General features: G+C 64.7%; 55 protein-coding genes, 1 tRNA gene and 1 pseudogene (2 of these 57 cut by a window edge). 13 read left to right on the plus strand and 44 right to left on the minus strand.

Translation table 11 applies throughout. The features are described 5' to 3' along the window. The 7 genes and pseudogenes from ABWP22_RS04435 to dusB all read right to left on the minus strand — a co-directional run. Positions 1–447, minus strand: the 5' portion of a protein-coding gene (locus tag ABWP22_RS04435) for a septal ring lytic transglycosylase RlpA family protein (protein ID WP_353198739.1). It extends 405 nt beyond the left edge of the window; only the first 447 of its 852 coding nucleotides appear in the window; the start codon lies at positions 445–447; its stop codon lies beyond the left edge, outside the window. Then, on the minus strand, positions 444–1,544 hold the full coding sequence (locus ABWP22_RS04440; protein ID WP_353198740.1) for a lytic murein transglycosylase: 1,101 nt from the start codon (positions 1,542–1,544) through the stop codon (positions 444–446). The genes ABWP22_RS04435 and ABWP22_RS04440 overlap by 4 nt, the downstream gene beginning before the upstream one ends. Before the next feature lie 106 nt (positions 1,545–1,650). Then, on the minus strand, positions 1,651–2,961 hold the full coding sequence (gene hflX, locus ABWP22_RS04445) for a GTPase HflX (protein ID WP_502951088.1): 1,311 nt from the start codon (positions 2,959–2,961) through the stop codon (positions 1,651–1,653). Between the two features lie 265 nt (positions 2,962–3,226). Continuing rightward, positions 3,227–3,454 (minus strand): annotated as a pseudogene (gene hfq, locus ABWP22_RS04450) (RNA chaperone Hfq); the annotation flags it as partial. A gap of 116 nt (positions 3,455–3,570) precedes the next feature. Then, positions 3,571–4,974, minus strand: a complete 1,404-nt coding sequence (gene ntrX, locus ABWP22_RS04455; RefSeq protein ID WP_353198741.1) for a nitrogen assimilation response regulator NtrX — start codon at positions 4,972–4,974, stop codon at positions 3,571–3,573. Between the two features lie 12 nt (positions 4,975–4,986). Further along, positions 4,987–7,293 carry a sensor histidine kinase NtrY-like gene (locus ABWP22_RS04460; RefSeq protein WP_353198742.1) on the minus strand — a complete coding sequence of 769 codons (2,307 nt, stop codon included), beginning with the start codon at positions 7,291–7,293 and terminating at the stop codon, positions 4,987–4,989. Between the two features lie 183 nt (positions 7,294–7,476). Beyond that, the gene (dusB, locus tag ABWP22_RS04465) at positions 7,477–8,487 is read right to left on the minus strand and encodes a tRNA dihydrouridine synthase DusB (RefSeq protein ID WP_353198743.1); all 1,011 of its coding nucleotides are present in this window, start codon (positions 8,485–8,487) and stop codon (positions 7,477–7,479) included. Between the two features lie 65 nt (positions 8,488–8,552). On the opposite strand from dusB, the gene ABWP22_RS04470 reads away from it, so the two are divergent. Together ABWP22_RS04470 and ABWP22_RS04475 are read left to right on the plus strand one after the other, a co-directional pair. Further along, positions 8,553–9,692 (plus strand): bifunctional 2-C-methyl-D-erythritol 4-phosphate cytidylyltransferase/2-C-methyl-D-erythritol 2,4-cyclodiphosphate synthase, encoded by a 1,140-nt coding sequence (locus ABWP22_RS04470; RefSeq protein ID WP_353198744.1) that lies wholly within the window; start codon positions 8,553–8,555, stop codon positions 9,690–9,692. Further along, positions 9,689–10,177, plus strand: coding sequence for a CinA family protein (locus ABWP22_RS04475; protein ID WP_353198745.1), 489 nt, complete (start codon positions 9,689–9,691; stop codon positions 10,175–10,177). Before ABWP22_RS04470 ends, ABWP22_RS04475 begins: the two co-directional genes overlap by 4 nt. Positions 10,178–10,255: 78 nt before the next feature. Here the strand turns inward: ABWP22_RS04475 and ABWP22_RS04480 are convergent, their stop codons facing one another. Both ABWP22_RS04480 and lipA read right to left on the minus strand, forming a co-directional pair. Further along, positions 10,256–10,696 (minus strand): type II toxin-antitoxin system RatA family toxin, encoded by a 441-nt coding sequence (locus ABWP22_RS04480; protein ID WP_353198746.1) that lies wholly within the window; start codon positions 10,694–10,696, stop codon positions 10,256–10,258. Then, on the minus strand, positions 10,696–11,628 hold the full coding sequence (gene lipA / locus ABWP22_RS04485; protein WP_353198747.1) for a lipoyl synthase: 933 nt from the start codon (positions 11,626–11,628) through the stop codon (positions 10,696–10,698). The genes ABWP22_RS04480 and lipA overlap by 1 nt, the downstream gene beginning before the upstream one ends. A 100-nt stretch (positions 11,629–11,728) precedes the next feature. Between lipA and ABWP22_RS04490 the strand changes: the two genes are divergently transcribed. Continuing rightward, a complete protein-coding gene (locus ABWP22_RS04490) occupies positions 11,729–12,421 on the plus strand; it encodes a carbonic anhydrase (protein WP_502951083.1) in 693 nt (230 codons plus the stop codon). A gap of 236 nt (positions 12,422–12,657) precedes the next feature. On the opposite strand, the gene ABWP22_RS04495 is transcribed toward ABWP22_RS04490, so the two are convergent. The 7 genes from ABWP22_RS04495 to ABWP22_RS04525 form a co-directional block, all read right to left on the minus strand. Then, positions 12,658–13,038, minus strand: coding sequence for a hypothetical protein (locus tag ABWP22_RS04495; protein WP_353198748.1), 381 nt, complete (start codon positions 13,036–13,038; stop codon positions 12,658–12,660). Next, positions 13,038–14,426: a dihydrolipoyl dehydrogenase gene (gene lpdA / locus ABWP22_RS04500; RefSeq protein WP_353198749.1), complete on the minus strand. Its 1,389-nt coding sequence runs from the start codon at positions 14,424–14,426 to the stop codon at positions 13,038–13,040. Before lpdA ends, ABWP22_RS04495 begins: the two co-directional genes overlap by 1 nt. Positions 14,427–14,496: 70 nt before the next feature. Beyond that, positions 14,497–15,849 (minus strand): pyruvate dehydrogenase complex dihydrolipoamide acetyltransferase, encoded by a 1,353-nt coding sequence (locus ABWP22_RS04505; RefSeq protein ID WP_353198750.1) that lies wholly within the window; start codon positions 15,847–15,849, stop codon positions 14,497–14,499. A 2-nt stretch (positions 15,850–15,851) separates the two neighbouring features. Further along, positions 15,852–16,511, minus strand: coding sequence for an NYN domain-containing protein (locus tag ABWP22_RS04510; RefSeq protein WP_353198751.1), 660 nt, complete (start codon positions 16,509–16,511; stop codon positions 15,852–15,854). Positions 16,512–16,514: 3 nt separating this feature from the next. Next, positions 16,515–17,888, minus strand: a complete 1,374-nt coding sequence (locus ABWP22_RS04515) for a pyruvate dehydrogenase complex E1 component subunit beta (RefSeq protein ID WP_502951084.1) — start codon at positions 17,886–17,888, stop codon at positions 16,515–16,517. After that, positions 17,888–18,937 (minus strand): pyruvate dehydrogenase (acetyl-transferring) E1 component subunit alpha, encoded by a 1,050-nt coding sequence (gene pdhA / locus ABWP22_RS04520; protein WP_353198879.1) that lies wholly within the window; start codon positions 18,935–18,937, stop codon positions 17,888–17,890. The genes ABWP22_RS04515 and pdhA overlap by 1 nt, the downstream gene beginning before the upstream one ends. A gap of 111 nt (positions 18,938–19,048) precedes the next feature. After that, positions 19,049–19,372 (minus strand): FtsB family cell division protein, encoded by a 324-nt coding sequence (locus ABWP22_RS04525; RefSeq protein WP_353198752.1) that lies wholly within the window; start codon positions 19,370–19,372, stop codon positions 19,049–19,051. 148 nt (positions 19,373–19,520) lie between these two features. Here ABWP22_RS04525 and ABWP22_RS04530 point away from each other — a divergent pair, with 148 nt between their 5' ends. The 4 genes from ABWP22_RS04530 (at position 19,521) to msrA (ending at position 24,077) form a co-directional block, all read left to right on the plus strand. Next, positions 19,521–21,560: a 3-hydroxyacyl-CoA dehydrogenase NAD-binding domain-containing protein gene (locus tag ABWP22_RS04530; protein ID WP_353198753.1), complete on the plus strand. Its 2,040-nt coding sequence runs from the start codon at positions 19,521–19,523 to the stop codon at positions 21,558–21,560. 180 nt (positions 21,561–21,740) lie between these two features. Next, positions 21,741–22,904: a DUF3089 domain-containing protein gene (locus ABWP22_RS04535; protein WP_353198754.1), complete on the plus strand. Its 1,164-nt coding sequence runs from the start codon at positions 21,741–21,743 to the stop codon at positions 22,902–22,904. A gap of 31 nt (positions 22,905–22,935) precedes the next feature. Then, entirely contained in the window at positions 22,936–23,421 is a 486-nt protein-coding gene (gene msrB, locus ABWP22_RS04540) for a peptide-methionine (R)-S-oxide reductase MsrB (RefSeq protein ID WP_353198755.1), read from the plus strand. Further along, a complete protein-coding gene (gene msrA / locus ABWP22_RS04545; RefSeq protein ID WP_353198756.1) occupies positions 23,418–24,077 on the plus strand; it encodes a peptide-methionine (S)-S-oxide reductase MsrA in 660 nt (219 codons plus the stop codon). Before msrB ends, msrA begins: the two co-directional genes overlap by 4 nt. 318 nt (positions 24,078–24,395) lie before the next feature. Here the strand turns inward: msrA and ABWP22_RS04550 are convergent, their stop codons facing one another. The 11 genes from ABWP22_RS04550 to glmM all read right to left on the minus strand — a co-directional run bounded on the left by ABWP22_RS04550 (position 24,396) and on the right by glmM (position 35,358). Then, positions 24,396–25,829, minus strand: coding sequence for an NAD(P)(+) transhydrogenase (Re/Si-specific) subunit beta (locus ABWP22_RS04550; RefSeq protein ID WP_353198757.1), 1,434 nt, complete (start codon positions 25,827–25,829; stop codon positions 24,396–24,398). A 16-nt stretch (positions 25,830–25,845) separates the two neighbouring features. Continuing rightward, positions 25,846–26,157, minus strand: a complete 312-nt coding sequence (locus ABWP22_RS04555; RefSeq protein ID WP_353198758.1) for an NAD(P) transhydrogenase subunit alpha part 2 — start codon at positions 26,155–26,157, stop codon at positions 25,846–25,848. A 15-nt stretch (positions 26,158–26,172) separates the two neighbouring features. Further along, the gene (locus ABWP22_RS04560; RefSeq protein ID WP_353198759.1) at positions 26,173–27,300 is read right to left on the minus strand and encodes an NAD(P) transhydrogenase subunit alpha; all 1,128 of its coding nucleotides are present in this window, start codon (positions 27,298–27,300) and stop codon (positions 26,173–26,175) included. A gap of 31 nt (positions 27,301–27,331) precedes the next feature. After that, on the minus strand, positions 27,332–27,457 hold the full coding sequence (locus tag ABWP22_RS04565) for an aa3-type cytochrome c oxidase subunit IV (RefSeq protein WP_353198760.1): 126 nt from the start codon (positions 27,455–27,457) through the stop codon (positions 27,332–27,334). A gap of 124 nt (positions 27,458–27,581) precedes the next feature. Then, positions 27,582–28,574, minus strand: a complete 993-nt coding sequence (gene folP, locus ABWP22_RS04570) for a dihydropteroate synthase (protein ID WP_353198761.1) — start codon at positions 28,572–28,574, stop codon at positions 27,582–27,584. Then, positions 28,571–30,595 (minus strand): M13 family metallopeptidase, encoded by a 2,025-nt coding sequence (locus ABWP22_RS04575; RefSeq protein ID WP_353198762.1) that lies wholly within the window; start codon positions 30,593–30,595, stop codon positions 28,571–28,573. The genes folP and ABWP22_RS04575 overlap by 4 nt, the downstream gene beginning before the upstream one ends. 95 nt (positions 30,596–30,690) lie before the next feature. Continuing rightward, a complete protein-coding gene (locus tag ABWP22_RS04580) occupies positions 30,691–31,854 on the minus strand; it encodes a site-specific DNA-methyltransferase (protein ID WP_353198763.1) in 1,164 nt (387 codons plus the stop codon). 197 nt (positions 31,855–32,051) lie between these two features. Next, entirely contained in the window at positions 32,052–32,603 is a 552-nt protein-coding gene (gene rnhB, locus ABWP22_RS04585; protein ID WP_353198764.1) for a ribonuclease HII, read from the minus strand. A gap of 19 nt (positions 32,604–32,622) precedes the next feature. Beyond that, positions 32,623–33,792: a bifunctional hydroxymethylpyrimidine kinase/phosphomethylpyrimidine kinase gene (gene thiD, locus ABWP22_RS04590; protein ID WP_353198765.1), complete on the minus strand. Its 1,170-nt coding sequence runs from the start codon at positions 33,790–33,792 to the stop codon at positions 32,623–32,625. Then, positions 33,782–34,009, minus strand: a complete 228-nt coding sequence (locus ABWP22_RS04595) for a DUF1272 domain-containing protein (RefSeq protein ID WP_353198766.1) — start codon at positions 34,007–34,009, stop codon at positions 33,782–33,784. The genes thiD and ABWP22_RS04595 overlap by 11 nt, the downstream gene beginning before the upstream one ends. After that, positions 34,009–35,358 carry a phosphoglucosamine mutase gene (gene glmM, locus ABWP22_RS04600; RefSeq protein ID WP_353198767.1) on the minus strand — a complete coding sequence of 450 codons (1,350 nt, stop codon included), beginning with the start codon at positions 35,356–35,358 and terminating at the stop codon, positions 34,009–34,011. The genes ABWP22_RS04595 and glmM overlap by 1 nt, the downstream gene beginning before the upstream one ends. Before the next feature lie 167 nt (positions 35,359–35,525). Here glmM and ABWP22_RS04605 point away from each other — a divergent pair, with 167 nt between their 5' ends. Both ABWP22_RS04605 and ABWP22_RS04610 read left to right on the plus strand, forming a co-directional pair. Beyond that, on the plus strand, positions 35,526–36,125 hold the full coding sequence (locus ABWP22_RS04605) for a bifunctional transcriptional activator/DNA repair enzyme AdaA (protein WP_353198768.1): 600 nt from the start codon (positions 35,526–35,528) through the stop codon (positions 36,123–36,125). Between the two features lie 49 nt (positions 36,126–36,174). After that, positions 36,175–36,264: transfer RNA gene (locus tag ABWP22_RS04610), tRNA-Ser, on the plus strand. Between the two features lie 15 nt (positions 36,265–36,279). Here the strand turns inward: ABWP22_RS04610 and ABWP22_RS04615 are convergent. Together ABWP22_RS04615 and ABWP22_RS04620 are read right to left on the minus strand one after the other, a co-directional pair. Next, positions 36,280–36,756 (minus strand): YybH family protein, encoded by a 477-nt coding sequence (locus ABWP22_RS04615; RefSeq protein ID WP_353198769.1) that lies wholly within the window; start codon positions 36,754–36,756, stop codon positions 36,280–36,282. 11 nt (positions 36,757–36,767) lie between these two features. Beyond that, positions 36,768–37,745, minus strand: coding sequence for a quinone oxidoreductase family protein (locus tag ABWP22_RS04620; protein ID WP_353198880.1), 978 nt, complete (start codon positions 37,743–37,745; stop codon positions 36,768–36,770). Between the two features lie 127 nt (positions 37,746–37,872). Between ABWP22_RS04620 and ABWP22_RS04625 the strand changes: the two genes are divergently transcribed. Both ABWP22_RS04625 and ABWP22_RS04630 read left to right on the plus strand, forming a co-directional pair. Further along, a complete protein-coding gene (locus tag ABWP22_RS04625) occupies positions 37,873–38,250 on the plus strand; it encodes a hypothetical protein (protein ID WP_353198770.1) in 378 nt (125 codons plus the stop codon). Further along, positions 38,247–38,537 (plus strand): DUF1330 domain-containing protein, encoded by a 291-nt coding sequence (locus ABWP22_RS04630; RefSeq protein ID WP_353198771.1) that lies wholly within the window; start codon positions 38,247–38,249, stop codon positions 38,535–38,537. The genes ABWP22_RS04625 and ABWP22_RS04630 overlap by 4 nt, the downstream gene beginning before the upstream one ends. A gap of 7 nt (positions 38,538–38,544) precedes the next feature. On the opposite strand, the gene ABWP22_RS04635 is transcribed toward ABWP22_RS04630, so the two are convergent. The 9 genes from ABWP22_RS04635 to ABWP22_RS04675 are packed head-to-tail and all read right to left on the minus strand — an operon-like array spanning position 38,545 to position 47,159. Next, complete coding sequence (locus ABWP22_RS04635) at positions 38,545–39,402, minus strand: VOC family protein (protein ID WP_353198772.1); 858 nt, start codon at positions 39,400–39,402, stop codon at positions 38,545–38,547. 32 nt (positions 39,403–39,434) lie between these two features. Further along, on the minus strand, positions 39,435–40,193 hold the full coding sequence (locus ABWP22_RS04640; protein WP_353198773.1) for an enoyl-CoA hydratase/isomerase family protein: 759 nt from the start codon (positions 40,191–40,193) through the stop codon (positions 39,435–39,437). Next, a complete protein-coding gene (locus tag ABWP22_RS04645; protein WP_353198774.1) occupies positions 40,190–41,056 on the minus strand; it encodes a polysaccharide deacetylase family protein in 867 nt (288 codons plus the stop codon). Before ABWP22_RS04645 ends, ABWP22_RS04640 begins: the two co-directional genes overlap by 4 nt. Then, the gene (locus ABWP22_RS04650; protein WP_353198775.1) at positions 41,056–41,853 is read right to left on the minus strand and encodes an SDR family NAD(P)-dependent oxidoreductase; all 798 of its coding nucleotides are present in this window, start codon (positions 41,851–41,853) and stop codon (positions 41,056–41,058) included. Before ABWP22_RS04650 ends, ABWP22_RS04645 begins: the two co-directional genes overlap by 1 nt. After that, entirely contained in the window at positions 41,853–42,158 is a 306-nt protein-coding gene (locus tag ABWP22_RS04655) for a RedY/HapK family protein (protein ID WP_353198776.1), read from the minus strand. The genes ABWP22_RS04650 and ABWP22_RS04655 overlap by 1 nt, the downstream gene beginning before the upstream one ends. A 3-nt stretch (positions 42,159–42,161) precedes the next feature. After that, positions 42,162–43,301 carry an amidase gene (locus tag ABWP22_RS04660; RefSeq protein WP_353198777.1) on the minus strand — a complete coding sequence of 380 codons (1,140 nt, stop codon included), beginning with the start codon at positions 43,299–43,301 and terminating at the stop codon, positions 42,162–42,164. Continuing rightward, positions 43,298–44,653, minus strand: coding sequence for a phenylacetate--CoA ligase family protein (locus tag ABWP22_RS04665; RefSeq protein ID WP_353198778.1), 1,356 nt, complete (start codon positions 44,651–44,653; stop codon positions 43,298–43,300). Before ABWP22_RS04665 ends, ABWP22_RS04660 begins: the two co-directional genes overlap by 4 nt. Continuing rightward, complete coding sequence (locus ABWP22_RS04670) at positions 44,650–45,930, minus strand: MmgE/PrpD family protein (protein ID WP_353198779.1); 1,281 nt, start codon at positions 45,928–45,930, stop codon at positions 44,650–44,652. Before ABWP22_RS04670 ends, ABWP22_RS04665 begins: the two co-directional genes overlap by 4 nt. Continuing rightward, positions 45,927–47,159: an MmgE/PrpD family protein gene (locus tag ABWP22_RS04675; protein WP_353198780.1), complete on the minus strand. Its 1,233-nt coding sequence runs from the start codon at positions 47,157–47,159 to the stop codon at positions 45,927–45,929. The genes ABWP22_RS04670 and ABWP22_RS04675 overlap by 4 nt, the downstream gene beginning before the upstream one ends. Positions 47,160–47,185: 26 nt before the next feature. On the opposite strand from ABWP22_RS04675, the gene ABWP22_RS04680 reads away from it, so the two are divergent. Then, a complete protein-coding gene (locus ABWP22_RS04680) occupies positions 47,186–47,935 on the plus strand; it encodes a GntR family transcriptional regulator (protein WP_353198781.1) in 750 nt (249 codons plus the stop codon). A gap of 5 nt (positions 47,936–47,940) precedes the next feature. On the opposite strand, the gene ABWP22_RS04685 is transcribed toward ABWP22_RS04680, so the two are convergent. The 5 genes from ABWP22_RS04685 to ABWP22_RS04705 are packed head-to-tail and all read right to left on the minus strand — an operon-like array spanning position 47,941 to position 52,786. After that, positions 47,941–49,026: a CaiB/BaiF CoA transferase family protein gene (locus ABWP22_RS04685; RefSeq protein ID WP_353198782.1), complete on the minus strand. Its 1,086-nt coding sequence runs from the start codon at positions 49,024–49,026 to the stop codon at positions 47,941–47,943. 4 nt (positions 49,027–49,030) lie between these two features. Next, positions 49,031–50,233: a CaiB/BaiF CoA transferase family protein gene (locus ABWP22_RS04690; RefSeq protein WP_353198783.1), complete on the minus strand. Its 1,203-nt coding sequence runs from the start codon at positions 50,231–50,233 to the stop codon at positions 49,031–49,033. Then, positions 50,233–51,426 carry an acyl-CoA dehydrogenase family protein gene (locus ABWP22_RS04695; protein WP_353198784.1) on the minus strand — a complete coding sequence of 398 codons (1,194 nt, stop codon included), beginning with the start codon at positions 51,424–51,426 and terminating at the stop codon, positions 50,233–50,235. Before ABWP22_RS04695 ends, ABWP22_RS04690 begins: the two co-directional genes overlap by 1 nt. Before the next feature lie 24 nt (positions 51,427–51,450). Then, the gene (locus tag ABWP22_RS04700) at positions 51,451–51,948 is read right to left on the minus strand and encodes a MaoC family dehydratase (protein WP_353198785.1); all 498 of its coding nucleotides are present in this window, start codon (positions 51,946–51,948) and stop codon (positions 51,451–51,453) included. A gap of 4 nt (positions 51,949–51,952) precedes the next feature. Beyond that, positions 51,953–52,786 (minus strand): HpcH/HpaI aldolase/citrate lyase family protein, encoded by an 834-nt coding sequence (locus ABWP22_RS04705; RefSeq protein WP_353198786.1) that lies wholly within the window; start codon positions 52,784–52,786, stop codon positions 51,953–51,955. Between the two features lie 151 nt (positions 52,787–52,937). Between ABWP22_RS04705 and ABWP22_RS04710 the strand changes: the two genes are divergently transcribed. Next, complete coding sequence (locus ABWP22_RS04710) at positions 52,938–53,870, plus strand: DUF1838 family protein (RefSeq protein WP_353198787.1); 933 nt, start codon at positions 52,938–52,940, stop codon at positions 53,868–53,870. A gap of 117 nt (positions 53,871–53,987) precedes the next feature. On the opposite strand, the gene ABWP22_RS04715 is transcribed toward ABWP22_RS04710, so the two are convergent. Beyond that, a protein-coding gene (locus ABWP22_RS04715; RefSeq protein WP_353198788.1) for a TonB-dependent receptor crosses the window boundary here: on the minus strand, positions 53,988–55,926 show its 3' portion. 584 nt of this gene lie beyond the right edge of the window; the window shows 1,939 of its 2,523 coding nt (coding positions 585–2,523); its start codon lies beyond the right edge, outside the window; its stop codon occupies positions 53,988–53,990.

Below are 55,926 nucleotides of genomic sequence, written 5' to 3' on the forward strand. Positions count from 1 at the left end.
GCGCGACAGATCGATGATGCGTTGCCGGGCGAACGGGCCGCGATCGTTGATGCGCACGGTCAGCCGGCGGCCGTTGTCGAGATTCTCCACCTCCACCCAGCTCGGCATCGGCAGGGTGCGGTGCGCCGCGGTGATATCGTCCTGATCATAGGTTTCGCCATTGGCGGTGTTGCCGGCGTGGAAGCCGGGACCATACCAACTGGCGATGCCTTCTTCCGCATAGTCGCGATCATCGGCCGGATAATAGGTGACGCCGGCGACCTGATAGGGCTTGCCGATCTTCACGGGCCAATTGCCCAGCCGGGCCGCATCGCGGGCGACGGCGCTGGCGTCCTGCGAAGGCTCTGCAGAGCGCGGCGGCGCGGCGCGGCGCGGGGCCGGCCTGTTGCCGCCGGCACAGGCCGTGACCAGCAGCCCGGCCAGCAGCGCCGCCCAGATCCTGATCATGGGGCGCTGTTCCCCGCCACCACGGCCCCCTCGGGCGCAGCATTGGGGGGCGCCAGGCTGATGGCGTCGGCGAGCAGCCCGACCGACAGCGCATAGAGATTGGAGCAATTATAGCCCAGGATCGCCCGATAACTGCCGGTGACCAGATAGGCGCCCTGCCCGGCTCCGTCCGGCTCGATCAGGCTCATCGACACGTCATCCCCCGGCCAGCCAGCGTTGACCGGGGTAAAGCCCATGGCGCGCCATTCGCGCGCGGGCTTCAGCGCGCTGTGCCGGGCCAGCGGTGCCACGCAGCGGTTGGGCGGCTCGGCCGCAGCCACGCCGGCGCGATCAAAGCCTTCGGGCACCAGGGTGCGAAAGCCCCAGCCCTCGCCGGCCTGCCAGCCGGACATGCCGAGATAATGACCGATGGAGGCAAACACATCGGGCAGGCTGCCCCACAGATCGACATGGCCATCGCCATCGCCATCGCGACCGTGGCTGAGGTAGGATGACGGCAGGAACTGCGTCTGCCCGAAGGCGCCGGCCCAACTGCCCTTCATCGCGCCGCGCGCCACGCGGCCTTCCCCCACCATCTGCACCGCGGCATCGAGTTCGCGGGTGAACAGCGCGGCGCGGCGGCCTTCGAAGGCCAAGGTGGCCAGCGCCGACGGCAGATCGTGGCGGCCGAGCACCCGGCCATAGCTGGTTTCGATGCCCCAGATTGCCGCGATCACGGCCGCCGGCACACCGCTGCGCGCTTCGGCCTGGGCCAGCGCCTCACGGTTGGCGGCGAACTGGCGCTGGCCATGGGGAATGCGGTCGCCGCGGAATTTCGACGCGAGATAATCCGGAAAGCGCACCGGGCGTGCGGTACCGCCGGGCTGGCTGCGATCGGCGCCGATCACACGCGGCACCAGCGCCACATCGACCAGCGCGGCATCCAGCCATTCCGGCTTCAGGCCGCGTGCGGTGGCCTCTGCCCGGTAAATGTTGAGCCAGTCGGCAAAGGCCGCCAATTGCGCCGGTGTGGCGCGCGCATCATCGGCGCGCGCCGCAGCCGTCAGGCCAAGCGCCAGCAATGGGGTGAGCACGAGATAACGAAACAGATTTGGCATCGCTCGCTTCTGCCATCGGCGACGGGCCTGGGAAAGACCCTATCTATTGCGGCTGGTTTGCCGGCAACGCTGGCGGCACGGCGGCTGTGGGCACGCGGAACGGCGGTCAGGCCAGTTCCATCGCCGCAAACCGCGCCCGGTCCTTGTCCGACAGGCGCACCTCGATGGTGACGCCATCATCGTCATAGGCTTCGCTGACCACGTCGCCGTGGCTGTGCAACCAGGCGAGGCGCTTGCCATCGGCGGCGGGCAGCACGAAGCGGTGAACACGCGCACCGACCCGCAGCGCAATGTCCATGGCCGCACGCAGTTCGTCCAGGCCCTCGCCGGTCAATGCCGATACCGGAATGGCATCGCCGCCGGTGCGCGCCTGCAACGCTTCACGCTGTTCGGCGTCCATCGCGTCGATCTTGTTGAACACGGTGAGCATCGGCGTTTCGCGCCCTTCCGGGGCCAGGCCAAGTTCGGTCAGCACCTTCATCACATCCTGTGCCTGCGCGTCGCTGTCCGGGTGGCTGATGTCGCGGACATGCACGATCAGATCGGCCTCCAGCACCTCCTCTAACGTGGCGCGGAACGCCGCCACCAGTTGTGTCGGCAGATCGGAGACAAAGCCGACCGTGTCGGACAGCACCAATTTGTCATGCCCCGGCAGCTTGATGGCGCGCATGGTGGGATCGAGCGTGGCGAACAGCAGATCCTCGGCGCGCACCTCGGCGCCGGTCAGCCGGTTGAACAAGGTCGATTTGCCGGCGTTGGTATAGCCGACCAGCGCCACCACCGGCCACGGCGCCTTTTGCCGGTTGGTGCGGTGCAGGCCGCGGGTGCGGCGCACATCTTCCAGTTCCTTGCGCAACCGGGCGATGCGGTCCCGGATCAGGCGGCGATCGGTTTCGATCTGCGATTCGCCGGGGCCGCCGAGAAAGCCGAAACCGCCGCGCTGGCGTTCGAGGTGGGTCCAACTGCGCACCAGCCGGCTGGCCTGATAGTGAAGATGCGCCAGTTCGACCTGCAACGTGCCTTCGGATGTGCTCGCGCGCTCGCCGAAAATCTCCAGGATCAGCCCGGTGCGGTCGATCACCTTGGCCTTCAGTTCCTTTTCCAGATTGCGCTGTTGCACCGGGGTGACCGGGCCATCGATGATCACAACCTCCACGCAAAGCGCCGCAACCACCCCGGCCAGCCGCGCGATCTGCCCGGTGCCGAGCAGGCGCGACACGTTGGGCGCGCGCAACTTGACGATTTCGGCATGCACGACATCGAGCGCGATGGCATTGGTCAGGCCGACCGCTTCGGCCAGCTTGGCATCGGGTGAGCGCAGCGCGCTGGCACTGCCACTGGCGAGAACCGGCAGCACAACGAGCGCGCGCGATCCGGTGCGGATGCCGCGCGCTTCGTCGAACGCGCCGATGGTGATGTCGGGAACGCCGGCCTCGGTGGGTCCGGTTGGGATCTGATTCAAACGCGATACTCTGTTGTCAAATGGGCGAATTCAACGCCCTCCCCCTTGAGGGGAGGGCGACTCTCGCCCCTTGGCGAGAGCGGGGTGGGGGTTGCTCGCGTGGCCACATGAAAAACCCCCACCCCGCTCGGCTGGCGCCGAGTTGCCCTCCCCTCAGGGGGAGGGCGCTGGTTTGGTTCCCTTCGCGGTCGGTGCGCTCAAATACTCAATCTTCTTCGGTTTCGGCCTCGAACAGTTGCAGCGGGGTGGCTGGCATCACCGTCGAGATGGCGTGCTTGTACACCAATTGGCTGTGGCCGTCACGGCGCAGCAGCACCGAGAAATTGTCGAACCAGGTGATGACGCCCTGCAGCTTCACGCCGTTGACCAGGAACATCGTGACCGGCGTGCGCGTCTTGCGCACCGTGTTGAGGAACATGTCCTGCAAACTATTGGGTTTGTCTGCCATCGGGCCATCCTCTTGTTTTTGGGCAACCGAGGCTGCCACTTCCAGTCCGTAGCGGCTGCCCGACGGACCAACAATGACATCATTCGCCACAGTCAGGGCGCAATGGCAGTGGTCATTCATCCCCCGCCCCCATCTGCGTCTTCTTCGCCAGCCGGTTCGTCGGCGAGGCCAAGCGCCTTCAGCTTGCGATGCAGGGCGCTGCGTTCCATGCCGATGAAGGTGGCGGTCCGGCTGATGTTGCCGGAAAAGCGCCGGATCTGGGCGCGCAGATATTCACGTTCAAAAGCTTCGCGGGCTTCGCGCAGCGGTGTTCCCATGATCGAACGTACCGCCTGGCCGGGCACCAGCCGCGCCGGTTCGGCCGTCACTTCGGGGGGCAGCATGTCGATATCGATCTGCGCCATGCTCACCGGCGCCAGGATCAGCGTGCGTTCGATGACGTTGCGCAACTGGCGGACGTTGCCGGGCCAATCATAGGTTTGCAGCGCTGCGAGTGCATCTTCGGAAATGCCGGGTGTTGGCAGGCCGCGTTCGGCGGCAAAGCGCGCCAGGAAATACAGGGCAAGTTCGGCGACATCCTCGCGCCGTTCCGACAAGGGTGGCAGTCTGACCGGCACGACATTCAGCCGGTAATAAAGATCCTCGCGGAAGCGCCCCGCCGCGATTTCGGCCGACAGATCGCGGCTGGTGGCGGAAATCACCCGCACATCCACCCGCACCATGCGCGCCCCGCCAACGCGGCTGAACACCTGTTCGGTCAGCACGCGCAGGATCTTGGCCTGGGTGGTGGCTGGCATGTCCGCCACATCATCCAGAAACAGCGTGCCGCCATGCGCCTGTTCGAGCAGGCCGGCGCGGATGCGGTCGCCAGCGGTCTCGATTCCGAACAGCGCCTCCTCGACGGTATCCGGCGTCATGCGTGCGGCCGAGACGACAACGAACGGCGCTGCGACGCGTGGGCTCCACTGGTGCAGCAGGCGCGCGGCGACTTCCTTGCCGCTGCCGGCCGGGCCGGTGATCAGCACACGGCTGCCGGTGGCGGCCACGCGGCGCAATGTGGCGCGCACCTGGTTGATCTGTGGCGACGTGCCGGTCAATTCGGCATCATAACCAACCCGCTCCTTCAACGCCTCATATTCGCGGCGCAGCCGTTCGGTTTCGGTGGCGCGGCGCACCACCAGCAGCAATTGTTCGGCCTGAAACGGTTTTTCGATATAATCATAGGCGCCGCGCTTGATGGCGGCGACCGCGGTATCGAGCGTGCCGTGGCCGGAAATCACCACCACCGGCAAGCCGGGATCGCGGGTCTTGATCACATCGAGCAGCTCGATGCCATCCATCGTCGAGCCCTGCAGCCAGACATCCAGGATGACCAGGCTGGGCCGGCGTTCGGCGATCGCCGCCAGCGCGCCATCGCTATTGGCAGCGACGCGGGTTTCAAAGCCCTCATCGCCAAGCACACCGGCCACGAGATCCCGGATATCGGCTTCATCATCGACGATCAGGATATCAAGGGCCATGGGCAGTCCTGTTCATGCGGAAATGGTGGTGGGGGCGGTGGTGGCAGTGGCGGGGGGCGCTGCGCTGTTCTGGGGCGTCGCGAGCAGCGCGCGGCTGATGCGCGCCACCACCAGCGCGCCGGGGGGCACGGCGGACCCTGCGGGCACCGGATTGTCCGAGAGTTCAAGCGTGCCGCCATGTTCTTCGATGATCTTGGCAGCGATGGCGAGGCCAAGGCCGGTGCCGCGCGCCCGGGTGGTGACATAGGGTTCGAGCAGGCGGGCCCGGTCTTCCGCCGGGAAGCCGAGGCCATTGTCGGCAATGGCGATGCCGGCCTGATCATCGTCGGTCGTGACCCGGATCGCGATTTCGCCGGGGCGTTCGGGCAAGCCGGCCTGCGCATCGCGTTCGGTGCGGGCGGTCACGCTTTCGGCGGCGTTCTTGATCAGGTTGGTCAGCGCCCGTGCCAGTTGCTGGCGGTCACAGACGAGCGTGGCACAGGCCAGCGTTGTATCGGCGGCGACATCAAGGCTGAAGCGGATGGCGGGAAAGGCCACCTCCTGCAACACCAGCGCCTGACGCAGGATGCGATCGAGCGGTTCGGGCGCGAACACCGGTTTGGGCAGGCGGGCGAATTCCGAAAATTCATCGACCATGCGCCGCAGATCGCCAACCTGGCGGACGATGGTGCCGGTCAACGTGGTGAAGATTTCGGCATCCTCGCTGATCTGGCGGCCGAATTTGCGCTGCAAGCGCTCGGCGGCCAGGCTGATCGGGGTGAGCGGATTCTTGATCTCGTGCGCGATGCGCCGGGCGACATCGGCCCAGGCGGCGCGGCGCTGATCGGCAAGCTGCGCGGTGATATCGTCGAAGGTGAGCACATAACCATCATCGGCGCCGATCCGGCTGCCCTCTGCAGCCGCGCCGATGCGCACCGCCAGCGTCTGGGTTTCGGTCCCGCGCTGGATACGCACCTGGCCGGCGGCATCGCCTGTCTGCCGCGCGGCATCGAGCAATTCGGCCAGTTCCGGCGCGACATCCTGCAGATATTGCCCGCGCATGGCCCGGTGCGGCACCGCCAGCAAGGCGGCGGCCGAGGCGTTGGCGACGCGGATGATGCCTTCGGGGGCAATCGACATCACCCCGGCCGACACGCCGGCAAGCACGGTTTCGGTAAACCGGCGACGCGTGTCGAGTTCATCATTGGCCGACAACAGCGCGGTTTGCTGGGTTTTCAACTGTCCGGTCATGCGGTTGAAGGCGCGCTCCAGCGCGCCGATCTCGTCGGCCGCCCCGCCTACCGGCACGCGCGCATCCAGATCGCCTGCCCCCACCCGCTCGGCGGCGAATACCAGTCGGGCGATGGGCTCCACCAGCCGGTTTGCCAGCCACAGTGCGAACCAGATGGCGACAATGAGGGTGAGCAATGACACCGCCATCAGCACCAGATTGAAACGCAACTGCATGGTGCGGCCGCGTTCCATCAGCAGATTATAATCACCCAGCGCGCTGGCCGCCTGCCGGGCGCGGGCCAGCACGGCAGGATCGACCTTGCGGCTGACATACAGGAAGGTGCCGGGGTTGGCGGGCACGGCAACAGCGGCCTCCACCCGGTCGGCCCCGGTACCGATCAGCGTGACCGGCGCGTTGACGGCGCGGTCGAGGCGCATGTTGGCGATATGGCGCAGCGCTTCAGCCGGGGTCGCCTTGCTGACCGCGATCAGCGCCAGGCCACCGGCATCGCGATGCACCACCGCGGCTTCGGTGAGGGTGCGGCCGGCGACCTGGAAATCGAGGCCACGGCGATACAGCGCGCTGCCCTCGCCGAAATCGCGGCCATAGGATGCGACGTCGGCGGCCATGACCACGATATCATCGGCGATGCGCCTGCGGTTTTCCTCCACATAGGCCTGCGCGACCTGATTGGAGCCATCGAGGATGGTTTTCACCCGATCGGAGAACCAGAACTGCACGCCGAACTGGAACAACAGCGAGGCAAACGCCACCACCAGCAGTGTCGGCACCGCCGCAATCGCCGAGAACAGCGCCACCAGCCGCAAGTGCAGCCGCGCGCCGGCCAGGCCACGGCGCCGGTTGGTGATCAGGATGGCGACACGGCGACCGATCAGCACGATCAGCAGCATCGCCGGCACCAGGCTGGCGACCAGCAGCAGGCCCACCAGCGATTGCGACGCGCCATTGGCCGGCAGGCCGCGCCCGGTCAGATAGGCATAGCTCGACCAGCCGAGCACGATGGTGGCGATGGCCGCAGCCAGTTCGAGCCGCGGGTAGATGCTGCGCGAGCGGGACAAGCGCCGCCACTGCCTGCGCAGGCGCATGGCCATGGCACGGCGACGGGGCCGTGCGGTGCGGTGGGATGGAGTCGAATCAGCCGTCACTGTGACGATGTATAAGGCCAAACTGTTGCGCCGGGAACACACCCAGTCGCCGCAGCGTTGCGCCTGTGCGACAGGTGCCTGAACAAGCGCCCTCCCCCTTTGCGGGGCGGGCGTGGAACGGCATCAGGCTGCGGCGCGCAGCTCCGGCAGTTGCGCCTGCGCCGCATAGAAGCGGTCGATCATGCCAAGCGCAACCTGCGCATCGGTGATCTGGTTGACCGCGTTGCGGAACTGCGCGCTGTCGTGCAGGCCCTTGGTGTACCAGCCCAGATGCTTGCGGGCGAGATTGACGCCATTCAACGGCCCATAAAGATCGAGCATCAGGCCATAATGTTCGCGCACCAGCGCGTGCTGCTGTTCCAGCGTCGGATCGGCGGGCACGTCGCGACCGGTCAGCGCCGCCATCACCTGGCCGATCAGCCACGGCCGGCCATAGGCGCCGCGGCCGATCATCACGCCATCGGCACCGCTTTGCGCCAGCGCGGTGCGCGCATCATCGATCGAACAGATATCGCCATTGACGATCACCGGCAGGCGCACGGCATTTTTCACCTGCGCCACATAAGCCCAATCGGCATGGCCACTGTAAAGCTGGTTGCGGGTGCGGCCGTGGACGGTGATCAGTTGCACGCCTTCCCCTTCGGCGATGCGTGCCAGTTCGGGGGCATTGAGGCTGTTGTGATCCCAGCCCATGCGCATCTTCAGGGTCACCGGCAATTCGACGGCGCGCACCGTGGCGCGGATCAGCCGCGTGGCCAGCGGCAGATCGCGCATCAACGATGATCCGGCGTGGCCGTTGACCACCTTCTTCACCGGGCAGCCCATGTTGATGTCGATGATCGCTGCGCCCTTCTGCTCGTTCAGCTTGGCGGCATCGGCCATGCGATCGGGCTCGCAGCCGGCAAGCTGCATTGAAACCGGCTCTTCCGATGCGTGCCAGGCGGCCTTTTGCAGGCTCTGCCGCGTTTCGCGGATCATCGCTTCGGATGCGATCATCTCGGTGACGGTCAACCCCGCCCCGAAGCGCTTCACCAGTGTGCGGAACGGCATGTCGGTCACACCGGTCATCGGCGCCAGGATGACGGGCGCGTCGATGCGGTTGGGGCCGATGTGGATGGGGGCGATCAGGCTCATGCTGGCGCGCCCATAGCCCACAAAGGGCCTTTTCGACAAGGCGATGCCGGCCTAAGCACGCGGCCATGCGCATTCACGCTATCATCGTCGCGGCAGGCTCCGGGATCAGGGCCGGCGGCGGCGTGCCCAAGCAGTATCGCAACGTGAACGGGCAACCGCTGCTGCGCCATGCCGTGCAGGGGTTGCTGGGGCATGCGGGTGTAACGGTGGTGATCAATCCGGACGGCCGCGCGCTCTATGATGCGGCGGTGGCGGGCCTCGCCCTGCCCGAGCCTGTCGCCGGCGGCGCGACGCGGCAGGCGAGCGTGCTGGCCGGGCTGGAGGCGCTTGAGGGCGATCCGCCCGATGTGGTGCTGGTGCATGATGCAGCGCGCGCCTTCGTGCCCGGCAGCGTGATCGCTGCGCTGGTCGCGGCATTTGATGATCCAGCGGTGGACGGCGCCTGCCCGGCCCTGCCCCAGGTCGACAGTTTGCGCCGCGGCGCGGACGGGCGCTTTTCAGGCAGCGTCGATCGTGACGGGTTGTGGCGGGTGCAGACCCCGCAGGCGTTTCGTTATGGGCCGTTGCTGGCGGCGCATCGGGCGGCAGCGCCGGGTGCAACGGATGAGGTGGCGATTGCGCTCAGCGCTGGCCTGACGGTGGCGATCACTTGCGGAGATGAACGCGCTTTCAAGGTGACGGAGCCGGATGATTTTGCCAAAGCGGCGGCGATGACGATCCATAGCTCCCGCGCCGCCTCCGGTTTCGATGTGCACCGCTTTGGGCCGGGCGATCATGTCTGGCTGTGCGGGGTTCGGGTAGCCCATGATGCCGGGCTGATCGGCCACAGCGATGCCGATGCTGGCTTGCACGCGCTCACCGATGCGCTGCTCGGCACCATCGCGGCCGGCGACATCGGCGATCATTTCCCGCCCAGCGACGAACGCTGGCGCGGCGCCGCGTCGGACCAGTTCCTGGCCCATGCCGCCACCCTGGTGCGGGCACGCGGCGGCATCATCGATCATGTCGATATCACACTGATCTGTGAACGGCCCAAGATCGGCCCGCACCGCGAAGCGATGCGGGCGCGGATTGCCGAAATCCTGGGGCTGGCAGTGGATCGTGTGAGCGTCAAAGCCACCACCACCGAGAAATTGGGCTTCACCGGCCGGCAGGAAGGCGTGGCCGCGCAGGCGATGGCCAGCGTGCGGTTGCCCGAACAATGAACCCCGAACTCACAGCGCTCGCCGAAACAGTGCTCGCCGAAAACCGCGCTGCCGGGCGCACGGTGGCCACGGCCGAAAGCTGTACTGGCGGGCTGGTGGCGGCAGCGCTGACCGAGATTGCGGGCTCGTCCGACGTGTTCGATCGCGGTTTCATCACCTATTCCAACGCGGCCAAGATGGACATGCTCGGCGTGTCGGAGGATGTGCTGGGCACGTTCGGCGCGGTGTCGGTGGCGACAGCCTGGGCGATGGCGCGCGGCGCGCTGGAGCGTAGCGGCGCCGATATCGCCGTGTCGATCACCGGGATCGCCGGGCCAGGCGGCGCCACGCCCGGCAAGCCGGTGGGCCTGGTGGTGTTCGCCCGTGCCGTGCGCGGCGAGGACCCGGAAGCCGTGGTGGCCGACACCCGCCAGTTCGGCGATCTGGGCCGAGCCGAAGTGCGCCGGCAGGCGGCGCTGGTCGCGCTGGAATTGCTGCGGCCTTGAGGACGCGCCACCCAGAACAGCACACGTCATCCTGAAACAAGTTCAGGATGACTGGTTTCTCTTGAGAACGGCCGCGCCCTACCCCCGCGGTCCGTACAGCGCGCCAGCCCGCGTCACGAACGCCGCCACCATCCGCTCGAACGCCTGGGTGAAGAACAGGCCAGCCAACCGCTCGAACGCCTTGTTGCGGAATTCGAAATCCACCTTGAAATCAATTTCGCAGCCGCCACCCGGCACTTCGCTGAACCGCCAGTCGTTGAACAGATGCTTCATCGGGCCATCGAGATAATCGACATGGATGTGAGCCGGCCGGTTCAGCGTCACCCGGCTGGTGAAGCGTTCGCGGATGAAGCGGAAGCCCACCACCATATCGGCCTGCACAACCCCGTCCCGCGCCGGCCCGACCCGCATGCCCTGCACCCACGGCAGAAACTCCGGATAACGGCCGATATCGGCGACCAGATCGAACATCTCGGCGGCCGACCACGGCAGCCGGCGGATTTCATGGTGCTTCGGCATCAGCGCCCGGAATCTTGCCTGATCTTGGCAACCTGCGCCCGGCGGCGCGCCTGCATCTCGGCAAAGTCGCGCCCGGCGTGATAGCTGGAGCGGGTGAGCGGCGAGGCAGCGACCAGCAGGAAGCCCTTCGACCGTGCCACGGCGGACAAGGCCTGAAAGGCGGCGGGCGGCACATATTCCATCACCTTGGCATGGCGCGGCGTTGGTTGCAGATATTGGCCAACCGTGAGGAAATCGACCCCGGCCGACCGCATGTCGTCAAACACCTGATGCAGTTCCGGCGCGGTTTCCCCCAGGCCCACCATCAGCCCGGATTTGGTGAAGACCGTGGGTGAAAGGCCCTTCACCTTGTCCAGCAGGCGCAGCGAATGATAATAGCGCGCGCCGGGCCGGATGGTCGGATACAGGCGCGGCACGGTTTCCAGATTGTGGTTGTACACATCCGGCCCGGCTTCCACGATCATCTCGACGGCGCGGTCCATCTTGTTGCGGAAATCCGGGGTGAGGATCTCGATGGTGGTGCCGGGCGACATGCGGCGCAGTTCCTGGATCACCTTGACGAACTGGCTGGCGCCGCCATCGGGCAGATCATCGCGGTCCACCGAAGTGATGACGATATGTTCGAGGCCCAGCGCCGCGGCGGCTTCGGCGACATGGCCGGGTTCGGCCGCATCGACCATCGCCGGCATGCCGGTCTTGACGTTGCAGAAGGCGCAGGCGCGCGTGCAGGTGTCGCCCAGGATCATCACCGTGGCGTGTTTCTGGCTCCAGCATTCGCCGATGTTGGGGCAGGCTGCTTCCTCGCAAACGGTGTTCAGTTTCAACCGGCGCATCAACGCGCGGGTTTCGGCGTGCGCCTTCCCGGTAGGCGCGCGGACGCGGATCCAATCGGGCTTGCGTTGCAGCGGCAGACTCAACACGGGATCATTCATGCGACAGGCCTAGCGCGCAGCAATACGAATGCCAAGTTTCCCCCGTGACGCAGCAGCCATGCCGGATTAGCATGGCGTTTCTGCAACAATGCGAACGAGGATGAACATGCCCGCTTTCAAGGCCCTGATCGAAGGCTATGCCCGGTTCCGCACCGGCGCTTATCAGGAACAGCGCCGCCGTTATGACGCCCTTGCCGACAAGGGCCAGGCGCCGGGTGTGCTGGTGATTTCCTGTTGCGACAGCCGGGTTGATCCCACCCGCATCTTCGACACCGAACCCGGCCAGATGTTCGTCGTGCGCAATGTCGCCAATCTGGTGCCGCCCTGTGATCGGGACAATGCCCAACACAGCACATCGGCAGCCATCGAATATGCGGTCACGCAATTGAAGGTGCATCACATCGTGGTGCTGGGCCACGCACGTTGCGGTGGCATCAAGGCCAGCCTGGAAGGCACATTCGATGATGCCCCCATGGGCGAAGGCGGTTTCATCGACCGCTGGATGAGCCTGATCGCCCCAGCGCGCGACACCATCCGCGCTGCCGCGCAACTGTCGCCGGACATCGATGCCTGTGCGGCACTGGAATTGGCGGCCATCCGCCTGTCCATCGACAATCTGCGCACCTTCCCGTTCGTCAACGAAGCCGAAGCCGCCGGCACCCTGCATCTGCAGGGCGCCTTGTTCGACATTGCCGAAGGGGTGTTGAAGGTGCTGAACCACGACACCGGCAAGTTCGAAGCCGTGCATGTCGAATGGGATGACGCCAGCGCGCCCCGCCTTGCGGCGGTGTGACGACGGGGTCCGATGCCGTGGCCGCACGTCGCGGCCTCATCGCGGCCTTCGGATGGAAACGGACGCACCGGGTGCCCACTGGGTAGGTACCCGATACGCCCGCAGCGGCCAGGCTGGCGGCAAGGGCAGTTGCCGCTTCGCTCGGCCGTTGAGCAAGATATAGGAATATATCGATTTGGTATTCAAGCGCCATCATTGCTTTTTTGTCATGTGACAGTGCGGCAGTCTGACGCACCCTATTGCGGCACGCGTTCATACACACGGCCGCGCGGATCACGGCTGCCGGCGGCCTGGTTCACATTGTCCTTGAAGCGCTGATAACTGCAGCCGAACGGGCCGGAGGGGCCGATGCCGGAACAGGTGCCGACGGTGCCGGCGTCCGGCCCCAGCAGCCGGTTGCGTTCCGCCGAAACGCTGGCGGTGCCGCGCTCGCCAATCTCGCGCGGGATGGCGATCGGCGCGCGATACGGCGACGGCGGCGGATCGCGATTGGTGCAAACGACAATTTCATCAGGGCGCGTTTTGGGCGGGCACAGCGCGCTCCACCCCCGCGGCAGCAGCGCCGCCGAGCCGCCTGTGGATTGCCCCGCCAACAGCAAGACGGCGGCCAGCAGCATCAGAAATGGATGGCGCGGCCGTAGGCGTCCAGCACACTTTCGTGCATCATTTCACTGAGCGTCGGATGCGGGAAGATGGTGTGCATCAATTCCGCTTCGGTGGTTTCCAGGCCCATGGCGATGGCATAGCCCTGGATCAGCTCCGTGACTTCGGCGCCAACCATGTGTGCGCCCAGCAATTGCCCGGTGGTGGCATCGAACACGGTCTTCACGAAGCCTTCCGCTTCGCCGAGCGCGATGGCCTTGCCGTTGCCGATGAACGGGAATTTGCCGACGCGCACCGTGTGCCCGGCAGCCTTGGCCTTGGCTTCGGTCAGGCCGATGCTGGCGACTTGCGGGCGGGCATAGGTGCAGCCGGGGATCAGGCCCACGTCCATGGCGTGCGGATGGCCGCCAGCGATATGTTCGACCGCGATGATGCCTTCGTGGCTGGCCTTGTGCGCCAGCCAGGGTGGGCCGGTGACGTCGCCGATGGCATAGAGGCCCGGCACATTGGTCTGGCACATCGGATCGGTGGTGATATGGCCGCGGTTGGTGGCGATATTCAGCGCCTCCAGGCCGATATCTTGCGTGTTGGGCAGGATGCCGATGGCGACGATGACATGGCTGTAGTGCTCGGTCGCGGCCTTGCCGTCGGCGGTGGTGATGGTGGCCGTAACGCCATCGGGGCCGGGGCTGACGTCGCTGACCTTCGCGCCGGTGATGATGGCCATGCCCTGTTTGGTCAGCGCCTTCTGCACATGGGCTGAAACGTCCGCATCCTCCACCGGCAGGATGCGGTCGAGCATTTCGACCACGGTCACCTTGGCGCCCATGTCGCTGTAGAAGCTGGCGAATTCCACCCCGATCGCGCCGGAACCGATCACCAGCAACCTCGTCGGCATGGCGGGCGGCACCATGGCGTGGCGATAGGTCCAGATGCGGTTGCCGTCCGCTTCGACACCCGGCAGATCGCGGGCGCGGGCGCCGGTGGCGATGATGATGTTCTTTGCCGAGAGGTCGCGGGTGCCGCTGGCGGTGGTGACGGCGATGCTGGTGGCGCTGGTCAGCCGCCCCTGCCCTTCAATGACCTCGATCTTGTGCTTCTTCATCAGCGATTTGACACCGCTGTTGAGTTGCGCCGCCACCTTGCGGCTGCGGTCGGTGACCTTCTTCAGGTCGAAGCTCGGCTTCTCCACGCTCAGGCCATAGGCGTCAGCGTGGGTGATATAGTGATAGATCTCGCTGGTCCGCAGCAGCGCCTTGGTCGGGATGCAGCCCCAGTTCAGGCAGATGCCGCCCAAGCGTTCGCGCTCGATGATGGCGACCTTGAGGCCGAGTTGGCTCGCGCGGATGGCGGCAACATAGCCGCCGGGGCCTGAGCCGAGGATGAGGAGATCGTGGGTCATGAGGCTTTCCTTCCCCTCTCCCCTCGCGGGAGAGGGCGACTCGCCGCAGGCGAGCGGGGTGAGGGGTTTGTCACGCCACCAGCCCCAACGGGCTTTCGATCAAGCCCTTCACCGCGCCCATCAGCGCCGCCCCATCCGCGCCGTCGATGGCGCGATGGTCGAAGCTGCCGGTGATCGTCATTACCGTCGCGATCGCCAACGCGTCGCCCTTCACCACAGCGCGTTTTTCGCCGGCGCCGACCGCCAGGATCATCGCCTGCGGCGGGTTGATCACCGCGTCGAACTGCTTGATGCCGAACATGCCCAGGTTGGACAGTGACGCCGTGCCGCCCTGATATTCATGCGGCTGCAATTTGCCGGCGCGGGCCTTTTCGGCGAGCGCCTTCATCTCGCTGGAGATGACGCTGACGGATTTCGTGTCGGCCCCGTTGATGATCGGCGTGATCAGGCCGGAGGGCGCGGCGACGGCGACCGAGATATCGGCGCGATCATAGACGAGCAGATTGTCACCGGCGAAGCTGACATTGCATTTCGGCACCTGCCTGAGCGCCAGCGCCAGCGCCTTGATGACGAGATCGTTGACGCTGAGTTTCACCCCGCGCGGTTCCAGCGCCTTGTTGAGATCGGCGCGCAGTTTCAGGAGCGCGTCGAGTTCGACGTCGAGGGTGAGATAGATGTGTGGCACCGTCTGCTTGGCTTCGGTGAGGCGGCGGGCGATGACCTTGCGGACTGGCCCAAGCTTTTCGAGTGTGTGCGGGATATCGGTGGTGGGCGGCGGCGCGGCGGGTTTCGGCGCTGGCGGCGCGGTTGGTGCCGGGGTTGGCACGGGCGCCCCCTCTCCCGGGCCGCGCTCCGCGCGTCTTTCGTCCTCTCCCGCTCCAGAAACCTTTGGTGGAGAGGTGATTGCGGCGTCCACATCGGCACGGATGATGCGGTTGTTGGGTCCGGTGCCTTTGATGGCTGAAAGGTCGATGCCCTGTTGTTCGGCAACCCGGCGCGCGAGCGGTGTGGCGATGGTGCGCGATCCCGAAGGCCCACCCCCAGCCCCTCCCGCAGGCGGGAGGGGAGTAGGTTGTGCGGGTGGAGCGGGCGCCGCCGCCGGGGTCGAACTGCTCCCCTCCCGCTCGCGGGAGGGGCTGGGGGTGGGGTTTGGCGCAGGTGCCGCCTTCGGAGACGCCTCCCCTTCCCCGTCCAGACGCATGATCACCGCCCCCACCGGCACATTCTCCGTGCCTTCGGCCACCAGCAGTTCGGCCACTGTGCCTTCATCGACCGCCTCCACTTCCATGGTCGCCTTGTCCGTTTCGATCTCCGCGATGATGTCGCCGGATTTCAGCAGATCACCCGGCTTCACATGCCATTTCGCCAGCGTGCCGACCTCCATGGTTGGCGACAGGGCGGGCATGGTGACATCGATGGTCATGATCAATTGTCCACAAACAGCTGGTCAACCAGATCGAGCTGTTCGTCACCGCGCGGGTTGTCGATCAGGTCGGCCATGTCGAGGAAATAGGCGGCGGTGCCGGCCAGGCTGGCGGAATAGCGCACTTCGGTGCCGGTTTCGGATTTCATGCCCCAGGCCACCACCAGCGCGCGCTTGCCGATGGCGTTGATCTTCTTCACCAACGGCACGAAATCGCCATCGCCGGCCACCAGCGCCACCACGTCGCAGCGGTCGCTCACCGCCAGATCGAACGCTTCCAGCGCCAGCCAGACATCGATGCCCTGTTCCTTGGGCGGATCGGCGATGGTGTCGATGCGGGTGTAATGCGATGTGATGTTGCTGGCCGCCAATATCTGATCAAATACCCGGTCGTTGCGCAGCGATTCCTCGACGAAATTGGGGCTGCGCGCCCGGTCTTCCAGATCGCGCAATGTGTAACGGCCGCGGAAATAATGCGCCGCCACCACACGGGCGCGGGCGCGCGGCACATCTTCCATGTCGGCAGTGGCGGCGCGGATCAAATCCAGCAGACCGGTCATGGACACGCGCCGGCCGGTATGGTGTTCGAACTTGTAATAATTCGACACGCGGTTGAAATAACTGCCGTCGATCATCACGGCGATGCGGGTTTGTTCGGCCATGACTTACCTGTAGCAAACGGTGCGGGCGGCGGCGACGACATCCTCGGCCTTCAACAGCGCCGCCTTCTCCAGATTGGCGGCATAGGGCAACGGCACATCGACATTGGTGACGCGCAGCACCGGCGCATCGAGATCATCGAAGCCGTCCTCCATGCAGATCGCCATGATCTCCGACGCGATGCCGCAGGTTGGCCAGCCTTCTTCCACCACCACCATGCGGTTGGTTTTCTTCAAGGACGCCAGCACCGCCGCCCGGTCGAGCGGACGCAGGGTTCTGAGGTCGATCACTTCGGCCTCGATGCCATCGGCGGCCAGCGTTTCGGCAGCCTGCAACGCCACGCCCACGCCGATCGAGTAGCTGACCAGCGTCACATCCTTGCCGGCCCGCATCGTGCGCGCCTTGCCGATCGGCACGACATGATCACCTTCGGGCACATCGAAGCTCTGGCCATAGAGCAGCTCGTTTTCCAGGAACACCACCGGATCCGGGCTGCGGATGGCGGCCTTGAGCAGGCCCTTGGCATCATCGGCACTATAGGGCGCAATCACGATCAGGCCGGGGACGCTGGCATACCAGGGGCCATAATTCTGGCTGTGCTGCGCGCCCACCCGCGCCGCGGCGCCGTTGGGGCCGCGGAACACGATGGGGCAACGCATCTGCCCGCCCGACATGTAGAGCGTTTTCGCCGCGCTGTTGATGATGTGATCGATGGCCTGCATGGCGAAGTTGAAGGTCATGAACTCGACAATCGGCTTCAACCCGCCCATGGCCGCGCCGGCGCCCAGGCCGGCAAAGCCATATTCGGTGATCGGCGTGTCGATGACCCGCTTGTCGCCGAATTCGGCGAGCAACCCTTGCGTCACCTTGTAGGCGCCTTGATATTCGGCGACCTCCTCGCCCATCACGAAGACGCGCTCATCGGTGCGCATTTCCTCGGCCATGGCGTCGCGCAAGGCTTCGCGCACGGTCTGGCGTTTGGTTGGGCCGGCGGGGGATTCCAGCACAACCGGCTCCCCTCCCGCCTGCGGGAGGGGTTGGGGGTGGGGATTGGGCGTTGGAACCTGCTCCACAGTTGGTGCGCCGGCCGCCGGCCCACTCCCGGCCCCTCCCGCAAGCGGGAGGGGAGCAGGAAGATCATCCTCCCCGGCAATATCAATGATCGGCGTACCGACCTTGACGCCCTCACTGCCCGCCGCCACCAGCAGCGCGGTCACCGTGCCGCCATCGTCGGCTTCCAGTTCCATGGTCGCCTTGTCGGTCTCGATCTCGGCGATCACGTCGCCGGGTTTCACCACATCGCCCACGGCGACCAGCCATTTGGCGAGTGTGCCCTCCTCCATGGTCGGCGACATGGCGGGAAGATTGATCTTTGGCATCAGTAGCGTCCCAGCAGCACGTCGGTGTGGAGTTCGGCCAGATCCGGTTCCGGCGCATCGAGCGCGAAATCGGCAGCATCGGCCACCTCGTCGCGCACTTCGCGGTCGATGGCTTTCAAGGCTGCCTCATCGGCGTGGCCAGCTTCGAGCAATTCCTTCTTCAGCCGCTCGATCGGATCGCTGTTCTCGCGCATCGCCTGCACTTCTTCACGGCTGCGATATTTGGCTGGGTCGCTCATCGAATGGCCGCGATAACGATAGGTCTTCATTTCCAGCAGCAACGGCCCCTTGCCATCGCGCACCCATTCCGCTGCCGCCTTCGCGGCGCCGCGCACGGCCAGCACGTCCATGCCGTCCACCTGCAGGCCGGGCACGCGGAAACTTTCACCGCGGCGGTACAACTGGTCTTCGGAACTGGCGCGGTTCACCGATGTGCCCATCGCGTACTGGTTGTTTTCGATGATGAAGATCACCGGCAGCGACCACAGCTCCGCCATGTTGAAGCTTTCATACACCTGGCCCTGGTTGGACGCGCCGTCGCCAAAATAGGTCACGGCGATATGGCCGTCGCCCTTGTATTTGTGGGCAAACGCCAGCCCGGTGCCCAGCGGCACCTGCGCCGCGACGATCCCGTGCCCGCCATAAAAGCCATGCTCCACGCTGAACATGTGCATGGAACCGCCCTTGCCGCCGCTGATGCCGGCGGCGCGCCCGGTCAATTCCGCCATCACCGCGCGCGCCGGGATGCCGCACGCCAGCATATGGCCGTGATCGCGATAGCCGGTGATGATGGAGTCGCCCTTCTGCAGCTCGGCCTGCATGCCGACCACCACGGCCTCCTGGCCGATGTAGAGGTGACAGAAGCCGCCGATCTGGCCCATGCCGTACAACTGCCCGGCGCGTTCCTCGAAACGGCGGATCAGCACCATCTCCCGGTACATGGCAAGATATTGTTCGGCACTGGCCACGAACCGTTCGGGTTCTTCCGGGCGTGGCCAGTTTGCTGCTGGGGGGGCGGAATCTGCCTTGCGGCCGGCGCTGCGTGCCAAATCGGTCACCCTTCATCAAATGGGCAGCAACGACCGCCCCACAATTCAGGTGAGCATGAATGTCGCACCCTGGGGAGACAAGCAGCGATTTTGGACCGCGAACCGAATTGGTTAGCGGGCTGCCGGTGCGCCCGCTGTCGGCGCGGTGCCGGGTTCGATCGGCAGCGGTACCACCACTTCATCGGGGCGGATCATGTCCAGGTTGCGGCGCACCAGTTCGTCGGCCAGATCGGGGTTGACGGCGCGCGGGTTGAGCAAGGCCAACTGGCGCTGCAGGGCGACCTTCTGTTCCTTGCTGTTGTCCACCGCCGTGTCGAGCTTCGCGCGCTGCACCTTGTATTCGCGCCACGCGCTGTATCCAGTCGGGCCATTGACGGCGTGGAACGCGAAATAGCCGCCCACCAGCAGGCACGACGCCGGCAACGCTGCGCGCATCAACATCTGTCGAAAGGAGAGCAGGATTACCACAACTGTAACTTTACGAAATTCCGCACCTATCCACAATACCAGAATGCTTGGGCTGCAAAACCACTGAAGCGCATGCTAACAGCAATCAGCAAACAACGATCCGGGGAGAATTGTCATGGCCGCCATCAACAACGTCGTCGATCTGGGCACACAAGGCGAGATCGCCATCGTCACGGTCAATTCGCCGCCGGTCAACGCGCTCTCGGCCGATGTGCGTGATGGCCTGGCTGGCGCGTTCGCAGCGCTGGCGGATCACGCAGATGTGAAGGCCGTGGTGCTGGTCTGCGCCGGGCGCACCTTCATCGCCGGCGCCGATATCAGCGAGTTCGGCAAGCCGCCGCGCGGCGCATCCTTGCCTGCCGTGCAGGATGCGATGGAAAATTCGCCGGTGCCGGTGATTGCCGCCATTCACGGCACCGCGCTGGGCGGCGGGCTGGAAGTGGCGCTGTGCGCGCATTACCGGGTGAGCGATGCCAAGGCCAAGTTCGGCCTGCCGGAGGTCAAGTTGGGCCTGTTGCCCGGCGCCGGCGGCACGCAGCGGCTGCCGCGCATCGTCGGCGCGAAGAAGGCCACCGAGATGGTGACCAGCGGCGCGCAGATGAATGCCAGGGATGCGCTCGCCGCCGGGCTGGTGGATCAGGTGGTCGATGGTGACCTGACCGCAGGCGCCGTGGCCTTTGCCCAGCAAGTGGTGGCCGAAGGTCGCCCGCTGAAGAAGGTGCGCGATGATGCCAGCAAGCTGGGCGGCAGCGCGGCCGAGCTGGCACCCTTCTTCGCCGAGTTCCGCGCGAGGAATGCCAAGGCCTTCGGCGGCTTCGAAGCGCCGGAAGCCAATATCAAGTGCATCGAGGCCGCCGTGGCGCTGCCGTTCGATGAAGGCCTGAAGGTCGAGCGCAGCGAATTCATGAAGCTGATGACCGGCCTGCAATCCGCCGCGCAGCGCCACGTGTTCTTCGCGGAGCGCGCCGCCGCCAAGATCGATGGCCTGGCCGCCGATGTGCAGCCGTTGCCGGTGAAAAAGGTCGGCGTAATCGGCGCCGGCACCATGGGCGGCGGCATTTCGATGAATTTCCTGAGCGTCGGCATTCCGGTGACCATCGTGGAAACCGCGCAGGCGGCGCTGGATCGCGGCGTCGGCGTGATCCGCCGCAATTACGAGAACAGCGCCAAGAAGGGCCGCTTCTCCATGGAGGAGGTCGAGGCCCGCATGGGCCGGCTGACGCCCAGCCTCGACATGAATGATCTCGCCGACTGTGATCTGATCATCGAGGCGGTGTTCGAGAACATGGCGATCAAGAAGGAGATTTTCGGGCGTCTCGACCAGATCGCCAAGCCGGGGGCAATCCTGGCCAGCAACACCTCCTATCTGGATGTCGACGAAATTGCGGCCGCAACGTCGCGCCCGGAATCGGTGGTGGGGATGCATTATTTCTCGCCCGCCAACGTGATGCGCCTGCTGGAAGTGGTGCGCGGCGAAAAGACCGATCCCCAGGTGCTGGCCACCGCGATGGCAATGGGCAAGGCCACCGGCAAGATCGCCGTGGTTGCCGGCGTCTGCCACGGCTTCATTGGCAACCGCATGCTCAGCCGCCGCCAGCAACAGGCGAATCTGCTGATGCTGGAAGGCGCAGCGCCGGCGGATATCGATCGCGTGCTCACCGATTTCGGCTTCCCGATGGGGCCGTTCCAGATGAGCGATCTCGCCGGGCTCGATATCGGCTGGAATGCCGAAACCTCGAAGAGCGAAACCGTGCGCGACCGTCTGTGCGAAGCCGGCTTGCGCGGCCAGAAGAACGGCAAGGGTTTCTATGTCTACGATGAAAACCGCAACCGCACGCCCAATCCAGACGCGCTGGCGATCATCGATGCCTATGCCGCCGAAAAGGGCATCAACCGCCGCACCATCGACGATCAGGAGATCCTGGAGCGCTGCCTTTTCCCGATGGTGAACGAAGGCGCCCGCATCCTGGCCGAAGGCAAGGCCCAGCGCGCCAGCGACATCGATATTGTCTGGATCAACGGCTATGGCTGGCCGGTGTTTCGCGGCGGGCCGATGTTCTGGGCACAGAATGATGCCGGCCGCGCGCGGATTGTCGACGTGCTGGAGAAGATGGGCGAGGATGTGTCGCCGCTGCTCAAGGATGGATGGAAGTAGGGGGTCATTTGCCCCGCAGAGCGTCACCCCTCCGTCAGCCTTCGGCTGCCATCTCCCCTTGGAGGGGAGGATCAAACAAGCTCCTCCCCTTCCAGGGGAGGTGGCGAGCGCAGCGAGACGGAGGGGTGGCGCCCAGCGCCCCCCTTTCCAGAGCGCCAGAATCAAAGCAGGATCACGCTCATGAAACATCTGCTTCTCCCCCTTCTCGCCCTGCTCGCAGCGCCAGCCCTGGCCCAGACCCCGGCGGCCCCTGCCCCCGATTATCGCGATCCCGCGGCCTGGCTCTGCCGGCCGGGCGCCAATGATCCGTGCAGCGGCGATGCCAGCGCCAGCATCGTGGCGGCCGATGCGGTGGTGAAGCTGGACATGCAGCCGGCCGCAAAAGACCCGCCGATCGATTGCTTCTATGTCTATCCCACCGTTTCCACCGATCCGACGCCCAACAGCGACATGATCGCCGACCCGGCCGAGAAGAATGTCGCGCTGTTCCAGGCCGCGCCGTTCCGCCAGGCCTGCCGGGTGTACGCGCCCCTGTATCGTCAGGTCACGCTGGCAAGCTTGCGCGACCGCATGCTCGGCAAGCCGGTGACCGCCGACATCACCATGGGCTATCGCGACGTCGCCGCCGCCTTTGCCGATTACATGCAACACGACAACAAGGGTCGCGGCGTCATCCTGATCGGCCACAGCCAGGGCAGCGGCGTGTTGAAGGCGCTGCTCCAGTTGAATATCGAAGGCAAACCAGTGGCCAGCCAGGTCATCGCCGCCTATCTGGCCGGGCATAATCTTCTGGTGCCGGCGGGCAAGGATGTCGGCGGCGATCTGAAGATGATGCCGCTGTGCCGTTCGGCGACGCAGACCGGCTGCGTGCTCAGTTGGGTCAGCTTCCGCGACACCATGGCGGTACCGGCGGCGAGCCTGTTCGGGCGGCCACCCGCGGCGGCGCCGGCCGGCATGGCGGCAGCCTGCACCAATCCGGCTGCGCTGGCTGGCGGTCGCGTGGCGGTCAACGCCCTGATGGTCAATCGGGTCGGTATCGTCGACAATGGCGCGCCGCCGCCGAAATGGGCGAAGGGCCGCAACATCTACACGCCGTTTGTCGGGCTGCCCGGCCTGCTCACTGCCGAGTGCATGAACCGCGACAATGCCAATATCCTGTCGGTCGGCATCAACGCCGATCCCGCCGATCCGCGCACCGACACGATCAACGGCGATGTCGTGGTCAGCGGCCAGGTGCAGGAGGTTTGGGGCCTGCACCTGATCGACATGAATGTGGTGATGGGCGATCTGGTGACGCTGGCCAAATCGCAGGGTGCGGCTTGGTTGCGACAAGCTGCCAAGTAACCATTCAGGCGCGCCGGGCGTATAAAGGGGCATGACTGATCGACGCGCATTCATGGGGCTGATCGCTGCCCTGCCCCTTGCCGCTGCTGCCGCGCCCGCTTGGGCTGCGGCCGGCCGTTTCACCGTCAGCTTCACGCCGGCCGAATGGCAGCGGCGGCTGGGCAAGGATGCCTACGCCGTGCTGCGGGAAGAAGCCACCGAGCGCCCGTTCACCTCGCCGCTGAACAACGAGAAGCACGCTGGCATCTTTGCCTGCCGCGGCTGCGCGCTGCCGCTGTTCAGCTCGGCGCACAAGTTTGACAGCGGCACCGGCTGGCCGAGTTTCTGGCAGCCGATCAGCAAGACGGCGATCGGCACCACCACGGATCGCAGCTTCATGATGGAGCGCACCGAAGTGCATTGCAGCCGCTGCGGCGGCCACCAGGGCCATGTGTTTGACGATGGACCCAAGCCGACCGGCCTGCGCTATTGCATCAACGGCCTGTCGTTGCAGTTCATTCCGGGGAAAACCGCATGAAGCGTTCCTTGATCGCTCTGGCGTTGGCGTTGGCCACCCCGGCCTGCGCCGCCGAGCGCATGGTATTGGCCCCTGCCCCCGCCGCCGATGCACCGTTAGTTGGCGGCGCGCTGCAGAAGGCGGTGTTTGCCGGGGGCTGCTTCTGGGGCATCGAAGGCGTGTTCGAACGGGTGAAGGGCGTGAAGTCCGTCGTGTCGGGCTATGCTGGCGGCGCCAAATCCACGGCGGTCTATGAGATCATCGGCACCGGCATGACCGGCCATGCCGAAGCGGTGGAAGTGACCTGGGATCCAGCGATTGTGTCCTATGGCACCTTGCTGCGCGTGTTCTTTTCGGTGGCGCATGATCCGACTCAACTGAATTTTCAGGGGCCGGACAGCGGCACGCAGTATCGCACGGCGATCTTTGCCCGATCGGCGGAGCAGGACCGCATCGCCAAGGCCTATGTGGGGCAACTGGCCAAGGCCGGCACCTGGAAACCGAAGATCGTCACGACGTTCGAAGGTGCCAAGCCCTTCTATCCGGCCGAGGATTACCACCAGAATTACCTGCGGGCGCATCCGACCCAGCCCTATATCGCGATCAACGATATTCCCAAGGTGGAAGCGTTGAAGAAGCTGTTTCCGGCGTTGTGGAGTGAGAAGCCGGCGGGTTAGCGGCAGAACCCACCCCCAGCCCCTGCCGCAAGCGGGAGGGGAGCCGCTTGGGCATATCTTACTGCTCCCCTCCCGCTTGCGGGAGGGGTTGGGGGTGGGGAGAGGGCCAAACGCAAGCTGGGTTGTTTCACGCCCGCACGGCCGGCAGCCAAGCTGCCGAGTCCGTTTGGTCGTTCAAGCAAGAAGCAGAAAGAGCGTGGCGGAGCCACGCCGTCGAACGAGTCAAAAAGGGCGGCCTGTCGGGGCCGCCCTTTTCGCTCGCCGGCCGATCTTGCCGGAGTCGGCAAATAGCTCCGCTATTTGCGCGCCCGGCTGCGATCAGTGCCCCAGCGCCTTCACGATATTCTCGACCATCTTCTTCGCATCGGCCAACAACATCATCGTGTTGTCGTTGTAGAACACCGGGTTGTCCACGCCGGCATAACCCACGCCGCCCATCGAGCGCTTGATGAACAACACGGTCTTGGCCTTTTCCACATCCAGGATCGGCATGCCGTAAATCGGCGACGTCTTGTCGGTCTTGGCCAGCGGGTTGGTGACGTCGTTGGCGCCGATGACGAAGGCGACGTCGCACTGGCCGAATTCGCTGTTGATGTCTTCGAGTTCGAAGACCTCATCATAGGGCACATTGGCTTCGGCCAGCAGCACGTTCATGTGACCGGGCATGCGGCCGGCGACCGGGTGGATGGCGTATTTGACGCTGACGCCTTCCTTCTTCAGCAGCTCGCCCATTTCCCTGAGCGCGTGCTGCGCCTGGGACACGGCCATGCCGTACCCCGGCACGATGATGACGCTTTCGGCGTTCTTCATGATGAAGGCGGCATCGTCGGCCGAACCGGCCTTGAACGACTTCTGGATCGCCGAGCCGGCCGCAGCGGGCCCGCCGGCATCGGCACCGAAACCACCGGCGATGACGCTGATGAAGCTGCGGTTCATCGCCTTGCACATGATGTAGGACAGGATGGCACCCGACGATCCGACCAGCGCGCCGGTGATGATCATCGCGGTGTTCTGCAGCGTGAAGCCCATCGCAGCCGCCGCCCAGCCCGAATAGCTGTTGAGCATGGAGATGACGACCGGCATGTCGGCGCCACCGATCGGGATGATCAGCGTCACACCGATGACGAAGCTGAGGCCGAGGATGATCCACAGCAGCGGCCCCTGCCCCATGCCGGCCGCGGCATCGATGGCAAACAGGCCGGTCAGCACCAGGATACCGACCAGCACGCCGAGGTTCAGCACATGGCGGCCCGGCAGCAGGATCGGCGAGCCGGACATGCGGCCCGACAATTTCAGGAAGGCGATGATCGACCCCGAAAAGGTGATCGCCCCGATGGCGACACCCAGGCCGAGTTCGACCCGCGACACGGTGAGCATGGCACCCGCGCTGTCGACGATGCCGAACGCCGCCGGATTGAGATAGGCCGAGCAGCCGACCAGCACGGCGGCCATGCCGACAAGGCTGTGGAAGCCCGCAACCAGTTCCGGCATCGCCGTCATCTGGATGCGCTGGGCCACGACCCAACCGATGCCGCCGCCGATGGCGATGGCGGCGATGATCAGCGGCAAGCCGGTGGGATGGAGGATGAGCGAGGTGCCCACGGCCAGCGCCATGCCGATCATGCCATTGCGGTTGCCCGCCTGGCTGGTTTCCGGCGACGACAGGCCGCGCAAGCTGAGGATGAACAGCACCCCGGCGGCAAGATAAGCGAGCACGGCCCAGGCGGGCGTGGCAGCGACTGCATGTTCCATTGTTTTCGCCCCTGCCTTACTTCGAAGCCGCCGGCTTCTTGTCTTTTTTCTTGTACATCGCGAGCATGCGCCGCGTGACGGCGAAGCCGCCGAAGATGTTGATGCTGGCCAGCACCACACCCGCCAGGCCCAGCCACTGCGACGGGCCGCCGCCTTCCGTGATCGCGCCGGCCGCCGCCGCGATCAACGCGCCGACGATGATCACCGACGAAATCGCGTTGGTAACCGCCATCAGCGGGGTGTGCAGCGCCGGCGTGACCGACCACACGACATAATAGCCAACGAACACCGCCAGCACGAAAATCGACAGGATCGACAGGAAATCCATGGCTAGTGCCCCCTTTTAACCGAGCAGCCGTTCGTGGACGATCTTGCCGCCCTCGGTCAGCTTGATGCCCTTCACGATATCGTCGTCGGCGGGCCACACGGCGGCTTTTGCCTCCTTGTCCCAGAAGGCGTTGATCATGTTGAACAGGTTGCGGCTGTACAGCGCGCTGGCATCGGGTGCCATGCGGCTGGCCGGGTTGCTGTGGCCGATGATCTTCACGCCGTGACGCTCGACGATCTGGCCGGCAACAGCGCCTTCGACGTTGCCGCCGCTGTCCACCGCGAGATCGACGACGACGCTGCCGGGCCGCATCGAGGCGAGCTGCGCGTCGGTGATCAGACGCGGTGCCGGGCGGCCGGGGATCAGCGCGGTGGTGATCACCAGATCCTGCTTGGCGATATGGCTGGACACCAGCTCGGCCTGGGCGGCCTTGTATTCATCGCTCATTTCGGTGGCATAGCCGCCGGCGCCTTCGCCTTCGATGCCGGCGACCTTTTCCACGAAGATCGCCTTGGCACCCAGCGATTCAATCTGTTCGCGGGTGGCGGAGCGCACGTCGGTGGCTGACACCAGCGCGCCGAGGCGGCGGCCGGTGGCAATGGCTTGCAGGCCGGCGACGCCGACGCCCATCACGAACAGGCGCGCGGCGCTGATCGTGCCGGCGGCGGTCATCATCATCGGGAAGGCGCGGCCATAAGCCTCTGCCCCGTCGATCACCGCCTTGTAACCGGCGAGGTTGGACTGGCTGGACAAAACATCCATCGATTGCGCGCGGGTGGTGCGCGGCATGAATTCCATGGCGTAACCGATCAGGCCGGCCCCGGCATAGGACTCGATCTTGGCGCGATCGTTGAACGGCGCCAGGATGGCGGCAACGATCGTGCCGGCGGTGATGCCGGGCAGATCGGCGACGGCCGGGCCCTGCACGCCCAGCACCATCTGCGCGCCGCCGATCACGTCGCTGCGGCTGGCAATCGTCGCACCGGCGGCAACATAATCATTGTCGCTGATGCGTGCGCCGGCGCCGGCCCCACTTTCGATGGCGACGCTGGCGCCCAGGCCAAGCAATTTCTTCACCGTTTCCGGTGTCGCGGCCACGCGCTGTTCATTGGCCGCCGTTTCCTTCAGCACCGCGATCTTCATGATTCAGGCCCCCAGGCTATTGCGGTGCAGATCAGACCAGAAACACATAGAGCGCCAGCAGGACCATGATCACGAAAATCGTGCCCCACTTGGTGAAGCCGGTGAAGCTGGAATAGGTCGAGCGATGTGCGTCGTTCTGCTGTTCGTTGCTGGCCATGACAGGCAAAACCCTCGTTGAATGCGTAGCCGGTTGCAAACCCGCAACCCGTGCAGGCTGCGTGTTAGCAGCTTGCGCGCGGCTGTGAAGGGGCAAATGGCTTGTGGCCACGCTGACCAAGCTGTCAGGTCAACGCCGGATGGCAGGCCCGCCACAGGCGGATCGCCTGAACCGTCTCTGCCACATCATGCACGCGCAGCATCTGCACGCCGGCCTGCGCCCCGGCCAGCGCGATGGCCAGGCTGCCCGGCAGGCGCTGCGCCACCGGGACATCGCCCGCCACATTGGAAATCAATGATTTGCGGCTGGCGCCCAACAGAATCGGCACGCCCAGCCCGTGGAACAGCGCAAGCCCGCGCAGCAACGCCAGATTGTGGGTGAGTCCCTTGCCAAAGCCGATGCCGGGATCAGCGATGATGTTGTCGCGGCTGATGCCCGCGGCGACCGCTGCGGCAATCCGTCTCTCCAGCCAATCAAACACATCGAGCAGCGCATCATCATAATGGGGCGCGGCCTGCATGGTGGCCGGCGTGCCCTGATGGTGCATCAGCACCACAGGCGCGGCGCGCGCCGCAACCAATGCTGCCGCCGCCGGGTCATGGGTCAGCGCGCTGACATCGTTGACGAGGCATGCCCCGGCATCGATCGCGGTGGCCATCACGGCTGCATTGCGCGTATCGATGGAGACCGGCAGACCGGCCAGCCCGGCCCACAGTGGGGCGAGCCGCGCCAGCTCGTCCGCAACCGGCAACGCCGCCGCACCGGGGCGGGTGGATTCGGCGCCAAGATCGATCAGGCCGGCCCCGGCTGCGTGCATGGCCTGCGCGGCAGCGATGGCGATGGCTGGGGCGGCGTTCCGGCCGCCATCGGAGAAGCTGTCCGGCGTGATGTTGAGCACACCCATGATCAGCGGCAACGACGCAACCTGGCCCAGCCGCGCCGGCAGCGGTCGCGGCCGGGTCAGATGGTCGCGCCAGTCGTCGGGGAGGTCAGCCGCAGCGATGAACCCTTCATGCCCTGCCCGTGTCAGCACCTCGGCGCGGGCAAAGGCGAAGGGGCCGCCGGCCAGCGGCAGCCCCTCCCCCTCACTCAGGATCGGCCTGTAATATCGCCTCACCAGACGTTCAGGCGGTCAGCCGGCGCCAGATAATATTTCTCGCCCGGCTTCACCCCGAAGCTGTTGTACCAGATGTCGAGATTGCGCACGACATAGGCACGATAATGGCCTGGCGAGTGCGGATCGACGGTGAGCAACTGGTTGAGAATGGCATCGCGATATTTCTGACGCCACACCTGCGAAAAGCCGAGCAGGAAGCGCTGATCGCCGGTCCAGCCGCCGATCATTGGCGCCGGCTTGCCGCCCAGGCTGCGCTTCCACGCATCATAGGCAATGTTGACGCCGGCCAGATCGGCCATGTTTTCACCCAGCGTCAATTCGCCGTTGATCTTGCGGCCCGGCAGCGGTTCATAGGCGCCATATTGCGCCACCACCTTGTCGGTCAGCGCCTTGAAACGGGTTTCATCTTCCTTCGTCCACCAATCCGACAATTTGCCGTCCTTGTCGAACTTGCGGCCCTGATCGTCGAAATGGTGGGTGATCTCGTGGCCGATCACCGCGCCGATGCCGCCATAATTCACCGCATCATCGGCATTGGGATCGAAGAACGGTGCCTGCAGGATGGCGGCCGGGAAGACGATCTCGTTCCACAGCGGGTTGGCATAGGCGTTCACCGTCATCGGGGTCATGCCCCACTCGCTCTTGTCGATCGGCTTGCCGATCTTGGCCAGTTCGCGTTCGTAATCAAAGCGCGCCGCACGCCGGATGTTGCCCAGCGCATCGCCACGGATGATCTGCAGGGCCGAATAATCGCGCCACTTGTCGGGATAACCGATCTTCGGGGTGAAGCTGGCCAGCTTGTCGCGCGCTGCCGCCTTGGTCTTCGGATCCATCCAGGCCAGATTGGCGAGGCGCACGTCCAGCGCCGCGATGATGTTCTTCACCATCGTGTCGGCCTTGGCCTTGGCGACCGGCGGGAAATATTGCTGCACATAAAGCGCACCGACAGCTTCACCGAGCACGGCCGAGCTGTAATCCACCGCCCGCTTCCAGCGCGGTTGCAATTCGGGCGTGCCCGACAGGGCCTTGGTCATGGCGAAATTGGCATCGACGAAGGCCTTGGGCAGGAAATTGGCCGCACCGCGCAACGCGTGAAAGCGCAGATAATCCTGCCAAACGGCGAGCGGCTCTGATGCGAACAGCGCGGCCGCGCCCTTCACGGCGGATGGATTCGCCACGATCAACTGGTTCTGGCCGCCCAGGCCGGCCGCGGTGACGAACTGCGTCCAATCAAAGCCCGGATAGGCGGCGGCGATTTCGGCGCGGGCCACCGGATTGTAGATCTTGTCGACCTGGCGCTGTTCGACCTGCGTCCAGTGCAACTTCGCGATCTTGACCTCCAGATCATAGATGGCGGCGGCGCGTGCCGGCACATTGTCATATCCGGCCAGTGTGAGCAGCTCGGCGATGAATGATCTGTATTTCTCCCGCGCGGCAACGAAGCGCGGGTTGCTGTCGTCGAGATAATAGTCGCGATCCGGCAGGCCCAGCCCGCCCTGGCCGACATAGGCCGAGATGATCGTCGGATCCTTCAGATCCTGGATCACGCTGATGCCGATCGGGCTGGTGACGCCTTCGCGGCTGGCATCACCGATCAGCCGGGCGAGTTCCGCCTTGTCCTTCACGGCGGCGATGGCATCCAGTTCGGCTTTCATCGGCGCCAGGCCCTTGGCCTCGATGCCGGCCTCGTCCATGAAGCTGGCATAGAAATCGCCAACCTTCTGGGCATTGCTGCCCGGCGCGGCGGTCGTCTTGGCGGCACCTTCGATGATGGAGCGGGTGCGTTCCTGGCTGAGGTCGCGCAATTTGCTGAACATGCCATAGTTCGAACGGTCGGCCGGAATCGTCAGGGTCTTCAGATAGCTGCCGCTGGTGTAGGCGACGAAATCGTCACCGGGCTTGATGCTCTTGTCCATGCCGGCTTCATCGAAGCCGAAGCTGCCCAGTTCCGGCTTGTCGGCCGCCATCACCGGCGATGCCACCAGCGCGATCAGGCTGGAGGCGATCAGAAAGTTGCGCATGCGTTCATCCCATCATCTGCGGCCCGTGCGGGCGGTGATGGCAGGTGTATTACGCAGTCGATACGCGCCGGGCAAGAGGCCGGAACGGGTCCGCGTCAGCCCGCCACCGCCGTCGTGGCGCGATAGCTTTGCCGCGCGGCGTCGATCGGCACCAATTGGCCATCGTCGGCTTCGGTGTGCCAGAAGGTCCAGCCGTTGCAGCTGGGCAGGCCCTGCGCCGCGGCGCCCATCTGGTGGATGGAACCGGTGCGGCCGGCCATGTCGAGGCTGCCATCGGCGCGGACCTGCGCACCAAAGCGCCGGCCGGGGCCCCACAGCCGCGTGCCCGGGCGGACCATGCCGCTTTCGACCAGGCTGCCAAAGGCGATGCGCGGTTCGGCGCGGCGGCCGGCGCTGATGCGGGTCTCGCCGCCGTCGAGCGCCAGCAGATTGTCGATGCGTTGCTGGGCCAGGCGGGCATAGTTGGCATCACGATCGATGCCGATCCATTGCCGGCCGAGCAGTTTGGCGACCGCCCCGGTGGTGCCGGTGCCGAAAAACGGGTCGAGCACGATATCGCCGGGCCGCGTGCAGGCCACGATGATGCGATACAGCAGGGCTTCGGGTTTCTGGGTGGGGTGCGCTTTGGTGCCGGCGTCCTTCAACCGTTCATTGCCGTTGCAGATCGGGATCAGCCAGTCCGACCGCATCTGCAGATCATCGTTCATCGCCTTCATGGCGTGATAGTTGAAGCAATAGCGGCTGTTTTCGGATTTCGACGCCCAGATCAGGGTTTCATGGGCATTGGTGAAGCGGGTGCCCTTGAAATTCGGCATCGGATTGGCCTTGCGCCAGACGATGTCGTTCAAGATCCAATAGCCTTCGTCCTGAAGCGCGGCGCCGACGCGGAAGATATTGTGGTAGGAACCGATCGTCCAGATTGCGCCATCGGGCTTGAGCAGGCGGCGCGCCGCCTTCAGCCAGGCGCGGGTGAAATCATCGTAAGTCTGGAAACTGGCGAACTTGTCCCAATCATCGTCACAGGCGTCCACCTGGCTGCCATCCGGCCGGTGCAGATCGCCGCCCAGTTGCAGATTATAGGGCGGATCGGCGAAGATCAGATCGACACTGCCGGCCGGCAACGCGTTCATTGCTGCGATGCAATCGCCGATGATGATGCGGTTGGTGTCGATCTTCGGCGCGGTCTTGCGGCCCGACGCGCCGGTTTCGGCCGGCAGGCGCTCGGCATCGCGCAAATCCGTGTCTCTGAAACCCGCCATCGTCCGCTCCACCGTCGCTTGTGGACAAGGGATGAGTCAGTGCGGAGTCGCGGTCAAGAATCATTTGAAATCAGTGAGATTCCCTGATTCGCTGCATTGGTGAATCAAATCGGGAACGCCACCATATCTTGAGTCCCGACTGCACCAGTGGACTCAACCCCTAGTGGTGTGACTCAAAAGACTCACTCCGCCGATATTCACAGCAGGGCGCGAATGGGGGCAAAGCTGCGGCGGTGATGCAGGCAAGGCCCGTGGATCTTCAGCGCCGCTGCATGCACCGCAGTGCCATAACCCTGGTTGCTGGCCCAGCCATAATGCGGGTGCTGGCCATGCAGATCGGTCATGATGGCATCGCGCGTCACCTTGGCGATGATCGAGGCGGCCGCGATGGCCGGTACGCTGGCATCGCCGCCGATGATCGCCCGCGCCGGCCAACGCCATTTCGGCAGGCGATTGCCATCGACAAGAATTTCGAAAGGGTCAGTGCCCAACGCTTCGACCGCACGGGTCATGGCGAGATAGGTCGCCTGCAGGATGTTGAGCGCGTCGATCTCCGCCACGCTGGCTTGCCCGACGCCGATGATAGCATCGCTGGCGTGCAGGGCGGCGAACAATTGTTCGCGGCGTTTGGCGGAGAGTTTCTTGCTGTCGTTGAGACCGGGCGGAATGCTTCCGCGCAGGACTACGGCGGCTGCGACCACCGGCCCCGCCCATGGACCGCGCCCGGCCTCGTCAACGCCGGCGATCATCCATCACCATGCGCGCCAATCACACAAGCCACGGTGGAAAGCGGCGGTTCTCGCCCGCCGCATAAAGGCAGACTTGGTTGCCGGCCGGATCGCGCAAGCGCGCCTCCCGCCACAGCCAGGGTTCATCACGCGGCATCTGATCGAACAGCGCCCCGGCCGCCTGCAGTTCGGCCACCCAGGCATCCAGACGCAGCGATTCCAGATAGATCACGCCGCCACCCGGGGCCCCATGGCCGACGTGGATCGACAAGGTCGTGCCATTGCCAGCCTCGAACCGCGCATAGCCATCCGCCGGGCTGTCCACGATCAGCCGCAGGCCGAGCTGGCGGTAGAATGCCACCGACGCGGCATGATCCGTCGCTGGCAGCGTCACCTGATTCAGCACCGGTGCCGGGGCCGTGATGTCGTTGACCACCGCGCCATGCCCCAACGGACCATGGCCGGCGCCAAGGCCGGGCGCCGACAACAGGCCAAGCCGTACAAAGGCCCGCGCCCGCGCCGCCGCGTCCGCCAAGGCCAGCCCCTGCCCCAGGCCGCAGGCCAACGCGCTGGCCAGGGTGCAGCCGGTGCCATGGCTGTGGCGCGTTTCGATGCGGGCGTCGCTGAAGGCCTGGTGGCCCTGGCGCGTCACCAGCCAGTCGGTTACCACCTCACCATCCAGATGCCCGCCCTTGGCCAGCACGGCCCGTGGGCCGGCATTCAGCAGTTCCTGCGCCGCCAACAGCATGTCGGCGCTGTCCTCGATCTCGGTTTCGGTCAGCGCGATCAGTTCCGGGATATTGGGCGTGATCACCCGCGCCAGCGGCAGCAGGCGCTGCATCAAGGCCCATACCGCCTCCTCATCGATCAGCGCCGCGCCGCCCTTGGCCACCATCACCGGATCGAGCACGATCGGCACGGTAACGCCCGCCAAGGCGTCCGCCACCGCATTGATGGTGGCTTCGTTGCCGAGCATGCCGATCTTGATGGCATCCACACCGATGTCGTCGATGCAGGCGCGGATCTGCGCCGCGACGATTTCGGGCGGCACCGGGTGGATGGCGCTCACGCCCAGCGTGTTCTGCACGGTGATCGCCGTGACCGCGGTCATGGCATAACCGCCCAGCGCGGTGATCGTCTTGATATCGGCCTGGATGCCGGCACCGCCGCCACTGTCCGACCCGGCGATGGCGAGGATCCTAGCGACCATGCTTGCGCTCCGTGGAGGCCGGATATCTGGCCAGCGCAGCGCCCACCCGCAAAGGCCGCGCTTGCAGATCGCCGCCACAATTGGGGCAGATCCCTGCCAGCGACCCGGCCGCGCAGGCGGTGCAGAACGTGCACTCGAACGAACAGATATGCGCCCCGCTTGCATCTGCCGGCAAGTCAGCGCCGCAGCGTTCGCAATCGGGCCGCAGTTCCAGCATCACACCACAGCCATCACGGCGGCACAGATGTCGTCCACCACGGCCGTCACCAGCGCCTTGTCCTCGCCTTCGGCCATCACGCGGATCAGCGGTTCGGTGCCGCTCTTGCGAATGAGCAGCCGGCCACTGCCCGCCAGCCGCGCTTCGCCGGCTGCAATTGCCGCCTTCACCGTGTCCGTCTCCAGCGGCGCCCCGCCCTTGAAGCGGACATTCTTCAGCAGTTGCGGCAGCGGATCGAACAGATGCAGCAATTCGCTCGCACTGCGGCCGGTTGCCACCAGCGCGGCCAGCACCTGCAGCGCCGCCACCAGGCCATCGCCGGTGGTGGCATGATCGGCCATGATGATATGGCCGGATTGTTCGCCGCCCAGATTGCAGCCATGTTCACGCATCAATTCCAGCACATGGCGATCACCCACCGCGGCGCGCAGCATGCCGATCCCCTGCCCGGCCAGAAACCGCTCCAGCCCCAGATTCGACATCACCGTCGCCACCAGGGCACCGCCGCGCAGCGTGCCGGCCGCGGCTGCGCGCGACGCGATCAAGGCCATCAACTGATCGCCATCGACGATCTGGCCCTTTTCATCGACCACGATCAGCCGATCGGCATCACCATCCAGCGCGATGCCGATGTGGGCGCCGGTTTCCAGCACCTTCATCTGCAAGGCCTTTGGATAGGTGGAGCCGACATCGGCATTCACATTGAAGCCATCCGGCGCCACACCGATGGCGATCACCTCCGCCCCCAATTCCCACAGCGCCGCCGGCGCGACGCGATAGGCCGCGCCATGCGCGCAATCGATGACGATCTTCAGGCCATCCAGTCGCAGCCGTTCCGGGAAGGTCGCCTTGGCGAAGTGGATATAACGGCCCTGCGCATCGTCAATGCGCCGCGCCCGTCCGATGGCACGCGGCTCGGCAAGCGGGATCTCCTCTTCCAGCAGCGCCTCGATCGCCGCCTCGTCTTCGTCGGACAATTTATAGCCATCGGGGCCGAACAACTTGATGCCATTGTCGTCATAAGGATTGTGGCTGGCCGAGATCATGACGCCGATATCGGCGCGCATCGACCGCGTGAGCATCGCCACCGCCGGTGTGGGCATCGGCCCGAGCAATGTCACATCCATGCCGACGCTGGTAAAGCCGGCGGTGAGCGCCGATTCCATCATGTAGCCGGACAGGCGCGTATCCTTGCCGATCACCACCCGGTGCAGATGCTGCCCACGCAGGAAATGCCGGCCGGCGGCCTGGCCAACCTTCATGGCAATGGCGGCGGTCATCGGCGGCGTGTTGGTGCGCCCGCGGATGCCATCGGTGCCGAAATAGCGGCGCTGCTGCTTTGCTGTCATGGGCAACCTATTAGCGCGCCACCGCGCATTTGCCAAAGCCCGAACCGCACTGTCGCGGCTGGCGGAAAACGGCCATGGCGTTTGCCCGCCCACTGGCCTGGCGCGTACCGCGGGCATATGATTTGCCCGTCATGCACGCGCCCGTATCCCCGCTGGTTCAGCCCCAAATGCTGGCCTTGCCGTTCGACACCATGGACCAGGCCCGGCTGGCGCGTGACCCGGCCTATGACGGCATCTTCTTCATCGCGGTGCGCACCACCGGCATCTATTGCCGGCCCGTGTGCCGGGTGCGCCAACCGCTCACTCGCAACATCACCTTCTTTCCCAGCGCCGCCGCGTGTGAGAAGGCGGGATATCGCCCCTGCCTGAAATGCCGGCCGGAATCAGCACCGTTCTGCCCGGCCTGGAACGGCACGCGCACCACCGTGGAGCGCGCCTGCAAACTGATCGATGGCGGCGCGCTGGATGGTGATGGCACCGTGACCATGCTGGCGCTGCGCTGCGGCGTCGGCGCCCGCCATCTCACCCGGCTGTTCCACCAGCATCTCGGCGCCTCGCCCGTCGAAGTGGCGCAAACCCGCCGCGTGCAGCGCGCCATGCAGATGATCGCACACAGCGACCTGTCGATGACCGAGATCGCACTGGCTTCGGGTTTCGGCTCGCTCCGGCGCTTCAACGAAGTCATCGCCGCCCGCTACGCCCGCACCCCCACCGCCCTGCGCCGCGTGCGCCCGCATGATGTGACCACCAAAGCGGTCGACACCTGACCGGCCCACCCCTTGACCTGCCCCGCCCCCACGCATTAGGCCCGCGACTGGACAGATGGCCGAGTGGTTTAAGGCAACGGTCTTGAAAACCGTCGTAGGTGAAAGCTTACCGTGGGTTCGAATCCCACTCTGTCCGCCATGAAGCGGCGGATGATCATTCGGCCGGTATGTCTGGCGCCATATTGTCCATGTCACGCCATAGCTTCCAGCCTCCATCGCGCCCAGAACCCTGCCATTTGTAGATCAGCATCGATCGCCCTGCCACGCGAACCGGGGCAGCATCGCCGGGCAACTGAGACGTCATCCAGTATCGAGCAACAACAACCCCGAATCGCCGGCTTGCCATCACGTCTTCCGGTTCAAACCGGAACTGCACCACCGCGCCGCGACCACTGAATCGCCTCAGGTAGGCGATGATGGCATCAGCGCCCTTCGCAACCGGCGCCTTGTTGGTCATCAGCCAGGCATCGTCGGCATAAAGCGCCCTCAGCGCGGTCCAGTCACCGGCGCTGTAAGCCGCATTCCAGCGATCTCCTTCTTGCTTCAGCGCGTCCTCGGCCCGTCCGGCCATGGCCGGCGCGGCGAGAAGCAGTGCCAGAACGGGCATGAGGGCAAGCTGCGCAAGGCGCATGGTGGTATCCTTCACGGAATGAGCAGGCTGGAACCGGTGGTCGCCCGGCCTTCGAGTGCGGTGTGCGCTGCGGCGGCCGCTTGCATTGGCCAGCGCTGGCCAATGCTGATCTGCACCTGGCCCGATGCGATCATCTCCCAAACACGCAGCGCGCCAGCGGCGCGCTCGCCGGCCTCGTGATAATAGTCGAACAAGGCGGGGCGTGTATTCACCAGGCTCCCCTTCTGCGCCAGAACAGCCAGATCGACAGGGCCCACCGCGGCATCTGCATTGCCATAGTTCACAATCAGACCGCGCCGCCCGGTCGCATCCAGGGATGTCGCCCAGGTTGAACGCCCCACACCATCATAAGTGACGCGCACGCCCGCACCGCCCGTAAGAGCCCGTATCGCTGGCATCACGTCTGCTTCGGTATAGTTCAGGACGTGATCGCAGCCTGCCGCGCGCGCGGCTTCCGCCTTGGATGCGCTTGACACCGTACCAATCACCATGGCGCCAACGGCCTTGAGCCATTGCACCAGGATCAGCCCGACACCGCCAGCGGCGGCATGCACCAGCACCGGCCACCCGGGCTGCACTTGTCCGCAGCGTTCCACCAGGAACTCGGCTGTGGCCGCCTTCAAGAAACCGGCGGCGGCGATATCGTCATCAATCCCGTCCGGCAGTGCAAAAAGCTGGGCAGCGGCGATCGTGCGCGCAGTGGCATAGGCGCCGCGATCCGGCCCGAAGCTCACCACACGGTCACCTTCGCGAAATTCGCGTACGCCAGGCCCAACCGCCACCACGCGGCCTGCCGCCTCGAGCCCCAATCCGCCGGGCAACGGCATCGGGTAGACGCCGCGCCGGTAATAAGTATCGATGAAGTTGATGCCGATGCTGCTGTGCGCCACCGTAACCTCGCCAGGGCCTGGCGGCATCAGGGTCTGTTCAACCCATTCGATCACGTCGGGGCCACCGACCCGGCGAACGATCGCGGCTAGCGCCTTCATTGCAAACGGCCTTCCTGGTTCAAGCGCATGTCGCCAGCCTGCAACCAGTGCAGGCGTGGAGATCATGGTCGGCACTATTGCCGATTTGTCCGGACAAATCCATAGTGTGGGTGAACGGGAGAACAGGATGAGCTCAGTCATTCCCGCCCTGGTGCCGGCGACTGCAGGCCTTGGACCATGGGCCGCCGACGACAGGCCGCAGGTCGTCATCCAACGCGTGTTGCCGGTGGCCCGCGGCGCCACGAAGGTCGGTTTCGACGCGGCCAGACACCGCATCCGTGACCGGGGCTGTACCAAGCCGCGGGGCCGGCACGACCGCTCCGATGAGGATTTCGTCAAGGACCAGAGATTGTCATGGCGACCGGCGCGCCAGATCACGCATTTTCCCAGCGGCGCCCGCCAGAACAGGGTGCGCCGGTCATGCTTTACCTTGGCAGGTGATATCCAGGACGCACGGTTCGCGCCGCCCGCCAACTTCACCAGTGTGCAGGAGCCGCAGCCATGACCGCCTGGCTTGTAATCACCGCCCGGATCCATGATCGCGAGGCCTTCATCAATGGCTATGGCCCCGCAGCGGCCAAGCTGATGGACCAGTTTGGCGGCCGTTATGTCATCCGCGCTCCCGGTGCCGCAGTGCTTGAGGGTGACGGGGTGGACGGCGCCTCGGTGGTTGTGTCGGAATGGCCCTCGCGCACCAGTGCGATGGCTTTCTGGACCTCGCCCGAATATGCCGAGGTGAAGAAACTGCGCGAAGGCCTGGCCGATGTGCAGGTGATCTTGGTGGGCGAATGATGTTGCGTCAGCCTGTCTCGACCAGTTCCAGCAGTTCGCCTGCCGGGCCGATGCACGTGCCGGCCAGCCGGCCGTCATACAATGGCCCGAAACGGCGCACGGGCGGGCTGATCCAGTCCACGGTGCAACTGTCCAGATCGCGCACTGCCAGGGTTACCAGCGCATTGCCGGGCGGCAACATGCCGATGTGGCGCGGGCGACGACGGGCCTGGATCGGATAATCATCCACTTCCACAATTGGCATGCGCCCGGCCTGCACCATTGTGAGCGCGCTGATGTGACTGTTGGGCAGGCCAAAGGCGCTGTTGATCATCTCGTAGGGCAGTTCGAATGTCTCCCCCAGATCAAGGCCCAAGGCACGGGCATACCAGGCACATGTGGCAGCGCGATCAGGTGCAGCGAGGATCACGATGAAGATGTGGTCGCTGATCGATTGCGCCATGGGCAGATCGATGGCAGCCATGTTGCCGAACACCTGGTTGAGGTAGATCATCTCCTGTCCCGGCCCGAGCGCTTGCATCGGCACGAAGGCATCCATGCCGGGCAATTGCTTGGGTTCGCCAACGATCGTGAAAGCGCTGCCGGCAAGCCGGTCGGGCCAACCGAAAACGTCTTTCACTGTAAGCTCGAAGGCACCCCAACCAAAGCTGGTGGTGGGTCTGAAGCCGGCGACTGGCGGCTGTTCGACCAACCGGAACCAGCAGGGTGCACCGCTTTTCGGGCGCAGCACGGCGTGGCGCGCGTTGGCGCTGGCCGGACAGTCCCAACTGGTGGCCAAATCGGTCGGCAACGGGCCTTCATGCACCAGTTCAAGCTGCAGTGTGCCCTGGTAGGCGGCAATGGCGGCGGCCAGATCAGGTACCACTGACAAGCCGCCCATTATGGTTCCGTGTGGAATCATGCCCTGAACTCCGGTTTGCGCTTGCTTACAAACGCGCTGGTGCCCTCGGCAAAATCCGGGCCGGCAAAGGCGGCAGCGAAGATTGCCAGCGTCTCCTCATCATCCGCGACCTGCCCGTCCAGGACACGGCGCACGAAGCCCTTGATCGCCTTCGTCGAAGAGCGTGAGGCGGCTGCAATTGCCGCCTCGATGCAGGATGGGCCGTCAGCCAGCAACTCCACCAAGCCGATCCGCTGCGCCTCATTTGCATCCAGAAGTTCTCCCGAAAACAGCATCCGCCTGGCCTGGCCAGGGCCCACCAGATCGACCAGCAACTTCACGTCGTGCAGCGGATAGACGAGGCCAAGCTTTGCCGGCGTGATGCCGAACCGCGCCGCCTTCGTGGCGATGCGCAGATCGCAGGCCATCGCCAACCCGCAACCACCGCCAACCGCATCGCCTTCGACAAAAGCGATTGTGGGGAGCGGAAACCGCGCGACTTCAGACTGCGCCCGGTTGATCGCGGCCTGATTGGCGGCACGCCAATCGGCATCCTGCATGTTCGCCAGAAGCTCAGCGATGTCCGCTCCGGCACAAAAGGCGCTGCTGGGTCGGGCTGCTTGCACCACCAGCAGGCGCAGATCGGAATGACTGGCGGCCTCGGCAAGCAGGCGGGGCAGTTGCGTCCACATCGCATGGGTGAACGCGTTGCGCTTCTCGGCCCTGTCGATGAACAGCCGGGCAATCCGGTCCTCATATTCAAGGCGCAGGCTCACGCTGGTTGCACTCCCCTGAAATGCTGCGCGATTTCGTGGCGAGTAGCCAACCAGACGCCATCATGCGCGCGCACATGGCGGAAAAACGCCTCCAGCGCCCAGATGCGCCCCGGCCGACCGATGATGCGCAAGTGCAAACCGAGGCTCATCATCTTGGGATTGCCTTCCACACCCTCCCGATAGACTTGGTCGAAATTGCGTTTGGCATAGGCCAGCCACTGCTCCGGACCCATCGCCGGGTCTGTCCACATCTTCATGTCGTTGTTGTCGAGCTGGTAAGGCACGATCACGATCGGCCGTTCCGGCACCGTTGCCTTGTCCCAGAAAGGCACGTCGCTCGAATAATCGTCCATGTGATAGTCAAAGCCGGCTTCAATCAGCAGGCGCCGGGTGTTGTCGGTGTGGAAATAGCGCGACAGCCAGCCATAAGGCCGCACACCGCAGGTCTGTCGGATCGATTCGACGGCCTTGGCGATGAACGCGCGCTCGGCCTCCTCGTTCAGCTTGAACTGGTGGATCCACCGCCAGCCGTGGCTGACCGGTTCATGACCGAGCTCGATGATGGCCTCGGCCAACTGCGGGTGGTTTTCCAGGCTCAGCGCCGCCACTGTCCAGCTCGCCTTGATGCCAAAGGCCTTCAACAGTTTGACGACGCGCGGCGCACCAGCCTTGATTCCATAGAGATAGTTGGATTCATTGCCATAATTGCGGATCGGAGCCTTGATGAAGATGCCGAGTTCGTCCACCGGCTCCATGCCCTTGTCGCCGCGAGCAATCGTCTGTTCCGAGCCCTCCTCGACATTGATCACCACCGAAAGCGCCATCTTTGCTGCGCCCGGCCAATCGATGCGTTCTTCGCGCATTAGTGCATCTCCTCCCCGCCCGACACGTTCAGCGCCTCGCCGGTGATGTAGAAGGCATCGTCGCTGGCCAGGAACGCACAGGCCCCCGCCGTATCGCCGGGCAGGCCAGGGCGACCCATCGGGTTCTTGGCGGCCATGTTGGCAAGATAGGCCTCCACCGTCGGGAAGCCGAGCAGTTTCGAGAAATACGCGTTCTGCACGGCACCGAGGCCGGTGGTGACATGATTGGGGCAGACGGCGTTTACGGTGATGCCGTAAGCGCCCAATTCCACTGCCGCAGCCCGGGTCAGACCCACCATGCCATGCTTGGAACTGACATAGGCCGGCAGGTGCGGAAATCCGGTCTTGGCGGCCTGGCTTGCGATGTTGATGATGCGACCACCCTTGCCGGCCGCAATCATCGCCTTGGCCGCGGCCTGCGTGCAGTAAAAGGCACCCGAAAGATTGACCGCAATTACCTTGGCCCAATCGCTCGGATCAACCTCGAGCATGGGCTTCATCATGAAGCCGATGCCGGCATTGTTCACGAAGATATCGACACTGCCCATCGCGGCCAGGGACCTGTCCAGCAGCGCTTGGCATTGACCGGCGTCCGACACGTCGCAGGCAATCGTGGCCACCTTCCCGCCCCGCTTGGCAAGATCGGCGGCCACGCGTTCAGCTTCCGCGTCGATCCGCACATCGGAAACGACACAGTTGGCACCCTCATCGGCAAAGCGCCGCAGGATGCCCTGTCCCAGGCCGTGTTCTTTGCCCGAGCCGGTTACGATGATCGTCTTGCCCGCAAAGCGACCCATCACAGGTCGTCCGTCAGGATGAAGGTCGGATTGTCGGTGAACTGACCAAATCCGGCGGCGACCTTCTGGAACTCGGGGTTCGAAACGTCGGCAACAAATTCATCCATGCCTCTGATATCTATAACTTCGATATAGTCATAGGGTGGTGCTGCATCGGATCCGAACAGGCCAGTGGCGCGGTGTACCGTAAAGGCCTTCACGCTGCCCAGCGCGTTGACACCCGGAATATCGGTGCCACGCGCCCAGGCTTCATAGCCTTCGCGCGATGCGCCGGGTTTCAGATTGAACAGACAGATAATGCGCATGGGTCATTCTCCCTTCGGCGGCCGATACTGATTCAAAGCCGCATCGATGCGGCAGGCAAGCCCGATGAGCCGGCGTTCCGATCCGGCGGGCCCGACAAGCTGGACAGAGACGGGCAGGCCATCGTCGCTCCACCCTGATGGCAGCGCGATTGCCGGCAAGCCGGCGATATTGGCCAGCCCCGTGAAATCGGCCTGGTTTGACGGTGGGCGACCACCATGGGCAAAAGCGGTCTGCGGCGCGGTCGGCAGCAGCACCACGCCGTCATCGCCAAGCGCCTCCAGCAACACCGCCTTCACTGCGGCGCACAGCGCCGCATTGGAGGGTGCGTGCTCCAGCGCATCGAGGATGAAGCGCAGTTCGGCCGACGCGTCGGCGCGATGCACACCCAAAGCACCGATCAAGTAGCGCACCGAACCCGTCAGCGCGGCGAGGCGGATGGCGGTCGGAGGTTCTGGCAGGCGGATCACGGTAACTGGCAAATCCAGCGCGGCGCGGGCAGCCTTGTAGCCGGTCAGCACGGCGGGTTCACATGCCACACCGGCCAGATCGTCGAGCAGCACCAGGCGGGAGAAATCCGCCTCTCCGCCACCATTGCCGATAACATCCCACGCCTGCTTGATCAGATCGAGATCACGCGCCAGTGGGCCGATGCAATCCAGCGCCGGATCAAGATAGAGAAGTCCGTCCTCATTGACCGCGCCATGGGTGGGCTTCAGGCCATAGACACCACAATAAGCCGCCGGCAGCCGGACACTGCCCAGCGTGTCGGTGCCCAGCGCCAGATCGACCAGCCCCGCCGCCACTGCTGCGCCACTGCCTCCTGACGAGCCTCCGGGCGTATGGCCCATGCGGTGCGGATTATGGGTGCGGCCATAGAATGCGTTGTCGGTTGTCGCGCCCAGAGCGGCTTCGTGCATGTTCAGGGAGGCCGTGATGCTTGCCCCGGCGCTGCGCAACTGTGCAACCACATGGGCGTCACGCGGCGCGATCTTGCCGCGAAGATGCGCCATCCCGCCCGTGTGCGGCATGCCAGCCACTGCGATATTGGATTTGACACCAATGCGCACGCCAGCGAGCGGGCCACGGCCACCACCGGGATCGGCGGCAACGTCTACAATCGCGTTCCAGCGGTCGTGGCTCACAAGCCCCTCTTGTCGATCAACCGGATCGGCTTCTGGCGCATGTCGATCTGTGTCGCCTCCGATGTGCCGCCGGGCGGACAGAGCGTGACATCAACCTCCACCCCAAGCCCGCGCCGCAGCAACTCGGAAAGCGCTGCAACATCGCTGCCACCACGGCTTTCGATCGCCACCAACATCGAATCGCGTCCGGCGGCATTTCGGCTAAGCGTGCAGACATATTCGCCGGTCAGGTCACTGCGGTTCTCGATCAACGCAGCAATTGCGTGCGGGAATATGTTGATGCCGCGCAGTTTCACCATGTTGTCGCTGCGGCCCTTGAAGCCGGCGATGCGGCGGAAGGCAATCTCACCCTGGCCGGCAAGTTCGTGGGTGATGTCATGTGTGTTGAAGCGAATGCAGGGCGCGATATCATCCTTGAAAAGGCAAGTCACCACCATGTCACCAGTTTCGCCAAACTGGACCGGTTGTCCGTTCTCGACGTCGAGCAATTCCAGGTATTGCGCATCTTCCCAGACATAGAGACCGTTGCGATCGGGTCCCTCCCCCGCAATTGTCCCGGTATCACCGACACCGTACCAGTCAAAGGCCTTGGCGCCGTGCCAGGCGGCCTCGGTTGCAGCGCGATCTTCGGTACCAAGGTGGCCGATGATCATGCGCAGCTTGATGCGATCAAACAAGCCCTCGGCTTCGGCCATTTCGGCCAGCTTGCGGATATAATCAACGAAGCCAACCATCACGGTTACGCCGAAATCGGCCATCAGATTGACCTGATTGACCGAACGCGTCTCGATACCGGTCCCTGCGGACAGAAAGAGCGCGCTGGTGAAGTGCGTGACCGCCTCGCGGATATAGTGGCCGCCGTTGATCATGCCATGGCCATAGACACTATGGACGACATCGTCGGGTTCCAGACCCATCCAGCGATACATGCGGCCGACGAGCAGGTTGGTTACCTCGCGGCCCTTGGGGCCGAACATCAGCGGCTGCGGCCGGCCGGTGGTGCCGCTCGTGGTGTGGAAAATCACCGGATCGCTGCCACGCCCATCGAAATCACCATATGGCGGTGTTGCGTTGACCGATTCCATCAAATCGCTCTTGTCATAGACAGGCAGCTTGGTGATGTCGTCCAGGGAACGGATATCGCCCGGCTCAATGCCGCGGGCGCCCCAAAGCCGCCGATAGAACGGGATCTGCCATCCGCGGACCATCAGCCGTGTGAATTGCGCGTCCTGAAGACCGCGCAGCTCATCGTGGCTGATGCTGCGATACCTGCGGGTAAAGTCCTGGCCTACCGGATAATCGGTCAACAATTGCTTGATATCCAAGCACTCGAAATAGCTGCGCTGGCTCATGTCGGATCCGTGAAATAGGCAAGAGGATCAGTGAAGATGCGCGGGTCGCAGGCAGAGCTTGCAAGCTCGCGGGCGAGGGCAAGCTTGGCTGCCATTTGCGCCGGGTTGAGTGGCGCGTCCGGGCTGCCCAGCGTTGCCGGGATGGCAATGGGTTGCGTGCTGCCATCTGCAAAGGTCAGGCGGATCGCCTGCGGGAACAGCGCATTGGGGTCGGGATTGCCATCTTCCACCAGCGTTACCCTGCCGGCAAAGGCCAGCAGCGCCGGATCGGCAAACTGTTCGGGTGTGAAACAGCGTGGGTCGATGCGGCCATCGCGCAGCATGACCCCGGCCAGGAACGGCATGCACAGCCGCGCCCAGGCCGGGGTCATGTCGGGCTGCATTGCACGGCCAACCAGGCGACGGATCAGCGGCGGGCAGGCCAGTTCTATCGCCGCCACGTCCTGGCCGACAAAGCCGGCCAGGACGCCGAGCGCGGCATGGCTGGCGCGCCCGGAAGGGTAGGGTTTCACCGACAGTTCGGCGATGCGCCAGCGCGCACCCAGCGCGGTGACCAGCGCCCCGCTGTCGCCATCATCAATCAGTTGGAAATAGCCGAATGGCCCGTCCAGCACATTGGCCGGGGCCGGAAAGCCGGCGCGGGCAAGATCGCTGGCCAGCACCGCCGCTCGTGCGGCATTCGCGATCTGGAACGGAAGCGCCAGCGACCCTTCGACATGCGCCTGCATGGTGCCAGCGACGCTGGAGTAAGCAAGGCCCAACGCGGGGAGCAAGGGCGCGCCGTCGATGCGGGCGACCGCAAGCGCCGCACCAATCAGGCCAGCCGTGGCCGGACGAAAGAAGCGAAGCGGCGAGGTTGCGGCATCCCCCAATCCTGCCGCGACCTCGACGCCGACTGCCAGCGCGACCAGTGCCTCATCAGCCGCAATGCCTCCACGTCGGTCAATCGCCACGCCAAGCGCTGCGGTGACCACGCTCATCGCGTGGACCACGGCAGGTTCATGCACCGCGTCCCATTCCAGGCAATGGATGCGATAGCCGTTGACGAAGGCCGCAGCGCTGGCTGGCAAGCGCTCTGCATCACCGAGCAGACGAGCTTCTGTTGCTTGCCCTTGTCCCCGCGCCACCCTCAATATGGCCTCTGCGCCTGGCGCGTCATGCCCCGCCGCACCCACCGCCAGAGTGTCGGCAAGAAAATGCCGCGCGATGGCAGACACGTCCGCCGGCAGGCGGTGCGGCGCGCCGACGAAATCAATCAGTGTGGCAACCGCGCTCATGCCGTCCAATCCGAAAGCAGCGCAATGATATCGCCGACATCGGCGCCATGCAGAACCAGCGCCACCGCCCGCTCCGCCTCCGTTGCTGGCAGCCCGCCCCAGTCCACCAGCATTGCCAACTTGGCTATCAGTCCACCGCGGTCCAGCGGACGTTCCGGGTCACCGCGCGTGTCGATCAATTCCAGTCCATTCAACCGCGCGCCGAAATGCCGTGGGTAGCGCAACGAGAAGTCGGCACCCTCACGCACGGTCACCTCGGCGCGCAGCGCGGCCAGCGACGCAATGGCCTGCGGTGTGAAATCCGCCGGCGTGGCCTCACGGCCATCGGCAATCACAGCCACCGCATGCTGCAGGCTGAACTTGGCATCGACTTCCGTCACCGGGTTGGGCCGGTCGCAAAAGCGCAACGCATCCGCATAGGTCTCGATCGCGAACGGCGGATTGAGTGCCCCCCTCGCCCGCAATTCCAGCGCGCAATCGATCACCGGATGGGCATGGCGGCAAGCCGCCCACGGCTTGAAGCTGACATCGCATATCCGCCAATCGGCGGGTTCCAGCAGAGGCCCCGGCGTTTGCGTCATCGCTGCAAACAGCCCCTGCGGCCCTTCCAACACAGCGGCCGGCCCGGTAAAGCCCGCGCGCGCTGCCCGCGCACACCACAAGCCTTCCAACGCCGAGCGGGTCACGTGCAGTTGCTTGGTCATCACGTCATCATGGCGCATGTGCCACAGACCGCCCGCCATCGAGGCGGCATGACCCAGCGCGCTGACGGTCTGGCGTTCATCCAACCCGAAGATGCTGGCCGCCGCCGCCGCCGCGCCGGGCCCTCCGGCGGTGCTGGTTGGGTGCCACAGGCTGTAATGATGCGCGTCCAGCATGGTGCCGATCGCGATCATCGCCTCATAGCCGCGCACTGCGCCGGCCAGCATCATGGCCATGCCGCCACCGGTCTCGCGCGCGGCGCTCAAGGCCGCCGGCCAGATCACCGGGCCCGGGTGCAGCAGCGCGCGGCGGTGGACGTCATCCATCTCCAACACATTGCCAAGATAGGCCACTCGCTCCAGAACATCGGGGCCGGCGCGGTGCGCTGCCGCAGCCACCGCCGTTTGTCTTGCACCTGCGACACAGGCCAGCCAATCCAGCAGATGCAACCGGGCGCGCTGCCCCTCGCTTTCCGAAACCGGGCGCGCTAACGTCCGGACAAGTCGGGTGAGTAGCGGTGCGGTCATCGCCAGCGCCAACCAAGGAGCAACCGTTGAACCAGCTCGCCACCATGGGCCGCGATCCGGCGCCGCGTTATCTGCGACTGGCAGCAAGTCTTCGTGCCGATATCCTGGCCGGACGCTTTGGCAGTGAAACACCCTTCCCCACCGAATCCGATCTTTGCGCCGCCCATGGTGTGTCGCGTTTTACCGTGCGCGAGGCACTGCGCCGTCTTCAGAACGAAGGATTGATTGCCCGCCGCCGCGGATCGGGCACTGTGGTGCAGCCGGCCAGAGCCCGCGGCGGAGCGCTGCACCAGCCGCTTTCGAACGTGGGCGAAATCCTGCAATATGCCCGCGATACGCGTGTCACCTACCAGCCCGCCGGCCACGGCCCGCTGCCGGCCTGGCTGGGCGCCAGCATCGGCATTCCAGCCAGCGGCCAGTGGGCGTTGGTGCATGGTGTGCGCACCACGGTCGACGGCGACCAGCCGATTGCGACGACCACCGCCTATTTCCACGAGATGCTTGGCGATGCTGCGGCCCGGCTGGATCTGGCTGCCGGCACGCTGTTCAGCCAGATTGAAGCACTGTCCGGCGTTTCTGTGGGCCAAGTTACCCAAGACATCCAGGCGGTGATTGCCGGCGCCGACATTGCCCGCGAGCTCGGCATCAAGCGCGGTGCTGCCGTGTTGCGCATCATCCGTTGCTACCGCGACGCCAAGGGCCAGGTGTTCGAAATCTCGGTGAGCCACCATCCTGGCGACCGCTTCGCCTATTCGATGCATATCGACGTCGAATAGAGCCATCAAGCTTCGCCCAGCGCGGGCACCGGCCCCGGAAACCATGCTTCACCCGGGAAGCGTATCGCCGGGGCGACATAATGGCGGCCATCGGCCTCCACGATCAGACCGCGCTCGGCGATGTGCGGCTGGGCAAAGGCTTCGGCGAAATCCAGCACCGGGGCATAGGCGACATCGATGGTGTGCAGGAATGCGTCCCACGCGTCACGGCTCCTGGTACGAAAGGTTTCGCGCAAGAAATCGACAAGAGGGATCTGCGCCGGCCCGGCGTCGGCCTCGGCCAGTGCAATCAGATCAGGCCGGTCCAGTGCCGTAAGCAGCGCGGTTGCAAACTTGAGCTCACGCCCACCAAGCACGATGTGGCGACCATCGGCACACTCATAGACATTGTAGAATGCTGCCCCGCCCAATGATCGCTGCGCTGCCGAGAACGGCGCGCCGCCACCCGCCAGTGCGCCGCCGGCGATGTGCGCGCTCCAAGGCAGCAGGCTGTCGAGCATCGCGATGTCGAGATAATCGCCCTGCCCGCTTTTCTCCCGCCCAATCAGGGCCATCAGGACCGCAGCCAGCCCGGTCAGCCCCGCTGCCACGTCGGCCGCCGGCACGCCGGGCACCACTGGGCGCGATCCGTCGCCGGCATCGTTGACGCTGATGAAGCCGGCGATCGCCTGCACCGCGATGTCGTGCGCGGGGTGGTGGGCTAGGCGACCCGACTGTCCAAAGGCGGAAATGGAGCAATAGACAAGGCGCGGATTGAGCGCGCGCGCCACGTCCCAACCAAAGCCCAGCCGCGCCATCACCCCGGGGCGGAAGCCTTCCAGGAACACATCGGCAGTTCGGATGAGATCAGACAGGGCGTCCTTGCCCGCTTCGCCTTTCAGATCGAGCACAACACTGGTCTTGCCGCGATTGAGGTTGGAGAACCACACGCTCTGGCCATTCTCAAACGGCGCCTGGATACGGGCCGGATCGCCGGCAGCAGGCTCCACCTTGATCACACTGGCGCCCTGATCGGCCATCATCAGGCTCAGCATCGGACCGGGCAAGAATTGCGTGAGGTCAACGACCTTGATGCCGGACAACTTGCCCATCGCCTCAGACAATCCCGGCCAGTTTCAGTTCGGCCAACTCGTCGGCACCTATACCGAGATCGGTGAGGATGACGTCTGTATCCGCCCCGAGCAGCGGCGCCGGCCGGTTGGGCAGGCGCTGGCCATTTATCCGGATCGGGTTGGCAAGCACCTGCATGCCCGGGCGGTCGGGATGATCAACGCTGTCGCGCATTCCGGTACGGCGCAGCCATGGACTGTCGAGCGCCTGATCGAGGCCATAGACCGGCGCCACTGGCACATGACCGGCCAGCAGTTCCTGCCAATGCGCCATTGGCTGGGTTTCGAACAGTGCATCAAGCGTTGCGGTGAGAGCGGCGCGATTGGCGAGCCGGTCCTTGTTCGCCGCAAAGCGCGGATCCGCGCTCAGTTCCCGATGGCCAATCTTCTCGACCATGATCGTCCAGAATTTCGGCAGTTGGCACATCACAAATATCCAGCCATCGGCTGCCTTGAACATCTGGCTGGGCGTGGCCGTGGGGTGTGCGCTTCGCGGCGTCCGCTGGGTAACGTCGCCTTCATTCATGTACCATAGGGCCGGGTAACTGGTCTGGTGAATGGCGGCCGACAGCAGATCGGTATCGACATCGCGGCCGAGACCGCTGCGTTGGGCATCAACGAGCGCTGCCAGCAGGCCGATGGCGTGAATGGTCCCGGTTATGAAATCCACCATCGAAAGGCCCATGCGCTGCGGCTCTCCACCGGGATCGCCGGTGAGCAAGCAATAGCCGGCTTCGGCTTGCATGAGATAATCATAGCCCGGCCAGCGCGCCCGTTCATTGTCGCGGCCATACGCCGACAGGTGTGCGCAGACGATGGCGGGGTTCATGTCCTTCAGCGTCTCATAGGTCAGGCCCAGCTTGGCCGGCAGGTCACCGCGCATGTTGTTTGCAACCGCGTGGGAAGTTGCCACCAGTTTGCGAAATATGGCTTGCCCTTCCGGCGCGTTCAGATCGAGCGTCAGGCTACGCTTGTTGAGGTTGAAGGCCTGGAAATACAGACTTTCGCCGTCGCGCAGATAGTGCGGCCCGACAGCCCGCGCCGTGTCTCCCCCCATCCCTTGCGAGCCGGGCGGTTCGATCTTGATGACATCGGCACCCAACTGGGCAAGGAACATGCTGCCATAGGGTCCGGCACCATATTGCTCGGCACTGATGATGCGAAAACCAGAGAGCGGGAGATGGGACATCAGGCGGGATTGGCCTTGAGCCATTGCTTGGCAATGATCATGCGCTGCATCTCGTTCGTGCCCTCGCCGATGCACATCAGCATGGAATCACGATAGTAACGCTCAATGTCATACTCCTTGGAATAGGAGTAGCCGCCGTAAATGCGCATCGCTTCCTGGCTGTTCTCCACCGCAGATTCGCTGGCAAAGAACTTGGCCATGCCGGCTTCCATGTCGCAGCGTTCGCCCCGGTCATAGGCGGCTGAGGCATCCATCGTCAGCAGACGGGCGGCCCGCGCCCGCGTCACCATCTCGCCCAGCTTCAGTTGGATCGCCTGATGCTCGGCAATCGGTTTCCCCATTGTCTGGCGTTCCTGGGCATATTGCGTCGCGAGCCGGAGCGAGCCTTCCGCCAGCCCGACGCCCCGCGCGGCCACGTTGATCCGGCCCAGTTCGAGCCCGCCTGTTGCTTGGAAAAAGCCTTGACCTTCCACGCCGCCAATCAACTGGTCGGCCGGAATGCGATAATCCTGGAAGACCAGTTCGGCGCTATCAATGGACCTATAGCCCAATTTGTCGAACTTCTTCCCCGTGGTGAAGCCGGCCCGTTTGTCGGCGATGAACAGGCTCATGCCCTTGTAGCGCGGGTTCGCGTCCGGATCGGTCTTGACCAGCAGTGCAAAGCAACTGCCGTTCAGGGCATTGGAAATCCATGTTTTGGTGCCATTGATCACATAATCGTCGCCGTCACGGCGCGCGACCGTGCGGATCGCCTGCAGGTCGGTGCCCGCATTCGGCTCGGTCAATGCCAGACCGCCGCGGATTTCCCCAGTGGCAAAGCGCGGCAGCCATTTCGCTTTCTGATCTGGCGTGCCAAAGCGTTCGACAGCCGCCGCCATGATCAGGTGCGAATTGAAGATGCCGGTGATTGCCATCCAGTAACTGGAAATGCGCATCACGATCTTGGCATATGTTGTCGCTGGCAGGCCAAGACCGCCATATTGCTGGCCAATGGTGGCACCAAACAGACCCATATCGGCCATTTCGGCGACCAGTTCGGCGGGCCAGATGTCGTTGTGATCGTGGTGCATGACCACCGGGATCACCCGGCGCTCCAGCCAACGGTCAATGGCATCCAGAAATGCGGCCTCCTGGTCTGCATCGATGCTGCGACCCTGATCAGCCATCAGGTCCAACTTTGGGGCGGGGGACATGGCGTCAATCCTCAATAGTCATATTCAATCGTCGACTGGGCCAAAGCCACGCTTCCACACCAGCATGGTGCGGTTGAACGTGCAAACCACATCGCCGTGCTGGTTCCTGCCAATGGTCTTGACGGTCACGATCCCCTGTTCCGGCCGGCTGCTCGATTCGCGCTTCTCCAACACCTCGCTCTCGGCATAAAGCGTGTCGCCGCAAAACAACGGGTGGGTCAGCCGGATATTGTCCCAACCCAGATTGGCCACTGCCTTCTGGCTGATGTCGGAAACGCTCATCCCCACCATGAGCGCCACGGTCAGCGGCGAGGCCACCAGCGGCTTGCCGAATTCGGTCTTCTTGGCGAATTCATAGTCGAAATGCGCCGGGTGGGTGTTCATGGTCAGCAGCGTGAACCACACGTTGTCGGCATCGGTGATCGTGCGGCCGGGGCGATGCTCATAGATATGACCCACCACAAAATCCTCGAACGCGCGGCCAAACACCTCGCGGAAGCGGCCCGGGGCAACTTCTCTCACTCCATCACGCATGTGGCTTCCTGTTCCTGGCTTCTAGCACCGCCTGATAGCGGCGGACGAAGGGCGCTTCGAGCATCCGCCCCTTGAAACGAATGGCCTGTCCGCCGCCGGCCGCATAGGCGGCCATGGCCTCCTGTGCCTCCGCCACTTCGGCGTCGGTCGGCTGGAACGCCCGATGGATGGCCGGCAACTGGGCCGGATGAATTGCAGCCTTGGCGGCAAAACCCAGTTGGCGGGCGCGGCGCGCCTCATCGGCCAAACCGTCCTGATCATCCAGCATGATGAACGGCACGTCGATGGCCGGCACCCTGGCTTCAGCTGCTGCCATCACCAACTGGCTGCGCGCGGCGAGCAGCGGTTCCCACGCCAGCGCCACGCCCAGTTCGGCCGAAAAATCGCCGCCGCCGAACATCAGCGCGACCACGCCTGGCGCCTGGCCAATCCGGTGCGCGGCGCGCAGTCCGGCCGGTGTTTCGATGAGCGGCACCAGGCCCGGGCAGCGCGCGCCCAGTGCATTGGCAACAATCTTCAGCTCCAGCGGGCTTTCCACCATCGGGACCAGCAGCACCGGTGGCAGCACAGCGGCTTCACCCAGCACGGCAAGATCGGCAATGCCTGCAGCCGTCGTCACGGCATTGATCCGCAGGCCCCAGGCGGGCAGTGCCGCCCCAGATACGGCAAACTGGGCCAGCGCCGCCGCCCGCGCCGCCGGCTTGTCTGCGGCCGGCACGGCATCCTCCAGATCGATCACTGTCAGACCAGCCCCGGCTGCAGCAGCCTTGCCAAAGCGGTCCGGCCGGTGGCCCGGCACGAACAACAGGCTTTGCGCGGTCAACATGATGACGGAATCGGTCCCTTTGTGCCGTAAGCGCCCCGCCTGAATCGCGCAGGCGGCCAGCGAATACGGCTTCACAATTTGTCCGGACAACTCTATTGTCAAGTGATAAGCCCGCACGGTCGCAAATTGGGCTTTGCTGGGGAGATGGAACATGACGTCACGTGCCCGGACTGCGGCGATTTGCGCCACGGCCATCACTGCGCTCTTCGCCGGCCAGGCCCTGGCCCAGGGCAAAACCAAGACCCGTCTGCTTGATCCGGCGGTGGCCGAAGACGCGCTGGAAGTCAGCAAGCGGGTCCAGTGTGGCGAAGCTGATGGCAAGCCTGCGGTCTATCATTGGACCGGCAAGATCTACAGCCGGGTCGCCGGCGAGCCTGATCGGCTGTTGTTCAAGGCCGAAGGCATGAACATTCGCACCTGCACCGCCGTCGAAGATCCCGCGCGTGGCAAAGGCTGGCGCCTCGTTTCACGCGAAATCCTGCTCTATCTCGATCCAAAAACCGGTGAAGTGGTCCGCACGTGGACCAACCCCTGGACCAATGACAGCGTTGATGTGTTGCACATCGCCAATGACCCGGTGAACCAGCAGCCGCAGTTCGCCAAGTCGGCCAGCGGCATGCCCTATTCCATCCCCACCCTGCGCCGTGAAGGCCGCTGGTTCTTCATGCCCTTCGAGGCACCCTTGTTTTACAACAACCCGCTGCAGGGCGAGTATCAGGATTGGGTGGGCGGCAAGTATCACGCCATGGAGATCTTTGATTTTGCCTTTGATGCCAACGAGATGCTGGACACGAAGAATGCCACCGCCTATCCCACGGTGAGTTGGGTGCGGATTTCGGATTTTCTGCCATGGATGAAGATGCGCGGCCGCCAGGGGCAATTGGTGTTCAACGCCATGGGGAGCAAGCTGAAAAGCTATGACGATCTGCCCGCTGTGTTGAAAACCGAGATTGCCGCCAGTTATCCCGCTTATGTCGCGCCCCCGGCCATCGACGACAATCGGCCGAACGAGACCAGTTGGACCGTGTTCAGGAAGTGGCTGGACGCGAAGAAGCCCGCCAAGGCACCTGCCCCACAACATTGATCAACGGCTGATCACGCCAAGGGGCGCCGGCAGCCATGCCGGCGCCCCTTATTCGTGTTCGCAACCGTCGATTCCTGCAAAGACCGCTTTTGTCTGCGCCGGAACGCGTATTGCACCTCAGAAGCGCATGACGGTTTCCAGACCGAAGGTGCGGCCACGGCGCAGCGCCGTGAAGAACGCGCGCGGACCACCGGTTTCGATCGCCGTCGGCTGGCCGTTGAAGGTAACGCTGGCGGCCGGCGGCAAGTTGCGGCCAGTGGCGCCATAGCGGAAATCGAACCAGCGCGTGGCCAGCGGCGGCGCGTCTTCGTCGGTCAGGTTGCGCACGAAACCAGCAATCTGGATGCCCTTGAAGCGCACGCCGATACGGGCGTTGACGATGAAGGCTTCCGGCACATAGGCGAAATTGTCGGTTTGAATGAACTTCTTGTCTTCATAGCTGAAATTGACGTTCGTCGTCAGCCGTACCGTTTCGGACAATGCCGGTTCCCAGTTCAGCGAGCCGTTGACCTGCACGCTTGAACCCAATGGCAGACGCTTGCCGGTGATGTCGCACAGCGGCAGCGCGGCGGCAGGCGGGTTGCGGGTATCGAAATTGACCCGCAGACCTCCCGAATTCAGCTGGAAGAAATCCGCATCGCAGCCATTGGTGAAGCGGGCATCGACATAGGACGCGTTGACCGACGCCGTGATGTCGGGATGCGGCGCCGCCACCAGTTCCAGTTCGAAGCCCTTGGTGCGGGCATCGCCGGTGTTGACGACGATCGAATTGATGGCGCCGGTGGACGGGATGGCGTTGGTCAGCTGCACGGCCGACAATTCGTTGAGATAGGCCGCCGCCGTCACCCGCAGCTTGCGATCAGGGGACGTCCATTTCACGCCGACTTCGCCGCCCTTGACCAGTTCTTCTTGGTAGGTCGGGTTGCCGACCAGCAAACCGCCGGTGCCGTTGAAGCCGCCCGGTTTGCGGCCCTGGCCATAGACGGCATAAAGCAGTGTGCCGCCCGGCGTGGTGTAATTCACCGTGATGCGCGGATCAGTGCCCGTCCACTTGCCTTGCGCCACGCAGGTGCCGGCAAAGCCGAACTGGGCGGCGCTCCCCTGTTCACCGGCGCAGAAGATGCTGGCGGCGCTGGCGCGATCGATCAGCGTCTTTGTTTCTTCCTGATAGCGCACTTCGGCCTGCACGGTCAGACGTTCGGTGATGTCCCACGCCGCCAGGCCGAAGATCGCCCGGTTTTCGATGGTGGCATAGCTGCTGAGATTGGTGCCGAGCGGTTCACCGTCCTGGCCGGACGTGAAGGTGATGTCGCGCGAATTGAACGTCTGCTTGTAGTAATAGCCGCCGACCATCACGCGCACCGCCTTGTCCTGCGGAGAGGAAATGCGGACTTCCTGGCTGTAATCCTTGAAATTCTTGCGATTGGTGTTGGCAAAGGCCGGCTCAACGGTGGCAGCCGGGACCGGGCCGGGTGCCAGGAAGAAGAAGGCATCGCTGTGATCGCTGTCGGTGCCGAAGCGGTTGAGCAGATCACGGTATCCGGTCATCGACGAGACCACCCAGCCCGACCCCGCCACATCCCAATCAATCACCGCCTGCGCGTTGAACTGCTTGTTCTGGACCCCGTCAAAGGCGGTGCCGTCGCGCACGCCGAACGGCGTCTGCACCGGATCGGTGTGCAGTCGCACATTGTTCGGCTGCGCCTGAATGGGCCCGCAGAAATACTGGTTCTGATTCTGCGCGCCGGGCGTGGCGCCCAGCGTGGCAGGGATATTCCCGAAGAACGGCACCCCGGCTTGACGGTTGAAGTTGGAACGGAACCCCGGCGAACAATTGTTGTCGGCCGAACCCTGCAGGAACAGCGCCAACGGGCCATCATTCTGTTCGGAATACTCACCGCGCAAGCGGATGCGCAGATCATCGTTGGGCTTGGCGAGGATCATTGCGTAACCCACGCGCGTGCTTTCATCGCCAACCTTGCGACCAGTCAACTGGTTGGTAAACTGCCCGCCATACTCCTGAACGCGGCCGCCCACGCGGAACGTCAGCCTGTCC

This window comes from Sandarakinorhabdus sp., assembly GCF_040398665.1.
GTDB lineage: Bacteria > Pseudomonadota > Alphaproteobacteria > Sphingomonadales > Sphingomonadaceae > Sandarakinorhabdus.

Excerpts from the sequence above, each read along its gene's own strand:
- ABWP22_RS04525 (WP_353198752.1), bottom strand. The coding sequence starts at position 19,372 with ATGCGCGCAGCGTTGCCGGCGTCGTGCCTGCTGGTGGGCGGCTATTTC.
- ABWP22_RS04620 (WP_353198880.1), bottom strand. The coding sequence starts at position 37,745 with ATGAAGGCGCTAGCCGCGATCGTTCGCCGGGTCGGTGGCCCCGACGTG.
- ABWP22_RS04530 (WP_353198753.1), top strand. The coding sequence starts at position 19,521 with ATGGCCGCCATCAACAACGTCGTCGATCTGGGCACACAAGGCGAGATC.
- ABWP22_RS04550 (WP_353198757.1), bottom strand. The coding sequence starts at position 25,829 with ATGGAACATGCAGTCGCTGCCACGCCCGCCTGGGCCGTGCTCGCTTAT.
- ABWP22_RS04650 (WP_353198775.1), bottom strand. The coding sequence starts at position 41,853 with ATGGGTCGCTTTGCGGGCAAGACGATCATCGTAACCGGCTCGGGCAAA.
- ABWP22_RS04605 (WP_353198768.1), top strand. The coding sequence starts at position 35,526 with ATGCTGGCCTTGCCGTTCGACACCATGGACCAGGCCCGGCTGGCGCGT.
- ABWP22_RS04630 (WP_353198771.1), top strand. The coding sequence starts at position 38,247 with ATGACCGCCTGGCTTGTAATCACCGCCCGGATCCATGATCGCGAGGCC.
- ABWP22_RS04535 (WP_353198754.1), top strand. The coding sequence starts at position 21,741 with ATGAAACATCTGCTTCTCCCCCTTCTCGCCCTGCTCGCAGCGCCAGCC.
- ABWP22_RS04560 (WP_353198759.1), bottom strand. The coding sequence starts at position 27,300 with ATGAAGATCGCGGTGCTGAAGGAAACGGCGGCCAATGAACAGCGCGTG.
- rnhB (WP_353198764.1), bottom strand. The coding sequence starts at position 32,603 with ATGATCGCCGGCGTTGACGAGGCCGGGCGCGGTCCATGGGCGGGGCCG.
- ABWP22_RS04460 (WP_353198742.1), bottom strand. The coding sequence starts at position 7,293 with ATGCGCCTGCGCAGGCAGTGGCGGCGCTTGTCCCGCTCGCGCAGCATC.
- ABWP22_RS04665 (WP_353198778.1), bottom strand. The coding sequence starts at position 44,653 with ATGAGCCAGCGCAGCTATTTCGAGTGCTTGGATATCAAGCAATTGTTG.
- ABWP22_RS04705 (WP_353198786.1), bottom strand. The coding sequence starts at position 52,786 with ATGTTGACCGCGCAAAGCCTGTTGTTCGTGCCGGGCCACCGGCCGGAC.
- ABWP22_RS04595 (WP_353198766.1), bottom strand. The coding sequence starts at position 34,009 with ATGCTGGAACTGCGGCCCGATTGCGAACGCTGCGGCGCTGACTTGCCG.
- ABWP22_RS04670 (WP_353198779.1), bottom strand. The coding sequence starts at position 45,930 with ATGAGCGCGGTTGCCACACTGATTGATTTCGTCGGCGCGCCGCACCGC.
- msrA (WP_353198756.1), top strand. The coding sequence starts at position 23,418 with ATGAAGCGTTCCTTGATCGCTCTGGCGTTGGCGTTGGCCACCCCGGCC.
- ntrX (WP_353198741.1), bottom strand. The coding sequence starts at position 4,974 with ATGGCCCTTGATATCCTGATCGTCGATGATGAAGCCGATATCCGGGAT.
- ABWP22_RS04645 (WP_353198774.1), bottom strand. The coding sequence starts at position 41,056 with ATGCGCGAAGAACGCATCGATTGGCCGGGCGCAGCAAAGATGGCGCTT.
- ABWP22_RS04710 (WP_353198787.1), top strand. The coding sequence starts at position 52,938 with ATGACGTCACGTGCCCGGACTGCGGCGATTTGCGCCACGGCCATCACT.
- ABWP22_RS04675 (WP_353198780.1), bottom strand. The coding sequence starts at position 47,159 with ATGACCGCACCGCTACTCACCCGACTTGTCCGGACGTTAGCGCGCCCG.
- ABWP22_RS04470 (WP_353198744.1), top strand. The coding sequence starts at position 8,553 with ATGCGCATTCACGCTATCATCGTCGCGGCAGGCTCCGGGATCAGGGCC.
- lpdA (WP_353198749.1), bottom strand. The coding sequence starts at position 14,426 with ATGACCCACGATCTCCTCATCCTCGGCTCAGGCCCCGGCGGCTATGTT.
- ABWP22_RS04690 (WP_353198783.1), bottom strand. The coding sequence starts at position 50,233 with ATGTCCCATCTCCCGCTCTCTGGTTTTCGCATCATCAGTGCCGAGCAA.
- ABWP22_RS04510 (WP_353198751.1), bottom strand. The coding sequence starts at position 16,511 with ATGGCCGAACAAACCCGCATCGCCGTGATGATCGACGGCAGTTATTTC.
- ABWP22_RS04580 (WP_353198763.1), bottom strand. The coding sequence starts at position 31,854 with ATGGCGGGTTTCAGAGACACGGATTTGCGCGATGCCGAGCGCCTGCCG.
- ABWP22_RS04565 (WP_353198760.1), bottom strand. The coding sequence starts at position 27,457 with ATGGCCAGCAACGAACAGCAGAACGACGCACATCGCTCGACCTATTCC.
- dusB (WP_353198743.1), bottom strand. The coding sequence starts at position 8,487 with ATGAGCCTGATCGCCCCCATCCACATCGGCCCCAACCGCATCGACGCG.
- ABWP22_RS04695 (WP_353198784.1), bottom strand. The coding sequence starts at position 51,426 with ATGTCCCCCGCCCCAAAGTTGGACCTGATGGCTGATCAGGGTCGCAGC.
- thiD (WP_353198765.1), bottom strand. The coding sequence starts at position 33,792 with ATGGTCGCTAGGATCCTCGCCATCGCCGGGTCGGACAGTGGCGGCGGT.
- ABWP22_RS04685 (WP_353198782.1), bottom strand. The coding sequence starts at position 49,026 with ATGGGCAAGTTGTCCGGCATCAAGGTCGTTGACCTCACGCAATTCTTG.
- ABWP22_RS04625 (WP_353198770.1), top strand. The coding sequence starts at position 37,873 with ATGAGCTCAGTCATTCCCGCCCTGGTGCCGGCGACTGCAGGCCTTGGA.
- ABWP22_RS04575 (WP_353198762.1), bottom strand. The coding sequence starts at position 30,595 with ATGCGCAACTTTCTGATCGCCTCCAGCCTGATCGCGCTGGTGGCATCG.
- ABWP22_RS04655 (WP_353198776.1), bottom strand. The coding sequence starts at position 42,158 with ATGCGCATTATCTGTCTGTTCAATCTGAAACCCGGCGCATCGCGCGAA.
- glmM (WP_353198767.1), bottom strand. The coding sequence starts at position 35,358 with ATGACAGCAAAGCAGCAGCGCCGCTATTTCGGCACCGATGGCATCCGC.
- ABWP22_RS04475 (WP_353198745.1), top strand. The coding sequence starts at position 9,689 with ATGAACCCCGAACTCACAGCGCTCGCCGAAACAGTGCTCGCCGAAAAC.
- ABWP22_RS04440 (WP_353198740.1), bottom strand. The coding sequence starts at position 1,544 with ATGCCAAATCTGTTTCGTTATCTCGTGCTCACCCCATTGCTGGCGCTT.
- msrB (WP_353198755.1), top strand. The coding sequence starts at position 22,936 with ATGACTGATCGACGCGCATTCATGGGGCTGATCGCTGCCCTGCCCCTT.
- ABWP22_RS04505 (WP_353198750.1), bottom strand. The coding sequence starts at position 15,849 with ATGACCATCGATGTCACCATGCCCGCCCTGTCGCCAACCATGGAGGTC.
- ABWP22_RS04515 (WP_502951084.1), bottom strand. The coding sequence starts at position 17,888 with ATGCCAAAGATCAATCTTCCCGCCATGTCGCCGACCATGGAGGAGGGC.
- ABWP22_RS04480 (WP_353198746.1), bottom strand. The coding sequence starts at position 10,696 with ATGCCGAAGCACCATGAAATCCGCCGGCTGCCGTGGTCGGCCGCCGAG.
- lipA (WP_353198747.1), bottom strand. The coding sequence starts at position 11,628 with ATGAATGATCCCGTGTTGAGTCTGCCGCTGCAACGCAAGCCCGATTGG.
- ABWP22_RS04555 (WP_353198758.1), bottom strand. The coding sequence starts at position 26,157 with ATGGATTTCCTGTCGATCCTGTCGATTTTCGTGCTGGCGGTGTTCGTT.
- ABWP22_RS04495 (WP_353198748.1), bottom strand. The coding sequence starts at position 13,038 with ATGCTGCTGGCCGCCGTCTTGCTGTTGGCGGGGCAATCCACAGGCGGC.
- ABWP22_RS04490 (WP_502951083.1), top strand. The coding sequence starts at position 11,729 with ATGAACATGCCCGCTTTCAAGGCCCTGATCGAAGGCTATGCCCGGTTC.
- ABWP22_RS04615 (WP_353198769.1), bottom strand. The coding sequence starts at position 36,756 with ATGCGCCTTGCGCAGCTTGCCCTCATGCCCGTTCTGGCACTGCTTCTC.